The sequence below is a fragment of the Pseudoalteromonas sp. Z9A4 genome, from assembly GCF_011378845.1.
In the GTDB taxonomy this organism is placed as follows: domain Bacteria; phylum Pseudomonadota; class Gammaproteobacteria; order Enterobacterales; family Alteromonadaceae; genus Pseudoalteromonas; species Pseudoalteromonas arctica.
On record NZ_WTLA01000008.1, the window covers coordinates 1 to 57,671 of the forward strand.

Genomic DNA, 57,671 nt, shown 5'->3' on the forward strand with positions numbered 1-57,671 from the left:
AACTCTGTTTTTAGTCATGTTTTTATTGGCGTAACTATTTGATCATTAACAGAGTTCAACTTCAAGTTTTCTTAAGATCCAACCTATGAAGCGACGATATAAATGGCAAAGAGCAAAGTGGTGCACGTTTATCGCAGGTAACTCAGCACAATGGCGAGCGTTGTAGTGCAGCAAAAGCATATTTAACACCGCATTTAAACCGCCCCAATTTAACGGTATTAACCCATAGCCACGTTAATAAAATAAATATAACCAATAAGATAGCGCAAGGCGTGCAAATAGAGCGTAATAAAGAGGTTATTAATTTACGTGCTAAAAAAGAGGTAATACTTAGTGCTGGCGCTATTAATTCGCCGCAAATATTAATGCTTTCAGGTATTGGCCCAAAAGAGCAGTTAAGTGCACATAACATTAGGGTTCAGCACGTACTTGAAGGTGTTGGCGCTAATTTACAAGATCATTTAACGGTAGTGCCACTTTATAAATCAAAAACAAATAAAGGCACATTTGGTATAAGCCCGCTAGGCATTGCCAGCATTATAAAAGGCTGTGTTAACTGGTTTAGTAAACGAGAAGGGCGATTAACCAGTAACTTTGCAGAGTCGCACGCGTTTATTAAATTATTTGAAGGCTCGCCAGCGCCCGATGTGCAACTAGAGTTTGTAATTGGGCTGGTGGACGATCATAGTCGTAAATTACACACTGGGCATGGTTACAGTATACACAGCAGTATTATGCGCCCCAAAAGCCGAGGTACTATTACATTAGCTGATAACAACCCGCGTAGTGCACCGCTTATAGACCCTAATTATTTAAGCCATCCAGATGATTTAACTGTAATGCTTGCAGGCCTTAAAAAAACACTCGCTATTATGCAAAGCAAAGCTTTTGATAACATACGCGGTAAAATGCTCTATCCGCTTGATATAAATAATGATGATCAGCTAATTGAGTTTATACGCCAAACTGCAGATACCGAGTATCACCCAGTAGGGACATGTAAAATGGGGCAAGACTCAATGGCAGTGGTGGATACTAATTTGCGAGTGCATGGGGTAAGTAACTTACGCGTAGTCGATGCGTCGATTATGCCTACCATTATTACCGGCAACACAAATGCACCGGTAATTGCGATTGCTGAAAAAGCAGCTGATTTAATTAAACACGAAAAGGTGTAATTAAATAAACTGTAGTAGGGCTATTAATTAGCTATAAAACTCATTTAGCCATTGTTGCCAATCGCTTTCAAGGTGCAGCATTTGCTGATGCTTTTTAGCGTTTAGATGCTTGGTTTCGTCCTCGCTTGCCATATAAGGTCCAACGCGGCAAAGGGGGCAATGGTTAGATGTTAAGTATGCAGGTTTGGTAAGACGTGAGCTTAATTCGCTAGTATGTTTATCAATACTTTTTGGGCTGAAAACGTAAGTTATGCCGCTGGTGTCTTTTACGTGTTTGTCGCGGTCAACATTACGAATTTTATAACCTTCAAAATGGCTAATATCAAATGGGATTTGGCCTAAATAATCAGCGTTTAAGCCGTTATTTAAACTCCCTTCTATATTCCATTCTCGATAAGGTTTTACATCCTTTGAAGTGATATAACACAGCATTGGACCATTTTTATCAAGCGCGTATTCGTTAGCGTATTTAATAAATTGATGCAGCAAAGCGCGGTTTAATACGTTCATACTGGTTTGGCGCGTGTTGTTTTCAAACGCTTCACGGCCAACAAATGCAGGTATAAGCGGAAACTGAAAAATAACCACATCAAAGCTGTGCTGGTTTTTACTTAGAGCTTGCCAACACGCGGGATTTGTTACATCAAAACTATTAAGTACCTCAACGTTATGCGCTTTTAAGTTGCTAAGTGCATTGTGCTGGTATTTTTGCTCAATAGTAGTTTGGTCATCGTAAGTGGATGCAACCAAAGCTTTTGGCGATAGATGAGTGTAAATAGCGTTCGAAAAAGATAAATCGCCATCGCCTACGGTGAGTATTCGCCATTGAGGATTTAAATACATATTTTATTTAGCGTTTATGTTTGTAGCAGTATTATTTATATCGCTATTTGTTTGTGAGTCTTTTGCTAGTAAACGATGAAACGCAAGTCTGGTTTTTAACCCTTCAATTGCGATTTGTTTAATAATAAGATTAAAGGTAATTAAAATGGCAAAGGCAATATGAATAGGGCCGTGAGTAAATCCTGCATCTGTATCGTAGAGTGTTAAACCGAATAGTAAAAATAAGACGACTAAAAATATTTCGAGTAATTGACTTGAATAAAAGCTTAAACGACCTTCGCTTTTATGATCTTTTTTAATGCGTATAGCACAAAAAAATGGGATCACTTTGATTTTAAATGCAGCGTTTTTTTCTACGTAGTTTTCGCCAAGTTCGTCGAGTTGTTGGCGTAGTTGGTCAATCATGGTGTGTCCTCAAATAGCAGTGCGCGGATATTACCTTATTACCACGCAATATTTAAGTTTACAGCTGCTATTTAGGGTAAATACTCATACCAATAGTAAGGATATGACACACAAACACAACAGAGGTAAGTACAAAGCGCATTTTTTGATAATCTTTATGATAGGTTTGCCATTGCGGCGTGGCTTTTTCAAATATAAGTACTAACCAAAAACTAGCACCTAGCCAAGCCAGTGCCCACTCTACAGGTAAAAATGATAAAAATGGAACTGGGATAACAGGTAATATCGCTTTAATTGCATTGCTATAGCTTTGCTCTCCGGCGCGCCACAAGCTACCTGCCATAAATGCTAAAATGGCGATACTGTAAAAAGTAAAAAACTCTAAGTTAAGGCTATTACTGCCAAACATAAGCGGCCAACCCACACACCCTAAAAACGGGATTAAGCCTAAATAACCTAGTTGTATGTGGTTAAAAAATTTTTCCATTATGGCGTGCCTTATATTTAATGACTTATTTGAAGCGCGGCTATTGTAGCAGTATTGCGATTAGCGATCTTAATAATTCGCCAGCGTTTACAATCCAAATAATGCTTACGGTAAAAGAGATTATATAGTTCAATCCAAAAAAACGATTGTTTTAATCTAAATAATCAATTTTATTTAATTATCCATTAGCCTTATTGTATTAACCAAGCCAACGCAGAAGGTCGTTTTAGACGAGAGCGTTGATTACTTTTTAAATACATTAAATATAGATGAGGAAATACCATGAGCACTTCATTAATCAATACTAAATTACAACCATTCAATGCAACCGCTTACCACAACGGTGACTTTGTAGAATTGTCTGAAAAAGATGTTCTAGGTAAATGGTCAATCTTCTTCTTTTACCCAGCAGACTTTACATTTGTATGTCCTACTGAACTTGGTGATGTTGCAGATTATTACGCACAACTTCAAGAAATGGGCGTAGAAGTTTACTCAGTATCTACTGACACTCACTTCACTCACAAAGCATGGCACGATACGTCAGACACAATTGGTAAAATTACTTACCCAATGATTGGCGACCCAACAGGACGTATTACTCGTAGCTTTGGCGTAATGATTGAAGAAGAAGGCTTAGCACTTCGCGGTACATTTGTAATGAACCCAGAAGGCGAAATTAAAATTATTGAAACTCACGATTTAGGTATTGGCCGTAGCGCTAAAGAACTTGTTCGTAAAGTACAAGCTGCACAATACATTGCAACTCACGACGGTGAAGTTTGTCCTGCATCTTGGCAGCCAGGTGAAGACACACTTGCACCTTCACTAGACCTAGTTGGTAAAATCTAAGTATAGATTTATCCCTACTATAAGGGCAGGTAACTGCCCTTAAATCAACGAACATCCGTTTGTTGGTGCCTCCTATATCAATATACTTGTTTAAGCACATGCATTATTTGGCATGGGAGGCTTGCTGTTTAAATTTTCCTAAAAGGGTTAAGCCATGTTAGATAACAACATAAAAAATCAATTAAAAAGCCATTTTGAATCGCTTACTCAACCTGTTGAGCTGCTTATTGCCTTGGATGACAGCAAAAAATCAGCAGAAGTAGAAAGCTTAGCGAACGATTTAGCCTCACTGAGCGATAAATTTACGGTAATGAACAACCCTGATACAAGCGCGCGTCGCCCGTCAATGGTTGTACATTCACCTATTAAAAACACTCATATTACGTTTGCAGGCGTACCTATGGGCCACGAATTCACAAGTTTAGTGTTAGCTCTTTTACATACTGGCGGACACGCAAGTAAAGCTAAAAGCGAAGACATTGAACAAATACAATCGCTTACTCAAGAACTTAACTTTGAAGTATATATAAGTTTAAGTTGCCAAACGTGCCCGCAAGTAGTGCAAGCACTTAATACTATGGCAGCGACAAACAGCAATATTAAAGCGACCATGATTGATGGCGCATTATTTCAAGACGAAGTAGAAGAGCGAAATATTTTAGCTGTACCGGCTGTATATTTAAATGGCGAACCATTTAGCCAAGGTGCACTAAGCCTTACCGACATACTCAATAAAGTAGATAGCAAAGGGGCACAGCGCCAAGCTCAATCGCTAAGTAAAAAAGATAAATTTGATGTACTTGTAATTGGTGGCGGGCCTGCGGGCGCATCGGCTGCTATTTACTCAGCACGAAAAGGGTTAAATACAGGTATTGTTGCCGACAGATTTGGTGGACAAGTTGCAGATACATTAGCAATAGAAAACTTTATTTCGATTAAGGCGACTGAAGGGCCAAAATTGGTTGCCCAGCTTGAAGAACACGTTAAAGAATACGATGTAGATGTAATGCATAATCAGCGGGCAGCGGCACTTGGTTATAACAATGGCTACGAAATTACACTTGAAAATGGCGCAGTACTTAAAGCTAAGTCGCTCGTACTTGCCACTGGTGCACGCTGGCGCGAAATGAACGTACCAGGGGAGCAAGAATATCGCGGCCATGGTGTGGCATATTGCCCACATTGTGATGGCCCTTTATTTAAAGGTAAACCTGTTGCCGTAATTGGCGGTGGTAATTCAGGTATAGAAGCAGCAATCGATTTAGCTAATATTGTGCAAAGTGTTACGGTACTTGAATTTGCAGACACACTACGTGCTGATGAAGTGCTTATTCGTAAAGCTAAAAGCATGGCTAATATTACCATTATCAAAAGTGCACAAACTACCGAAGTACTTGGCGATGGTAAAAAAGTAACTGGCTTAGTGTACACAGATAGAGTGTCGGGAGAGAGCAAAGAGCTTGAACTTGCCGGTATATTTGTACAGATAGGCTTAATACCAAATACCGAATGGTTAAAGGACAGCGACCTTGAATTAAGCAAATTTGGTGAAATACTGATTGATGCTAAAGGCGCAACGTCACTACCAGGAATTTACGGCGCGGGGGATGCAACCAATACTCCGTTTAAACAAATTATTATTGCAATGGGCAGCGGTGCAACAGCAAGTTTAGGTGCATTTGATTATTTAATTCGTCACTCTGAAGAAGCTGATCAAAGCGCTGCTTAATGTAATTAGTAAAAACTCTCTTGATATAACAGCAAGGCTACACCCATAGCTGTTTGTTAACCCAAGCCGCCCTTCTCCAAAGGCGGCTTTTTTAATGCTTAAGAATTAGCACACGATTTAATCGCACCCACCGCCAGAATCACCGCCGCTACAATTTGTATGAGAATGCGATGAGTTACTGCTAGAGGAAACTGATGACTCACTGCCAGTATAAGCTGATGATCCACGTGATGGCTTAGCACTGATAAATGTAACTAACAGCAATACGCCTGATACGATAACTATTGTTATCGATGAGCTCCATTGCCCAGTGGAAACGCCTTTAAATACTGCAACAATAAGTACTGTTAGTAATATAGTTCTAATTATGTTTTTCATTTTATGTTCTTATTTTTTACCAGTGGCAGTGCAGTAAAAATTAGCTGATTTTTACGGTATGCTCAAGCGCATTAATAACCGCTTTTTCAAGTATGGGGAGTTTAAACGGTTTTGATATAAACATATCCATACCGGCTTGTTTGCAGGCAAGTTTGTCTTGTGATGAAGTATTAGCAGTTATAGCCACTATGTAGGTTTCTTCATGCGAGCAGATGTTTTCTGATCTAAGCTGCTTTGTTGCCTCAAATCCATCGAGTATGGGCATTATGCAGTCCATAAAAATAAGGTCATAATGCTTTTGGCGACATTTTAATACAGCATCTTGGCCATCAACTGCAGAGTCGGCTTTTATATTAAGTTTGCCTAAAGAAGCATGAAGTACCAACCTATTAATGTCGTTATCATCGACTACAAGCACTGATAGTTCACTGCCGTTGATATCTAACGTTGATTTAAGGCTTTCTTGTTTTTGTTCTGTCCCTTTCTCAATAGGAATATTTACTAAAAACGTAGTGCCTTTATTAGGTGTACTTTTTACCTTTATTTTTCCGCCCATATATTCAACAAGCTCTTTTACTATTGCAAGGCCAAGGCCTGTTCCACCTTTTGAATTTTTAGCATCTACTTCTTGAGAAAAAGGAGAAAATAGTGATTCTAAAAAGTTTTTACTCATTCCTCGGCCTGTATCAGACACTTCAATATTTAAACTTAGCTTATTTTTTATTTTAGAAAGGCTGGTGTTTAATGTAACTGAACCATTTTCAGTAAATTTAAGTGCATTACTCAGTAAGTTAGAAGCAATCTGGCTAAGGCGTGTGTTGTCGCTAAACGCCCAGCAGTTGTCATCAATTGTATTATTTACTTGTAGCGTTACATGCGTGTTTTTAAATAGAGGTGTATACAAAGAAGTTAAATCGGTAAAAATTGTTTTTAGTAAAAAGTCAGTAGGTTCAAGCTTTAGCTCACCATGATTAATTTTAGAAAAATCGAGCACTTCGTTAATAATACTAAGTAAAATATCGGCGCTTCTAAGTCCTATTTTAATTTTTTCAGCGCGAACTTCTTCACTGTGTTCATCAACTAATGTGGTTAGCATACCTGTAATGCCATTCAGTGGGGTTCTTAATTCGTGGCTGATTTTAGCAAATAGCATGCTTCTGTCTTCAAGTAGGCGCTCTGCTTGAGCTTGCTTTTGTTTAAGCTCTTCTCGGAGCATTACTGACTCGGTTACATCTTGGCAGGTGCCAAATAATCGAGCACATCGGCCTTCATCAAATTCGGCCTCACCAAAGGTAGCCACCCATAAGTGTTTATTTTTAGCGGTTACTACTTCTAGTTCTAAATTCCATTTTTTGCCTTTTTCTATGGCTAATTCTACCGCGCGAGTTATGCCTTCACGACTTGGACCTTCTTTATAAAACTCGATTGCAGAATTCATTTGCGGTTGAAATTGTTCATCCACTTCATGTATGAGGTAGGTTTGCTCGCTCCAGGTAATTTTATCGGAGATTAGATCAACCTCCCACGTACCTATATTTGCAACGTGTTCTAACTTTAATAAAGTATTACTATTTTTTATTAGTTGTTCTTTAGCTTGGGTGTGAGCAAATTCCGATCCAAGCCATTGTGCAAATAATTCGATGTAGTCGTAAGCATCATCGTTAAAAGCGAGGGAGTCTTTTGCGGATGAAAAGTTAACGGTGCCAAATATTTTATCACCAATTTTTATTGGCGCGCCAATATAAGACTCTAACTGAAAGTTTATATAACAGGGGTGGTTTGCAATTGCGCTTTGAGATGCTTTATGAAAGGCAAGTGCAGAGCCTGCAGCGAGCGTATGTACGCAATAGGTGCCTTGTAATTCAAACACGGTACCGGGTAAAAGTGAGTTGTCAGGGGTTTTGGCATATAAAACGGTGTAGCTGTTTTCATCTACTTTACTAATAATACCTAGTTCAAGGTCAAATACTTCTAACCCAAACACTAAGAGCTTATTAATTTTACTTTCAAAATCAAGAGATTGATTAGAAACTATATCGTGAAAACGTCGTAAAAAATTCAAAAGAAAACACCCCGTAAGCTTTTGTTCAATTTATATAATACATAGGCCAATTAGGGCATTGGTATTAGTTTAAAATCCAGTTTAGCAGTTTTAATTACTAATAACTAAAATTGATACGTATTAAATTTTATAACCTTATGTTTTTATGAACTAAGTTAGTGGTTTATTAATAGTAGTAGGGCCTGTTGACCTTTCAGGATTAAAATTTGTTCAATCTAGGGGCGATTTAATCGCGGCGCGAGGTTTGTAACCTAGTGGGCTCGATAACTGCTCCTGCGTTATTCTACTGGCTTACATCCATGTAAGAATAAGTAAAAACCGAGCAACAAAGAGTAAATTGTCCCTAGGCAGAACCCAAAGGGCAGCGCATGTTTGGCATTTATGCTGCGTTATCGCCTATTTATGGGGAATAACCACACTACATAGGCTTTGCCTTGCCTAAATACCAAACAGTCTGCTGCAAATTTAACCTCGAAAGATAAACAGGCCCTTGTATATAGCGCAGCATGCCGCCGAGCATATAATACTCAGCGGTATACTTTTAATACGTTGAATTTGGGGTATATTGCGGGTTGATATCGCCGCCTACTTCCTCTGGGTCAACATCGTTAATAAGCAGTGTTTCACGTACAGCTTCAATGTGATCAAGCACGCTTTGGTAGCGCTCGCCATATTCATACTTTGTCACCTCAATCGCTTTAGGCATGTAAGTAAAAGCTATTTTTAGGGCGTGGAGTGCTTCTTCGTTTATTTTTTCGCTCATAATATTCTCTTATGTGTAGGCTATAGTTAGTAAAATAACACCAAATACGATTCGGTAAAGACCAAAACTAACAAAAGTGAAATTTTCTAGAAAGCGTATGAATAGTTTAATAGTAAAATAAGCAACTATAAAAGATGTTAAAAAGCCAACTGCAAGGGCAGTTAGGTCATCTAAGCTAAACAGTTGGTAATGTTTAAGTAAGTCGTACCCTGAGGCTGCTGCAAGTACAGGTAAACCAAGTAAAAATGAAAATTCAGCGCTGGCTTTTCGGTTTAAACCACACAACATGGCACCAACAATAGAACTTCCAGCACGACTAGTCCCTGGAATTAACGCAAATACTTGTGCTACGCCAATCCAAAGAGCTTGTTTATAAGTAACTTGGGTTACATCGGTAGTTGTGCAGTGAGTCTCTTTATAACTGCGCTCTAATAGTAAAAAAATCACACCGCCTACAATAAACATAACACCTACTACTGGTACGCTAAACAGTGTTTTTATTACATCACTAAATATAAAACCAATAATACCCAAAGGAATAAATGCAATGGCAACTTTCACCCATAAATTGAAATGTTTAGGGCTAAACTTGTCTTTATAGTTGGCTAGTACCGCTAAAATGGCGGCAAGCTGGATAATTACTTCGAAGGCGAGGTTAGCATCTGTTGATTCAATGCCTAACCACTTTGACGCTACAATTAAGTGCCCAGTTGATGATATGGGTAAAAATTCTGTTATACCTTCAATAATACCTAAAATAATCGCGTTAATTATATCCACGGTTTACTGCTTCCTGAAAAATTAAAAAGCCCGAACTCGGCTTAACTGAAATGACGCATTACTGCGTACCTAAATTGCGAGGCGTAGCATAAAAGCTCTTAAGGCAAACCAACAGTGTTTTTAGACTTAATTTGTTTAATAAATTGCATTAAGCATTAAATGCACAATATAATGGCAATTGTTATCATTTGCATGTGCTGTTTTGTATATGTTTGGGCAAATTTACTGAGCGAATAATGAATAATAAAAAAACGTTTACAGCTACACGGCGAAGGCACTTAATTGCGTGTGTATTAGCGCTAGTTACTGCGGTAATAATGATTCCGGGTATGACAACCTATTTACCGTTTCAAATGAATGAACAAATATTACTACCTATTTTACTCTTTCCTATTATTTGGACTGCGTTGTTTATTTATGCGTATTTGGCGCAAAAAGCATGGCAACCTTTTGTAGTAATGATTGCATTGTGTGTATTACATGGTTTATTGAGTTTTTGGGCGTTAACGCAGGGGCAGGGATGAAGTCGATTACTTTAAAAAAGCTATTTTTATTACATAGCTGGGTAGGAATTATTACTGCTGTACTGCTATTTATTGTTGCATTTAGTGGGGCGTTAGCAGTTCTGTCGCGACCTGAGTTAAAAATATGGGCTAACCCAGAACTGCAATCTAGCCAACACGTTGCCAGCGCGCAAATTAACCGACTAGTAAACGAATACCATAAAAAAGTACCTAGTGAATTTGGCGAAAACATTCATGTGTTTTTACCAAGTGGGCATAACTTTCATTTGTTAACGTTGGTATTTGAATCCCACCATGGCGATGAAAATTACGACCAAGAGGTGGCCAGAGTATTTCAATTTCATCCCGATACGTTGACGCTGGAAAATACTTACTATGGGCCTAGTAAAGAGTTTTACGCCAATAAAAAAACGGATGCGCCAACTTATATAGGTGAATTTCATGCAGATTTGCATTTAGGGCGACCAATTGGGTTAATACTCACTGGGTTTTTAGGTTTAACGCTTTTAGTAAGTGCAGTGACAGGCTTGTTTATTCATCGCAAATTGATAAAAGAGCTCTTTACGTTTAGGCGAGATAAAGGGTTAGATATTGCAGTAAGCGATGCTCATAAGGTTATAGGTATTTGGGGCAGCGTATTTAACATTGTGATTGGTTTTACTGGATCATTCTTAGGGCTCGCGACCATTATTTTATTACCAGCAGCTGCGTTTGTGAGCTTTGGTGGCGATCAAGATAAGTTAATAGAAACGTTTACCGCTATTCCTGAGCCTGTAGTTAGCCACATAAAGCAATCTACAAAAATAGACACTATTTTAGAGCATGCTCATAGTCGTTACCCTGAAGCAATAATTAGGGACGTCACAATAATGGCGCATAACGATGCGAATGCGCAGGTATATTTGCGTTTGTTAGGTGGCGAGGCTGTTGCTTCTCAGTTACTGCATTATCAGGGCAATGGTGAGTTTGTGCAGTCGATGAGTAGTTTTGGTAATATTTCAGGTGTTTCGATAAAAGTAATTGAGTTGATGTTTCCGCTGCACTTTGGGAACTTTGCAGGAGTGTTTGTAAAATTACTTTGGGTATTACTTGGCTTAAGTACTGCGCTTTTACCTATTTCGGGCATGATGATGTGGCTAGCAAAGCGCACACGTGGCAGTAGCCCTTCACTGAGTATGCAGGCATATGCTCGCTGGAATCGTTTTATTATTGGCAGCTGTGGAGGTTTGGTATTAGCAAGCTTTGTACTGTTTCCTCTGCAAGTTGTACTTAATTATAGCGTTGTTGGTGTGGCGCAAAATAGCTTTTTTGGACCCGTGTTCTTTTATACGTGGTTGGCATGGGTATTCTTAAGTGTATTACCCATAGGTTATAAAAACTACTTTAAGCTGACTCTTTTACTATGCGGCGCTTCGCTTGCTTTGGTGCTGCCACTTAATATTTCACTTGGCGTTAGCAATGTTATTAACCTTAATAGCTCGCTTGTCGCGGTAGTAGATATAAGCTTTATGGTGGTGGGTATCGTGTGTATGTTTGTTGCCTTAAAAATAAAAAACACACAAAAATTACAAGTTGAGGTACAACCCGCATGAACGAGCTAATAATTATAATTGCGATGGTGAGTTTATTACTAATGATGCTCAATATACGAAAAAACACACTTACATTATTGGCTAAAACATTTTTAAGCACACTGCTATTTGGTTTAGCGCTGATATGTTTTATGGGTGTTTACGGTATTTTAGGCGGTGCAATATGCACCGTTGTAGGAGCTATGTTAGCTGGTTTACTAACCGCAGTTATTGCGGGTAAAGCACCGCAATTATTAGGTTAAAGAATGCAGTTATTTAGCTAAAAAGGCCTTAGCAGTATCAACTCCCATGTTGTAACCACTATTAAGTATTTCAAACTTTTTAGTGGTACGCCCAACTTTAAAATTAGCCGGTGGTGCAATGATATTGATTTTGCAGTCATTTGGTGGATCTATAATAAAATCGATAGACTTATTATAAAAATCAGCCCTATTTAAGGTCGTTTGAATTAATGCGGGATAGTTTTTATACATTTTTTTAGTAAGCCAAGGTGCCTTACTGGGTTTTTTACGATAGCCTAAACATTGAGACAAAATAACGGTGATTTCGCGTGCACCCATTTCGTAAGCTTTTATAACCGGAATTGAATCAGCAACACCGCCATCGGTCATCGCTATGTCATTAATAATAGGGTAGTCACGATATGCAATGGGTATAGCGCATGATGCTTTTAATTGATGCACCATATCGGCGCTGGTGGCTTTTAAATAGTGTGCTTTGCCTGATTCGATTGCCGTAGATACAATATAAAACTCGTGTGGAGTTTGCTCAAAGACCTCCGTATGAAGGCGTATTTCGCGAATTGTTTCTTGCCATAACCAATCTAAATCAAATAAATGACCACCTTTAATAAAGCGCGCTAAATTAATAAATTCAGGACGGCATGAGTAGTCAGTAATCACTTTATAATTTCGCATTGGTTGTTTGCATAAAAATGCGGCTATATTAGTTGCCCCGGCTGAAACTCCAAAATAGCGTTCAAACGGCTGATATTGATGTTTTAAAAACTCATCAAGCACACCTGCGGCAAATATACCGCGCATTGCACCGCCTTCAACGACGAGTGTGTTTTTATTATTGTTGTTCATGGCCAATCCTTTTTATGAAATTTGATGTTATCAACTCAGTCTAAAAATTACTAATGGTGTTGATAAATTAAAGCCGGGTACACATCGCGAAATTCACTGTTTTCTGGTAAGGTTTAGTATTACAAGGCTTTGTTAATAATAAAGAATAAGTATTTATGTTTGATCCTAGCGTAACCATTTTTGAAAGCACACAGAATCAGCTTGGAGAAAGCCCACTTTGGCATCCAATACTGAATACTTTTTTTTGGGTCGACATAAATAAAAAACTACTTTTAAGTAAAAATACACACAACGAAAGCCAACTAAAAATAGTTAATATGCCTGATACGCTCAGTGCAATAGCGTGGATTGATGAGCAGCACTTGTTACTCTGTACAAGTACTGGTTTATATAAATATCATATTAATTCAAACACTCGCCATCTTATCCTCAATATTGAAAATACACTGTTAAACAGGCGTTCAAACGATGGCCGCGCCGATCCATGGGGTGGTTTTTGGTTTAGTACAATGCATGTAAATGCTAAAAAAGGTGATGGTAAAATATACCGTTATTATAAACGCCAGCTTAAAGCCGTTGTAAGTGACTTGAGTATTCCAAATGGATTGTGTTTTGATAAGGCACGTTTATGTGGCTATTACTGCGACTCTTTAACGAGTTGTATTTATGTATTAGATTTGGATGAGCAAACTGGCGAACCTTGCTCTGAGCCACGTGTTTTTTATCAATTTAATAATACTGATGTTGATCCCGATGGCTGCGTAACCGACCAATTAGGTAATTTGTGGCTAGCTGTGTGGGGAATGGGGTGTGTTATGTGTTTATCCCCAGGCGGTGAGCTAATTAAAACAATAAAGCTTTGTGCAATAAAACCGACATGCACTGCATTTGGTGGTGAAAATGCTGAATTGTTACTTGTGACATCGGCATTTGATGAAGCGATTAATAATACTGTTACTGAACAAGGTGCTGTATTTCAAATCTCAGGCATAAAAAACGGGCAGTTTGAGCCGCCCGTTTTACTGTAATTTATTATACACAGTGCTTGTTTTAAAGTGATGGTTAGCTTTTAGGCTTAACCCACATAACACCCACTTCTTTTTTGGTTACTACAACCTCAGTACCTGCGATAATTGGTTGCTCACTTTTAAGCTTCCAGCTAATACCTGAATATTGATGTGTAGTTAAACCTTGCTCTGTTACATCGCTAGTAAGCACAAAAGTGAGTTCAGCAAAATCACTATTTACTTGCTTTTTATCTACGCGATTTTGCATTTGTTTTAATGGTTTCCAAAGTACAACGGCCAAACCTGCTGTTACAATTGCATTACTCCAAAGGGCGGTGGTTAATGAGTCGGGTAAAATACCAAAACTCATTAATAATCCTGTGAGGAATAACGATAATCCAAAAAACAATAAAATAAATGTAGAAAGGCCAAGTACTGCTACTTCTATTATTAAAGCAACAATACCAAGTACCATAAGTGTTTGCGGTAAATTTTGCGTAATAAAATCCATACAAACCTCTTTATTTAGTTATTAACCCAAATTCTTTTTATTTAAACTATTAATAATTGCCATACCTTGGGCAACCATTGAGCTTGCATCTGTTGCGTTATCTGGCAGTAATACAATTGATGACTCACGAGCAATCGCTTCTTTAGCTGCAATTGCTTTAGTTGCTAAGTCTAGCTGAATTGCTTTTTGACCTTGCTCTGTATCTGCAGCTTCACCTATTTTAATAAGTGCATTTGCTTGTGCTTCTGCAACTGTTGTAATAGCTGTTGCTTCACCTTCAGCGCGTAAAATTTGCTCGGCTTTGTCAGCTTCTGCAGCAAGTACTTGTGCTTGCTTTTTACCTTCAGCAACGTTGATATTTGCTTGGCGGTCACCTTCTGATTCTAAAATTTGAGCACGTTTAACACGCTCAGCTTTCATTTGTGCTTCCATCGCTTCCATAATAGAGTTAGGTGGCACAATATCTTTAATTTCGTAACGAAGTACTTGAATACCCCAAGGCTCAGATGCCTGATTTATAGCAGCAACAATGTTGGTGTTAAGTAAATCACGCTCTTCAAATGTTTTATCAAGCTCCATTTTACCGAGTTCTGAACGCATTGTTGTTTGCGAAAGTTGCACAACTGCAAACGTATAGTCGTCAACGCCATACGTTGCTTTGTACGGGTCTAGTACCCTAAAGTACAGTACGCCATCAACTATAAGTGAGATGTTATCTTTAGTGATAGCTGACTGCGATGGTACATCTTGAGCTTGTTCTTTTAAGCTACGATCAGCCGAGATTCTATCAATAAATGGAATGATAAAGTTAAGGCCGGCTTCTTTAGTTGATTGGTACTTCCCAAAACGTTCGATTAACCAGGCGCGGTTTTGTGGTACAAATTTAACGCTACTTTTTAAAAGCACGATAACAAAAACAAGTAAAAAAGCCTCAACAGTAAAAACCATATCGAGAATTTGTGTGACTGGATCCATTTAAACATTCCTTATAATAATTAAACTCTGAGTGGTTGTATTGTTTATAATTTCAGCGTGTATAGATTATCACTACAGCGAACTTTTAACCACTAAAACTCACTGTAGAGCGCCGACTTAGTCGGTTTTTTAAAAACTGGCTATTTTATTTCTGCCTGTTTCTTTTGCGTTATAAAGGGCTATGTCGGCGTTAGTTATAACTTCTTTAGATGTTGTTTTTTGATTGGGTATAAGGCTATAAAACCCAATGCTTAAAGTGAGGTATTTACTGACAGTTGAAAAGTTATGTTCAATTGCAAGTTCTGCGATTTTTTCCTGAATAAGAACAGCAAACCTTTGACAGTGATCTGTGTCGACTGCAGGTAAAATTATCGCAAATTCTTCACCACCGAAACGAGCGGCTAAATCACCTTCACGTTTACAAAGATCATACAGCGCTTTGGCAACTTGTTTTAACACTTCGTCACCTAGCTGATGCCCATAGTTATCGTTATAACGCTTAAAAAAATCAATATCACACATTATTAAACTAATGGGTTCTTTATTACGTGCGCCGCGCTTAATTTCACATTTTAAAGTTTGATCAAAACAGCGTCGGTTAGCAATGTTTGTAAGGCCATCAGTATTAACTTGTTTGTTAAGTTTATGATTGGCATTAATGAGTTGCTGCTGAGCTTGTTGTAGCTCTTTCTTGTAATTTAAATTTTTGAAAGCATTGGTAAGCATTTCACCTACTAACCTTAGGCGAATAAGGTCTAAATCAGTCCAGTTTCGCTTTTGAACAACGCAATCACAGCCTATAAAGCCAACGAGCTCTTTGTCATAACGTAGACCAATGCAAAGTACTGATTTTATTTTTTGTCGCTGAAAAATTGTTTTTTCGCTCATTGCTTGAATGGGTAACGACGTTACATCGTTAAATCTAAATAAGTGAGTACGTGCCATCAAACTAAAAAAATATGGGAGATCGCTTTTCGGAAGGTTTTGTAAGTCCTCTTTAAATGCTTGTATATCATTATTGACCCATTCGTGGGTGTTATTTATGGTTTTACCATCCTCGGCAAACTTAAAAAGATAACTTCTATCTGCGTGGCAAACGGTACCAATAGCTTTTAATGCGTAGTTGATATGCTTATCAACGTCGTCATTTTGAATATCAATTAAGTCAGTTGAGATGTTCGAAATAATATTATCAAAATCATATTGTTCATCTACATTATTATTTATTATATCGATAATAATAATAGATCTTGAGTTAGGTAATTTTGCAAATTTTACATTGAGTAGCAATTTGGATACCTGTTTTGATAAAACAAACTGGCATTGTTTATTTGCAGTGAAATAATCAAAGAATAGCTCCTCGACTAATAGCTCTTTTTTACTATGATGATTAATTAAAGTGATATGTGCAAAATCAGTTTTTTTAAAATGTGGTTGCTCTTCTAAGTCAAATAAACTCAGTGCCTGACTATTAACTTTAAATATCTTTTCATTGGCATCATAAAGTAATACACAAAACGGCAGTAACTCCAAGTTTCGCCATGTTTCATTTGATATGTTATTACTCACTCAACTCTCCATGTGTTTAAGCCACAATTAAATTGTTATCTATTATATTTTTATTGTTTTAGCTTACTAACTATTAGCACATTTTTTTTGATTTACTAAGTTTTTAGTGCGTTTGAGGGCAGTACGTATTATAATTGATACTGTATATCATTACCCTTTTCTACTCTAAGCCATCTTTGGTTTATTTGCACTTTAAGTATAGGTTATTCAAGCATTTCATGACAGAAATCACTACACACCAAGCTTCTCGTCGTCGGTTACTTATTGCGCTAGCAATTACGTGTTCGTTTATGGTAATTCAGGTTATAGGTGCTTATTATTCTAATTCGCTTGCTGTACTTGCCGATGCGGGACATTTGTTTGTTCACAATAGCTCGTTATTCATCGCACTGATTGCATCAAGTCTCGCTATTCATTTTGCTAAAACCTATAACGATGGTCATCAAAGAGCCGAGCTTTTGGGTGGTCTGGTGAACGGATTTTTATACCTAGCAATCAGTTTAATTATTTTGTATGAAGGTGGTGAGCGCTATATACACCAGCATGAAGGAAACGAGCTGGCTATTAATAGTTATTTAATGTCGGTTATTGCTGCTATTGGTTTTTTGTTTCATGGTGCTGCTGCATGGGTTTTATATAAAGGCCGCAAAGCGAGTATTAATGTTTACGCGGTATTTTTACATTCATTCTTTGATTTGATTTCTACCGTATCGACATTTGTGGCTGGTATTCTTATATATTTTACGGGCTGGGTTGTTATCGATATTTTATCGAGCATGTTAATCGCGTCTTTCGTGTTGTTTACCGGTGTTAAGGTCATTATTAGTTGTATAAAAGGTTTACGTTTAAATAAGGCCAAACTCCCTAAAGTAGCAGATATTGAGAGTGAGATTACAGATATGGAGCATGTTCACAATGTCCATAATGTCACTGTAACGCGTAAATATAAGGGTGTAGTAGTCGGAGCGCACGTTGTACTTAAACAGCATTGTACAATTGAAAAACATGATGAAGCGTGTCGTATGAAGGTAGAGCAACTGTTAGCTGAAAAATTTAATGTACGCAATAGTGTATTACAAATTGAAAGCCACGAATGCCATCACATTCACTAATACAAACTAATAGACATAAAAGCGTGTAAAACTTATTAGCACGCTTTTAATGTTTCAAATCAAATCAAATCAAATCAAATCAATGATATTGCTAAAACAATCGCTTTTACGTAAGTCTTTAGCATCCATTGGCCTTGCAAAGTAATAACCCTGCAATACATTGCATCCAATTCCAGTTAAAAAGATCATCTGTTCGCGCGTTTCTACTCCTTCTGCAATACAGTAAAGATCTAGGTTTTCGGCCAATGAAAGAATGGTCTTAATAATCGACTCATCACCTTTATCTATACCAATACTGTTTACAAAGCTTTGATCTATCTTAATAACATTAATAGGAAATTGGCTCAAATAGGTGAGTGATGAGTAACCAGTACCAAAATCGTCAAGCAGTAATTTAAACCCAGCAGCTTTTAAATTTTGTAGCTGTTTGGCTGCTTTGAGTTTATCTTCTAGTAAAATACTCTCTGTTATTTCAAGTCTTAATTGTCTTGGATGAACTTGAGAGTCCGCTAATATAGACATTAGCCGCTGTGTTATGTTTGTTTTTAAAATGTGTTTAGGCGATAAGTTTAAAGATATATAAAACAGTGGGTTTTCGCTGAGTATAGGCGCAAGCTCAATAAGTGAGCGGTACAAGGCCTGCTCAGTAAGGAGCTCTATTAAACCAGTTTCTTCTGCTACCGGTATAAAAAGTGCTGGCGATACTAACTGTCCTTGATTTTTCCAGCGCATGAGTAACTCCACGCCATTTATTGTTTTTTCTTCTATGTCGATGATAGGCTGATAGTGATTAAAAAATCGGTTGTCTTTCACTGCATCTTTTAAATCATTTTCGAGCAGTAACTTTTGTTTTATCAGCTCATTCATTTCATCGCTAAAAAACTTAAAGTCGTTTCTCCCGCCTTGTTTAGCGTGCATCATCGCAACATCGGCATTACGGATAAGTATATCGGTGGTTACAGCATCGAACGGGTATAAAGCGACGCCAATACTGGCTGAAATATTAATAGAGAAGTCTTCAATAATTACTTTATTAGCTAATTCATTACTAATTTTTCTTACGGTATCGCGAAGAGACTGAAGCGATTTTATATTTTGAATCAGCACTAAAAATTCATCACCACTTTGGCGGCCAAGTTTAGCATTTTCGCCAAGCATACCGTTTACTCTTTGGGTAATATTACACAGTAGCTTATCGCCTACTGCGTGGCCAAAAGAGTCATTAACAGGTTTAAATTTATCTAAATCAATAAATAATAATGCGCATTGTGTATTACTTTCATTGGCATGTTTAATCGCTTCTTCAATATTTTGATACATTAAACTACGATTAGGTAGATGCGTTAGAGGGTCAAAATTAGCCAAATAGCGAAGTTCGTTTTCTGCACGTTTTTGCTCGGTTAAATCTGTAATAACAACAACATAATAGCTTGCGGTATCTTTAGTTACAGCTGTGGCACTTATATGAATAGGATGCTTGTTATTCTTTGCTGTTTTTATGTAAGCATCACTTTGCCAGTTTTCAGTCGGTTTTAATTTTTTTAAAATACGAGCAAATTCTTTACATTTATTTTTACCAATCGCTTTTATGAACAATTTAGGACTAATTTTAGTGGCTGCCTGTTCATTTGAAAACGTTTCAATAAAGCTGTTATTCGCAGAAAATGGCATTAAATGCTTATCGAGTATAAGTAACCAGTCGTTTATTTGGCTAAACGCTTCACCTAAAATTTTTGCTTGTTGCTCATTAGCACGTTGCTCAGTTATGTTGGTATATATGCCAGAAACATATAAAGGCTCATTTGTTTGAGGGTTATAAATAACTTGCCCTGTATCTTGATACCACAGCCAGTGCCCTTTTTTGTGTTGTAAACGATAGGTTGCTTGCCAATTTTGCTGTTTTTTATATTTGAAATAGTTTTCCCATTGGCTTTCAAAACGACGACGATCATCTGGATGTATAAGTACTAAAAATTGGCCTATGTGCACGCGTTCAGGTAAGTCTGAGTAACCTAGCTCACTTCCTCTAAGTGTATTTACAGAATTATCTTTAAAATTATAATCCCAAACGCCGCTTTTATTATTTTTAAGCGCGAGTTCTGTTTGTTTTTGTGAATGAATAGTGGCTCTATGGGCTCGTTCAATTGCAACTTGACGGCTGCGGTATTGCCAAAAAATGAAAAACAATACGGCAAGTATTAAAATTACATAGGCGGCAATAGAAAAGGGCGATTTCCAAGGTGCGTAGGCTACGTTGATGTTGAGTGTGGCTGGTTCGCTTGTAACAACACCATCACGATTATGTGCTGATATTGTTAGTGAGTAGCTACCTGGTTGAAGCTTTGTGAAAAACACTTGATTAGATTGTAAGTCTTCATATGTAAGGGATGTTGGCCCTGAAAGAATTACCTTATAATACGCTTTGTCTATATTGGGGTAAGAAAAGCTAGAAAAACTAACCGTAAGACCCATATCCTCATAGCCAAGTTCAAGCGGTTGGCTAAGGTATTTCTGCGGATAATAATTTAGTTCTTTGGTAAAGAGATTTATATCAGTGATAGCTAAGTTATTTTTTTTAAATAACTCTTTCTCATCAAAATCTAAGGGATCAAACAGTAGAGCTCCCGCATTGCTACCAAAAATTAATTTGCCATCATTTAATGTTGTTGCTGCGATTTGTGTGAATTGGTTTATGTTCAACCCGTCTTTCACTGAATAACTCACCACATTTAGTGTATCTAGGTTTATTTGATATAAACCATTGTCGGTACTTACCCATAAAAAACCATTTTCATCAGGAAGTAACGAATAAATAGAATCAGTATTAAATGAATTTTTTAGCCCTATGAAGTGTTTTCTTTCATAAGTAACTGGGTCAACACCAAGTAAGCCTTCATGAGTTGTTGCTAACCATAAAGTATTTCGCTTTATGTCTAAGTAAAAGTTTTCTACAGTATAAAATATATCTTCTTTAGGATTAAAAGACTGAAATATCGTTGTTAAAGTTTGTGTTTTTTCGTTGTACCTAAGAAAACTTTTTGATGTACCAATAACAAATTCTTCAGGATGCGTTTTAAGAGGTTTATAGAAGGCGTAAGAAAATAAAGGATCGACTTGCTCTTTGAGTCCTTTAATAATTCTTGTTTTTCCGGTTGTTTCATTAAAAACATAAAAATTATCATCAGACATAAATGCATATGTGTCTGCAGATAATTGGGCAAAGCCAAATAAGTTGGGTTGGCTAATTACTTCTTTCTCTGTGTCTTTATTTTCAATGATTTTACCAGCTTGCTTATCGAAAAATTTGAACCCGTTAAAAGTAGCAAGCCAAAGAAATTGATCGTTTCCAATTGAAGACGCAAAAATATCAAATACCGCAGATGCTCCGTATATCGCTTTTGAGTCGGTAGAACTTAGATATACATTGCTTCTATTCGTTGCTTTGTCGTAGCGTGCAATTCCATCTTCTGTCCCTAACCATATAATATTATCTTTATCTTGATGGGTTGCATGGATCGTATTATTACCGGGTAAAAAAATGTGCTTAAAGCGTCGAGTTTTAATTGGCCAAGTAAATACCCCTTGGGTTCTAGATGCTAGCCAAAGTACGCCGGACTTATCAATCATTAGATCGTTGATTGAGTTTTCATTAATATTAAACTTACTTTTTTCGTAATTTAATATGAACTCTAATTCTTTGGTTTCGCGATGATAACTAAATAGTCCTCTTTCGGTTGCTACAAACTCACCGTAAATAGTTTTGGCATAATCCCATATATTATAATCAGGAATTAATGTTGTAACATTTGCTGCAGATATATTTTTGTTATTATCAAATGCTAATTGATACATGCCTTCAACAGTACCGACGAGTAATCCTAATTCATTATCAACACTTAAAAATTTGACATTCACATTATCTATTGTATCTTTTTCAGGAAGATGAAGAGGGACCTTTACAAGTTCTGAATTATCGATATTTGTAGTGTATAAACCATCATTTGTACCAATATATAAAATGTTTTTATATATTGTTAATGACCTAATGTAGTCACCTTTATTTGGGAGCGCTAATTTAAGTGTAAAGTGTTTACTCGTCTCATCAAATGTATATATTTGGGCATCTATAGCAAAGTAAAAAGTGTTTTTTTGCTGAGTCATAGCTGAGATTGGAGAAAACATTTTTTGTTCTTTATCTATTTGACCAGAATAGATTTTTTCGGTTTTTAAAGTAAGAGGGTCTATTATATATGCACCAGAAAGGTCTGTTGAAACGATAATCTTTCCGTCGTCGGCTTTAAATAATGCGTAAATATAATGTTTATCTAGGCCAAAACCACCATTAAAAGTTTTTACTTTATATCCGTCAAAGCGATTTAAACCCTGTTGGGTTGCTATCCATATGTAGCCAATCTCATCTTCTTGTGATTGCAAAACGTAGCTTTGCGAGAGACCTTCGTCAGTAGAAATACGTTGTAATTGTTGAGCATAGTTTTGTGATGCAAAAGTACATTGAATGCATAGTAAAAAAATAATGGTGATATGAAAAAAAATTTTACTCAAACGCACTTATAAACACTCTTCGTGGCAGATGGATTGATACGCAGCTAGATGGTAAATATAGCATAAGTTTTAATTTTCTAATTACTAATAATATACGGAAGTTATTAAATAGTAAGCTAATCTATATAGTCAGCGGTTGCTGCTTATGAGGAGAGTATAGTGGTTTTATCTAATATTGATGTAAAAAATAGCATATTATTAATTATAGACTTACAAGAGTTGCTTGCTCCTGCAATTAAAGATTTTCCGAACGTTTTAAAAAGCACATTGCAGTTAGCGCAGGCAGGTATTATTCACGGCGTACCGATCTTAATAACAGAGCAATATGTAAAAGGGTTAGGCGAAACTGATCACCAAATAAAAAACATGTTGCCCGATGCCGCGTATTTTCATAAAACTCATTTTAGTGCATGTGCAGAGCTTGGGTTTATAGAGCAATTAAAAGCCTACGACAAAAAACAAATAATAGTTGTAGGCACTGAAGCACATGTATGTGTTTTGCAAACATGCTTAGACTTAGTGCAAAGTGGTTTCGAGGTCATTATTATCCAAGATGCTATAGGCTCTCGAAATTTAGAGCATAAAAAGTTAGCAGTTGAGCAGTTACGCCAAGCTGGTGCAGTAATTTCATGTACTGAAATTGTCATTTTTCAATGGACAAAGCAAGCTGCAACACCGACGTTTAAAAAAATACTGCCTATAATAAAATAAGCTTATTCAAAGTTTGACTTTAATTATTTGAAGTTTTATTAGAATAGGTGCTCCAATTTAAGTTTTATTACGTATAATAGTGTGTGTTTAGTAACCTACAATTTATTCAAGGGTTTTATGTCTAGTGTCGCTCGGTTATTCACCATTATTTTTAGCCTTTTATTTATTGAGTCCATCGGTGTTGGTCTGTATTTTGGTACGTTAACCCAAGCTTTTATTATTGGCTTGCCGCTTTGCATACTTCCAATTTGGTTACTCAAAACGCATCCAGAAAATGCAATAACCGCTCATGTTGTTGCAGCTGCTATTATGATGTTCTCTTTTTTACACATCCAACAAACATTCGGGCTAATAGAAGTCCACTTTGAGATATTCATTTTAATGGCTGTACTTATAATGTTTGTACAGTGGCGTGTTTTTATAACGGCAATTATATTTGTTGCTGTTCATCATTTATCTTTTTATTATCTTCAAACTCAAAATACAGGTTTCTACGTATTTGATCCGGATAGACTCGCTTTTACTACAGTACTTATACATGCAGGATATGCGATTGTTGAAGTGCTAGTTGCAGGTTATATAGCTAAAACATTGCAACGCGAGCGCCGTGCAGGCTTGTCATTAAGTTATGCGACAGAGCAAATAATGGAAGACCCTGAAAATATTAAACTTTCCCTACGTGCTGATGATACTAAAAGCGATGCTGTGGTTGGATTTAATACATTGCTAGACTATATATCTGATGTTATTAAGCAAGTTCAAGCGCAATCAGAATCACTGCAAAAAAACTCGCGAGAGCTTATCGAAGTTCATGACCAGCTTGCAGATGGAGCTGTGCATCGTACACAACAAATGGATGATATAGCAAATTCAGGATCACAAGTTGCACATGGCTTTAAGCTTGTTGAAGACGAAAGTGAAGCGCTTAAGAGTCAAGTTGACCATATTACTAAAACTGTCAGTAATGCATTAGAAGATGTTCATCAAACAGATTCTAAAAGTAGAGAGTTATTAACGTTACTTAACCATACAGAAGAGCAAATAAGTCATTTAGTTGCAGCTGGGGGTGTTATTTCTGGTCTTCTTAATGAAATATCAGGTATTGCTGAGCAAACAAATTTGCTTGCTTTAAATGCCGCTATTGAGGCTGCCCGTGCAGGTGAGCATGGACGAGGTTTTGCTGTTGTTGCTGATGAGGTGAGATCACTTGCAAATCATAGTAAAGCGACAACAGACAAGATTGGTTTAACACTGAAAGATCTCGTTAATAATAGTAAAACGTCAACACAATCAATGAGTCAGTGTGTAAATTTTGTAGTTGATTTAACAAGTATTAGTACCGCAATGAAAGAGAATATTTCAGCAATGAGCGAGCAAATAGCCGCTGTGTCTTCAAGCTCTGATTCAGTTGCACAAGTGGTAGCTGAGCAAGCAGGTAATACTGAGTTAATAGCAAGTAGTACCGATAATATGCGACAAAATCAGTACCAAGATACGCAAATAGTGCAGCAGTTAACCGCTAAGGTGCAGTTAATCGATGTAAGTATTGATGTGTTAGAGCAAAGTATTGCAAAGTTTAAATAAATCTAACTCTTTTGTATTTTCGCTTATAGCTATATGGCTTGTTTGCGTTGTTGCAGGGTTAGTTTATTTTCAGTTAGAGCAACTTAAACCGTTTGATAGCTCAAAAGTTTTATTGCAAAAGCATTGGTTTAATAACTTTAAAAAGCAACTGGATTGGATTGACACTAATGAAGCGTCGTTAGTGCTTATAACAGAACAAAATTGCGGGTGTACGATACAAGCTAAGCCGCATATTTCATCGTTAACTTCTTTTGCTGCCAATAAAGCTATGAAGGTTGTACAAGTTGAATTAACACCAAAGCTTAAACACGTTATTCCGGCAACGCCTGCCGCCGTTATTATTAATAAAAACGGTGATTTTGTTTATGCGGGGCCGCTCTCCGAAGGGCTAGCTTGCGCCCAGGGGAGTGGTTTTGTTGAAACTGCGGTCACTAATTTAGCCGCAGGTTTTAATTCCAACCTTTTAATTACGCAAACCAAGGGATGTTACTGTGTAAATAATGCATAAATAACGTATCGATAAACTAAAGCTCGCACTTAAATCAACAGTTACGAGCTCTAATATTGATTAAATTGTCACTAAGCCATAAATACCTAATAACACAAACACACAAGCTGCAATAGCACGTACAGTGTTTAGCGATATTCTTTTAAGTAGTGCATTTCCGGCGTATATAACAGGCACGTTAGCAATTAACATACCTAACGTGGTTCCTACCGTAACCCAAAACACAGACTGATATTGTGCACCTAACAACACCGTCGCTATTTGTGTTTTATCACCAATTTCTGCAATAAAAAATAATACAAAAGCAACTAAAAAAGCCCCGTAGCTATCGTATTTACTACTTACAGCTTCATCTTTGTCTGGAACTAATAGCCAAAGGCCAACCACAATAAAGCTGATGTTTACAAGCCAAGGTAAATATTCAGAAGAAAAACTATTACTTAACCACTGACCAAACCACGCTGACAGGCCATGATTGAGTAAAGTTGCGGCTAAAATACCAAGAATAAGCGCGCCTTTATTACGAAAACGGGCGGCTAACAAGAGCGATAAAAGCTGGGTTTTATCGCCTATTTCGGCAAGTGTGACAGTGACGGTTGAGGTTAAAAAAACTTCCATTATTGATTCTTACAGGCGGGAATACTAAACCAAGGCAAACAACTATCTCCCGCCATGAGGATAGTGTCTACCTAGGTCTCGCCGATAACGCTTGCTACAACATTACAAACTTACCATGCACATGAGGTGCAATTATGTTGATAAGTTTACTCATTACTGAGCGGGCTACTCCCCTAAGAGGCGGGCATTATTCCACAAAACTTTTGCGTGGTAAATATTAAGAATCACACATAGTTAATTTATACGATAACAATAAAGTTAGCCGGTATATTTATTGAGTATTTTTATATAGTAATGTGACAGCACAACAGCTATGGTGTTTGCAATTAGTGGAGTAAAGTTTTGTAAATTCCCAGAAAGTTTCAAGCTATATTTGTATAGTCACTCCAAATTGGGTGTGTTTATATTTAATAAAGTTTTGGAGTTTGCTATGAAAAAAGTCGTCATTGCGTTAATCCTATTAAGTTCTCAGTTATTGACTGTTGCAAGCGCAGGATCAGTTAACAGCAACGATTATAGGTTCAGGCTCGCCTATTTATAATGAAAATAGAGCCAGTGCAAGCACGCTAATTTCAGCAGGCGATACGCACATACTGGTAGATATGGGAAACGGCACTCAAGCTAATTTAGCTAAGTTAGGTTTTGAGCCTCGAAATTTATCTGCTCTTATCTTTACTCACCATCATCTTGATCATAATGAAGAATTTGTACCTATATTTATTCGCTCTTTATTAGGGCGAGACAATTTCTCTATAGCCGGCCCGCCTAATACAGTGAAACTAACTGAGTCAAATTTAGGGCTGTATAGCGAAGATATTAACTATCGATTAAGTAAAACTCAACGAACATTAGCTGAGCGTAAAAAAGCTTTTGAGGTAAGCGACTTAAAAGGAGGGGAGTCATTTAAAATTGGCGACATTCTTGTAACCACCTTACAAGTACCACATACAATTTACACTTTAGCATATCGATTTGACTTTAACGGGCAATCAATAGTTATTACAGGTGATCTTACTTATTCAGATAAGCTACCTAGCTTTGCTCAAAATGCCGACTTTATGATAATTGATTCTGGCGGCATGATTATGGAAGACGGACGTCAAAAAAATGAAAGAAAAACGAGCAACAAAGTAACGAAAAACCAAGGAAGTAATAGGCAAAAGAAGGGCGGTGCACATCTTAACTTAGCTGATTCGAGTAGCATAGCGAAGCAAGCTAACGTTACAAATTTAGTTTATACACACTTCAACTCTACAACTGTTGATGTTGCTGCTAGTTTGAAGGAAATTCAAAAAAATTACCGAGGAAACATTGTTTTTGGCGAAGATTCAATGGTGCTAAAAACAGATATTACCTCAAGTAAACCTAAAGCTTTAAACAGTTACACTATTGTTGATTCAGGGCAAAGAATTGCTTACAGCAACAATAGTATTATTTCATTACCTCAAAACGAAGATGACTTTTTTGGTTAAGATGCTAATTATATTATTAACCCACCTTCATATACCGACAACCAAAATGGCACAGTAACCGATAATGTAACGGGGCTTGTTTGGCAACAAGATATGGGCCAAAAATCAACACTTGTGGATGCATTAAAAAAGGTTGAAAGCGTAAAGTTAGGCGGTTATAGCGATTGGCGCGTACCGACTATTAAAGAACTTTATTCGCTAATTCAATTTTCAGGCAGTGTTAAAGGAGATAAAGCACTATACCCTTTCATCGACACTAAATATTTTAATCAACCGATTGGTAATACCAACGCTAATGAGCGAGAAATTGATGCTCAAACTTGGTCAAGTACCGAGTATGTCGGCAAAACAATGAAGAACGATGATACCGTTTTTGGTGTTAACTTTGTTGATGGTCGCATTAAAGGTTACCCAAAATATAATCCTCGTACCTCCGAGCCAAATAAAATGTATTTTAGATTTGTGAGGGGAAACACTGATTATGGAAAAAATAACTTTGTTGAAAATGCTGACGGAACTGTCTCAGATAAAGCGACGGGATTAATGTGGCGACAAGCTGACAGCAATAAAGGCTTAAACTGGCAACAAGCATTGCAATATGCACAAAATTCAACTTTTGGTGGCTATAGCGATTGGCGCTTACCCAATGCGAAAGAGTTGCAAAGTATTGTTGATTATACACGCTCTCCAGAGACATCGAATTCAGCAGCTATCGATCCTATTTTTAAAGCTACGTCTATTAAAAATGAAGCTGGCGAAAAAGATTATCCATACTATTGGAGCTCTACTACTCACCTTGATGGCCCAGTTCAAGCTGAAGGTGCAGTATATATTGCTTTTGGTGAAGCTCTAGGTGAAATGCATGGTAAAACTATGGATGTTCACGGAGCAGGTTCACAACGAAGTGACCCTAAAACTGGCGAGCCAACATCAAGAGGTCCACAGGGCGACATGATCAGAGTGAAAAATTATGTTCGATTAGTGAGAGGCGGAAATGTTTCTATTCCAGCAAAAGCGCTAAGTGAAAATAGAAGTGAATACAGTAATAAAAGTACATCGTTAATAGGCAACTCAACACAACGGCTAACCACGCAATCTATTAAAAAAGGCGATAATAAATTTATTAACCGCTTTGATAAAAATAGAGATGGAAAAGTTGAGCTATCAGAGTTTAAAGCCACAGAGCAACGCTTTAATCACTTTGATAAAAATAAGGATGGTTATATAAGCGCAGATGAGGCACCTACAGGTCCGCCTAAAAACGCTAGTAAATAATACTCTTATTTAATAAAACCTTAATTCCGATAGTGATCTATATACTTTAATTTGCTATCGGGAATCAGGCTTTAAAAATCATATATTAAACGGTCATTTAAAAGGCATGCAAACTATTAATTGTTGCAACAGTCTGATTTATCACGCAGCCGAACTTAACCAAAGAGCTGCTGTTCGAACCTACTTAAGCACATCAATACTTGGCTTTCCTGCGTTCGATGTTTGTATTTTTATCGCTAGGAATTATGTGTTTAAGCTTACTGGCGCTATCACGTAAACCACATTTTATACTTAAGAAGGAGTAATAAAGTAATAGTCCGTTGTACTGCTTTATGTAATACGTTTAGGTTTGTTACTAAGTAAGTGTCGTACCATTTCACTCAGTACAGGGTTTTGCATGCGATTAGCCGTATAGACCAATGAAACAGGTGTTGCAGGCATCTGAAATGGTTCAAGAATAGATACGAGTTCACCATTGTTAATGTAGTCCTGCACTAAAAAGTCAGGCAAAAACGCGATACCATGACCTGCGGCTGAGTATTCAGCCGTAATATTTCCGTAATTAACTTCAATCGTCCCCGTAACATTAACATGTCGCTCATTGTTATCTTCAAAGTAGCGCCAGCGACAAGGGGTACGAATCGAGGAATCAATTATACAATTGTGTTTTGTAAGTTCTTTAGGATGTTGGGGTGTACCGTATTTTGCTAAGTAATCAGGACTTGCGACATATAACACATTTAATTCAGTAAAATTTCGCGCGATAAGCCGAGAATCCGACAATTCATGTACTCGAATAGCAAGATCAATACCTTCCTCAACCAAGTTAATATAACGATTTAGTAATATGAGCGTGATTTTTACAGCAGGGTGTTGATGCAAAAACTCCCCAATTAAATGAGTGATACCAAGTTGTTCAGCATTAGGGGGAGCACTAATTCGAAGGTGCCCTGCAATAATGTGCTGATTGATATCTGCTCGACCCTCAAGGTTTTCCAAAGCATCAACAATCAGATTGAACTGCTCTAAATAATGCTCACCTTCTGCAGTGAGGTTCATAGCACGCGTTGTGCGATGAAGCAGTTGACAACCAAAGTGCTTTTCTAGCTCAGATACCTGCTTGCTAACTGCAGAAACAACAATACCCAATTGGTCCGCTGCCTTGCTAAAACTGCCTAAATCGAGAACAACTTGAAAAGTTGTTATTGCACGCACAATATCTATTTTTCTCTTCATGTGAATAGTGTTTTTGTTTTTTGCTTATTTTTCAATTATAAGTCTATTGTTATAGTTTACTCAACCTTAAAGAGATTGGAATAAACAATATGAAAATTCTATTAATAGGTGCCTCTGGCACTATCGGAAAAGCAGTAACTAAACGCCTAGCAATTAACGATGAGATTATAGCTGCAGGATACTCAAATGCTGAGGTGATTGTAGATTTAGGTAGCGCAGAGTCAATTAAAAAAATGTTTGAACAAGTCGGGCAAGTTGATGCGGTTATCTCAACCGCTGGGGTTGCAAACTTTGGATCTTTTGATCAACTTTCTGATGATGAGTATCAACTAGCACTTAACAACAAGCTAATGGGGCAAGTTAACTTAGTACGCTTGGGACGTGCTTATATAAGCAACGGTGGTTCAATAACGTTAACTTCGGGTGTATTGTCACGAGAGCCTATGATTGGTAGCACAGCCGTTAGTATGGTTAATGGAGCATTGGAAAGCTTTGTTAAAGCAGCGTCGCTTGAAATTGACAACTTTCGACTTAATGTTGTGTCGCCAATTTTTGTAAAGGAAACAATGGCTATGATGGGCATGGACACCGAAGGCGGACTGTCGGCAGATGACACAGCTAAGACATATATTGCTGCTGTAACGGGTTCAATGCATGGCACAACACTTGATACTCCTGATCACGCTAACTAATTTTTGATGAATGCTACGCTAATGCTGAAACTCAAAATTTAGTAGGCTTACTCAGAGCTGATCAAGAACCATGATGTATTTTAAGGTATGGTTTATCAAAACAAAAGTCAGCACAGCTCTGGGTATTTAACATACGGCACGCTATGAGCGATTCAACTGAAATTTATGAGATATTAAATTGCATATTGAATAATTACCTCCGACAATTTGGTATATACAAAAAGTTGAGGGGAATGAATAATATTAGGCGTGACGTAGTTCGTGTGAAAAGACATAGTGGAGCGGTTGGCGTAATAGGTGGCTAAAAACATACAGCGGGTAGTCGGCAGTCAGCGAGAAGCGGTCGTTCGGGTGAGTCGTCATTAACTTAGTAATAATAAATGGAAACTTTCCCCTTTTTACATATTTATATAAGCTACAGTAAGCATAATATTTATAGCTGGCAATAACTTATAGTATTTGCTATTAATATAAGTTCACAAAATAAGGATGTCTTCGCGCTAAAATAGGGAAGTGTCCTCTGATAAAGTTATTATACATTTAGAAGGAGGTGTAGTGATCCGTGCTCTTAAAATTTTAATCTTTGGACTATTTAGTGGACCAATTCTAGCCGAATTAATCGGTTTCATATCCCCTTTTGTCATGTTACGAAATGAAGAATTAGGTTATCAATTCCAAGATTCAGCTTATTACATCGGAGCATTTTCAAGTGTGTTTTTTTCAGTAGCATTGCTGTTCGCTGCTTTTAACACGTCAAAGATTTCCTATAAAATTGGGAGCTCTGTTATAGCTTTACTTTACATAATTTCCTCGTGTTATGTTTTTCTCGACAGTGAGAGCCGAATGGAAACGATAATCTATGGCTTAAATTATTTGTGCAGTGTGGCTAGTTTAACTTTAGGGGCCTTTATCGCCTTACACTGTTTTAAAAACACAACTCACTCTGTATATAAACATGCATAACAACTCAATAAACTCGCTCACTACGTTCGCTGGGACGCATACACGCAGGGCGGCTTCGCTATTATGTCCTACGTGCCTGCGCCCGTTATTGAAAAGTTATATTTCTCATAGGGATTCATGATTACTCCAACTAATTTATTCAAATATCGTAAATTCGATAAAAGTAGTATCGAACTGCTAGTGAATAGAGAGCTATGGTTTGCTAATCCTAGTTCATTGAATGACCCATTTGAGGGGGAGTCTTCATTTTCAGAAGTTCTCCAAGCTGTTTGGGAACACTACATCAAGCTTGAAAGGGCGTTTCACACCAGTAGCATTGTGATTTAGTTCTGGTTTCATAGTGACCTCCTATTTAAAAGTCACTATGAGGGTAGCGAATGTATTACTGATTAGGATTTGGGCAAAAACGAGTTACTAATAATGACGATGAGGATCGTATTATCGTGTCTTTATATAAATTAGCTCGAACTACGAGCCTTCACTTTGTTCACCAAATGTAGCTGTTCTATTTTTCTATATGTCCTCTAACTCCAAGTCATTTTCTTTTAAGCCTCGTTTATCAATTACAATGGCTTTTTCATTAATGCACTTCCTAGCCTGAATAGAAATGCCTATTAGCTCCATAACTGCTGGTAGTTTAGAGCTTTCTATTTTGCCAGCTAATTCACGAGATCTTGTAGGCCATAAGTTGACGTGAAATTGCATTGGTAAATGAGGTATCGGAGTTGGCCCCCAATTTGAACGTCTATGAACTAAGTTATCATCAACAAACCACTTTATTTCGTTCTCAGACCATTCTATTGCATATCGATGAAACTCTTTAGTTGCATCGAAACCCAGTTCTATTTCAAATGGAGTCCCTCTATACCCGTAATCAAATCTTGCACCATCGACACCGGGGTTATAATAGACATTAGTTAACATTTTGGTTGGCTTGTTACCAACAAACTCTATGTCGATTTCCTGTCGAGGGGAATCTCTGTGTAAGAAAATCCCAGTTACTAACCCAGAAACTTTTGGCGGTTTTAGCTCTGCTTCAAATTTTCCATATAGAAAACTTTCATGCGATGTGATTGCTGAAGAGCTATATTGTCTAACCTCCATATTTTCTTTTCGTGCGACAAAGTTGGCTTTAGTTCTGCTTTTTATCTGCAAATTGTCTGGCGAAAATAAACACTCATTGCCGGGAAATGTATCGTCTCGATAGAACCAAAAGTTACTGTTATCCAATTGGTAATCGGTGATAGGTTTATTAGCCGTTAGTTTTCGTGATTGAATATAATCAAATTCTTTATTTTGCCTATCAATTATCCACGGTGATTCATCCCTATCTAACCATCTATTTTGTCCAATAGAGCTGTTTATAACCTCTACATTTCTTTTGGGTATCCCCTCAATCTTGGGATAAGGACTTACAGGAGGGACTACATTCAAAAATTCGCATATATCTTTCCATTGATAACAATTCTTTTCGTTTAGTAAAAGAAGCCTACTTCCCCAAGCAGCCTTTAACTCATCCATGTCTTCATGAGGGGAATTGCCTTGAAACATTATCATCTGAGCATTTGGATATAGCTTGGCAAGGTGCTTCCACTCATTTTCGAGGCAGCCTACATTTACATATGCATCAAAAATTCTCTCTTTTGTAACATTTAGAAGGCTCATTCTTTCTTCATCAGGAAGCTTATAAATATCACTACAGCATCGATATCCAAGCATTGATAAAGACATTGCCAAAGAGGTCAGTTCACTACCTCCTATTCCTGAGGAAAATATTGGCTTATTTAACTCTCCAGAATTGAAATAGCTTGGAGCACCATCATTTAGAACACCAATCTTTGATAAGATCGGCAGTATAGAGTAAAAATTACCAGAAATTTCATCACTTCTTTGAGGAATAATTGACTTGTTATTCATGATGGCACTCAGAATATCGAATTTGTGATTTATCCACAGATCTACAGGGCCAACAATAGGTAACATACTTAATAGCTTCTTCGCACCTTGTTTGGAAAGTACATATCCAGACATATACCAAATGCCTCTGAAAAGCTTGAAAGTACTTGAGGTAAATTTAATTTTTTCGGCCCCCATATCCACCTCTTTAAATGACAAAAACAATACATCAAAATTGTTGTTCAGGGGGGATTTTTGACTTAATTCAATCCAACTCTTTTCCATTAAAGCCGCAAAATTAGGATGGAGGCACACATCATCTTCCAGTACTAAACTATATTCTTCATCTCCATTTGCGATTCTTTTCCAAACTTTGATATGAGAACAGGCAACTGCGATTTCTTGCTTACTCATTTTAACTTTCATATCTAAGTTCAATTTTTGTGGCAATGCCTGACAAGGATCTACAAATAGCTGCTCTTGGAGCGTATATTCTGATTTAACTTCTGCTGTTATTTGATTATTAGTCTCATTCAATGCGTCAACAGCAACAATCCTGTGTAATAACGTTGTTAAAGGTTTTCCTTCGCGCTCTGTTACTCTTGATAGCTCCTCCTTGATATTTGCTAGTCTTTCTTGTTGGCGATCTAAATTGATTACATATATTTTCTCAATCGACCTTGAATTATTCTCTGTTTTTCTAGCGCTAAATGCGGCGCATCGTTTTTTTGTTAGAGTACGAAGAAAATAATTTCTAAACTTCCACCATATTTGAACGAAATTTGTTCTTTTCTTATTGTGATTCATCCTGAATATCCTTGTATTACTGCTTCATCAAACATCTTTCGATTAGATAAACGCCAATTTCTTGCATCATTTCGATAAGACAACGACCAAATATTATTGGAATGAATTTCCCAATCAGTGAGGATTTCTATCGTTGTTTTATTTTGACTGGCTACGTACAGAGCAACAACGCTTGCAGTTAAATTTCCGGGACCTGCCGTAGACTGAATTTCCGGCAAGCTTCTAAAATCAATCAAATTTAGGATATTAGTTGCTCTCTCTAGGGCATACTGAACAACAGGGTTGTTTTTACCCGATATTAGAGGGTTGTTATTGAAGTAATATATCCTCGATTTCTTATACGAATGCCCAATGAAATGTTCTGAAGAAACCATAGCATCTGAATCGATGTCATAACAAAGCGGGTGCAGTTTTAACTCGGAATCCTCGAAATATTTTTCAATGCATTTACCTGCATATACTTCATCTGAATCAACATACATACCACCAGAACAATATATGTAGCAAAGTCTGAAATAGTCGCTCTTCATTGCCGGATGATAGCAATTCACAAAAGCCTTAAGATGTTTTTCAGATAAATTGGTTGCAATATATTCCTGTGCAGATTCTTGAGAAAATACTTTGTAGTCAAACCCCAATGACTTTAGGGACTTCCATGAGTCCATGCAATCCAGAACATCAGTGGGTATTTCCTTTTTATCCCAAAATTGAATAATAGTCCTAGGTGTCTTATCAATAGCTTGTTTATTTTGGGAGTAATTTAGCAAATCAAATACTATCTGCGAGCGTTGTGCGTCACTTTCAGATTTCTCAATTGCTTCGGATGGAAGGGTTAAGTACAACATCAATATCCTTATTCGTTACTTTTTCCCATATTAACGTTTAATTCATTCTTTGATAAAGCTATTTTTTCATGAAAACAACCCGCTACCATCTTCAGCTGAAGGGGGAGTTTCTTTCTTAACTCGTCTTGGGGCATAAACGAGTTAGTACCACCGTCCGCTCATGGCACTCTCCAGCCACTCGACACCATAAAATGTTGATAATAATTGGCAAGGTATTTTACTGTGTCGGATGGCGCTTCGCTTATCCGACCTACAAAGGCACAAAGCGGAAATCACCTACCCATAAATTCCGTATTTATACATTAAGGTTTTTAAAGCCTTAATGTAATTAATTTTCAGCCATTCAACCATTCAACCATTCAACTATTTACCTAAATCTAAACCTACTTAAATTTAAGGTGGACTCTAATTGATAAATCTCAATCTGAGTGCCACACCTTGCTTAAAATTAAAACTATTCTCAATCTGCCGCGAATTCTCAACTTAAGTGGCGCTGGCCAAAAAAAATTTTAAATAATACATATTAGCTAAATAACAATTGATAACCATTTTTGTTTAGATTAGTATGTACGCACTAAATGAAATTGAGAGTGGTTTGTATTCATGTATATTTGTCTATGTCACGGTGTGACTGATAAAAAAATTGAGCAAACAATTGACGATGGTGCAACGACCATGCGTGAATTAACTAAAGAGCTTAAAGTAGGCAGCCAATGCGGTAAGTGTTGTGGTTGTACTAAAAAGATCCTTAATCGCAGACTTATTCAAATTGCGGATGTAACGGATCAAGTTGCTTAATTTCATATAAAAACTTAGATATAAAAAAAGCAGCTTTTTAGCTGCTTTTTTTATGCTTGTTACTATTTACAGTTGAGACTGCAAGTAGTTTTTAATACCCGTATTTTTAATAAGCAATTGTTGGGTTTCTAACCAATCAATTTGCTCTTCTTGTTCATTTAAAATGTGATCAAGGGCTTCACGGGTAATATAATCTTTTTTGCTTTCAGCCAGTTTAACTGCGCTTTGTAACTCACCAATAGTATCAAGTTCAAAACTCATGTTAGCTGCAATCATTTCTTCGCTGTTTTCACCAATACGTAATCGGCCCAAATCTTGAAGATTTGGTAAGCCTTCTAAAAACAAAATACGTTCGATTAAACGATCGGCGTTTTTCATTTTTTGAATTGATACTTTGTAATCTGCTTTGTCTAGTTGAGTGAAACCAAAATCTTTAAACATGCGTGCATGTAAAAAGTATTGGTTAATACCAACAAGCTCATTAGCGAGTACTTTATTAAGCGCTGCAATAACGTCTTTATCGCCTTTCATAATATGCTCCTACTAAGCCATTTGTGCTTGATGATAATTTTCAGAACCAATCTTATCAATTAAGCCAAGTTGCTGCTCTAACCAGTAAACATGGTCTTCTTCGGTATCAAATAACAGTTTTTCTAAAATGCTACGAGATTGATAATCTTGTTGTTCTTCACATATTGCGATGACGTCTTTAACACACGCAACTACTTCAAGCTCTAGTGTTAAATCGTTTTGCATCATGCTTTTTACATCGTTACCGATAAGTAAATCACGGCGCTTAGTCATATTTGGTACACCTTCTAAAAACAAGATGCGCTTAATAAGCCAGTCTGCGTGATCTTTTTCTTCTTCCATTTCGTGGTTAAGGCGCTCGTATAGTTTGTTTAAACCCCAGTCGTCATACATGCGCGAGTGTATAAAATACTGATCGATTGCTGCTAATTCGTTAGCTAACAATGTATTAAACGCATCGATTACTTTTTGATTACCTTTCATGATAAATCGCCTTAACTATTTCAATTGTATGCAGTGTAGTACAAATAACCTATATTGCAAGTTTTCTCTATAAAAATCATTGCGTTACTATTGGTTTTGATTCTTATTTAAGTTTGCGTTACTGCTTGGCTTATGGACAGTTTTTTATTTGCATTAGCATCTAATACAAGATCATGATTGCTATGGCGTATTGAACTTTGGTGGTTGAATTTGCAGCAGTGTGTTTGGTTTTTAGGCAAGGCAGTGCCTATGTAGTGTGGTTATTCCCCATAAATAGGCGATAACGCAGCATAAAGACCAAACATGCGCTGCCCAAAGGGTTCTTTCTAGGGACGATTAACTTTTTGTTGCTCGGTTTTTACTTATTCTTACATGGATGTAAGCCAGTAGAATAACGCAGGAGCAGTTATCGAGCCCACTAGGTTACAAACCTCGCGCCGCAATTTAATCGCCCCTAGATTGAACAAATCTCAATCCACAAAGATCAACACGCCCTAAATAAAAATTGAGACGTTTATTTATGCGGGATTTGTTGAGCATATAGGCATGCAGGGCATGCCTATTACGCGTGCTTATTTGTTAAAATTGATATTTAGCACCCAGCGTTGCCGTTGTGCCTAATCCTTTAATATTGTATCCACCGTAGGTGTATGCCTGTGCGCGGGCAGGGTAGTAATCACTATTGAATAGGTTTTCTATTCCAAAATACCCACTCCATTGAGCGTTAACATTGTATTGGCCACTTAAGTTGAATGTGTTGTAGCTACTAACAGGGCCCTGATCGCCAGAGTATTGGCCTTGCGCATTTTTATCAAAGCGCTTTCTGTCGCCTACATATAAAAAGCTCATTGCAAGCGATAGCTCGTCATTTGTTTGCCACGTTACATTCGCTGTTGCTTTAGGTGGGCTAATTTGACTTGCGCCTAGATAGTCATCGGCCTCGGTATTTTTACCTTCTACGTAACTGTATGTGGCGCTTAACTTAAGGTCTTGGGTAATAGTGTAATTAACTAACCCTTCGTAACCCCATATTTCTTGTGGCGCACGCACAGGTTCGTAAACTCCTGTTACTTCATTATACTCATTACTTGTACCAAGCTCTGAGGTACTTCTGTAAAGAGCAAATTCAAAACGTACGTTTTCAAACTGTGAGGTAAAACCAACTTCGTAATTGTCGATTATTGAGGCTTGTGTTTGAATAAGTGCAATGTCGTCAACGGTTGCAGCGCGAAGTAGGCGACCAATATCAGAAATATCAGAGCCCTGTGAGTAACTAAAAAACGGGCTAAAGGCATCTGTTAAGTTATATTTAATACCGGCGTTATAGGTTGTTGCATCGTAATTAATGGTGTCGCCACGCACATTTAATGGTACTGAACATTGCGATACGGTTTTGCAAAGTTTTAGCGTTTGGTAGTCACTTACGCTCAAATCAATGCTTTCGTTTCTTACACCCGCTTTTACAATAATGTCGTCGTTTATTACCCATTTGGTTTGTAAAAAGCCTGCCACACTTTCCATGTCCATTTCTGGCACCCACACACGACCATCTACTAAAGGTTGCGATGTTTTATCGTTTAAGGCATCAATACCGTAGATTAGGGTGGCTGTTACGTTTTCAAAATCAAACTGGCTATTAAATGTAGCTCTGGCACCTTGCTTGTCTGATTTAATAACCGATTGACCACCGGTATAACCTTCATCAAGATTGGCTAAAGCGGTTGAGAAAAAGAATACGTTTTCTATATTTTGTTTATACAGATCGAGGGTCATTTGTGTGTTTTCAAACAACGCGTAATCAACATATTTTAGGGTTATATTTTCGTTGCCTTCTGGGCCTTGCGGCTTACCTTGTTTTTGAAGCTCTAAGGGGACGTGTATAGCGTATGTTTTTTCCCCTATATTGCCATCGCCTGTAACATCGCCTAAATCAGTTTTTTGCTGTGAGCTGTAAAAGTTATAGCTAAACTGCAGTTGCTTTTCGTCGTCAAAATCATAAGTTAGTTTGGTAAAATAGTTTTGAGTTTCAGAGTCTGATAAACCATATTGCAAGCCTAAAATATCGCCCTCTGCATCGCGTTGTACGCCGTTTTCTTCATAGCTTGCCGTTAACAGGTAGCTTAGTTTATCGAGCTTTCCGTTTACTGCGGCCGCTATTCTACCGCCGCCACTTTCTGCTAATTTAACAGCGCTAAAGCGGCTTGAAATACTTATTTCACCTTCAGGTTTTCCATCACTGCGAGCCTGTTTTGTTATGTAGTTAATAATGCCACCTGAGGCACCATTACCATAAATAGACGTTGCGCCTTTTATGACTTCAATGCGCGCTATGGCACTAGCATCAAGCGTTTTTACGCCTAAAGAACCATTACGAAGAGGGGTTGATTGCGGTACACCATCAATCATTATTAAAGGCGCACGGCCGCGTAGTGTTTGTCCTGAATTACTTGAACTACCAGTATCTGGGGCAAGGCCAGGAACCATTTGCGCGAGTAAACTTCCCAGCTCTGAGCTTACTTTTAAATGCTGTTGTATTTGTTGCTGATTAATAACGGTAATCGAGGCAGGTACTTCGTCAATGTTCTCTGATATGCGGCTGCCAGATACAATGACATGTTCTAACTGATCAGAAGTGTATTCATTTTTATTATTTTCATTTGCTAACGTGTTAGTACTTATTGCAACAGCAATAAGGCAAAGCGAAGTTTTTAACATGGGGTGTCTTAGTTGATAATAATTGTCGTAATGGTAATTATTATCAGCTAATGACACAAGTGTTAATGAGATTTATTTCCATTTATGGCGTTTTAACCAAAAATATACACCGCTTACAATAAAAAATGCGAGTGAAAGGGCTATTAATAACCATAAAAACTGCACTATAGGACCTGCAAAATCACCAATGTGAAACTTATACTTAAAGTTCCATGCTTGTGTTGTGAAGTTGGTTTTACTGGCGTCAAATGAGTTTAATACTTTACCAGTAAATGGGTTAGTCCAAACCCAGCTGTAAGCGTGGCTTTCGCCAGGGTTTTGCATTCTCAGTGCAATTGCTTCGTCATCTTTTTTAGGTAAGTAAATTCTATATACTTTGCCATCCGGAAATACGTTCTCTGCATTTTTAATTGCTTGATTGTAGTTTAACGCAGCTTGAGAAGGGGCTATTATTTTTGGCGCGTCAGGTCTTTGTTCTACTTTATTAAACGTCACAAATTCTAATACAGATTGAGTTTGTGTTTTCCAGTTAAATGCCATGCCAGTAAAGGCAATAAGCATAAGCGGTATAAAAAAGTAAACACCAAGCACCGTATGTAATTGATACATGAGCACTCTAAATTTGGCTTTTGGTTTTATAGCTAAACGTTTAACTCTGTTTTTGGGCTTTACCCATAAATAAAAGCCGAGTAATACATTTATTAAAAGTAGCAATGCACATACCGACATCCAATTTCGAAAGGTTTTTTCACCCTTACTGTTTTCAAACAACAGCCAGCGATGCAATCCCATCGCAAACCCATAAATCGTATCTGTTGATTCATAGACGTTTAGTACATCCCCTGAGTAGGGGTTAACGCTGGCGTAGTGTTTATTGGCTAACCTAAATTGCCATGCGGCGTTTGGCGTTTGTTCGGGCATAAAAAAAGTGATTTTTTGCTTAGTTTGAGCTCGTACATTTTGTATAAGTTCATCGTAAGGCATTAAATTTTCTTGTGGTGTTACTTGCCATTTTGCGGGTTCTATTAAGTGCTGTATATCTTTTGCATAAATCATAACAGCACCGGTTAAGCTCACTATTAATAAAAATAGTCCGCTAATAAGGGCAAGGCCTAAATGAATTCTACGTAACCAAAGTTTCAAAAACGGTATCTCATTATGAGTTAATGGGAATATTGTAAATGATAATACGAGCTGTTTTCAATTAAATAGTTATGTATTTGGTTTAGCTTGTTATTAAGAGCATTAAATTGGGCTTTAATTTGCGATTGGTCGGATTTCTATTATGCAATTTTCGATATTAAAATTGTCGTGTAAAAAGCTTTTTATTGTTGGCAAATTAATTAAGTGCTGAGTGCTAATAACAAGCTCACAATAATTTTCTTTATCATCTAGTTGCCAAAGCTTAATGCTAACTACCGACTCGATATTAAATTCATTACTAATAGCATGTGATATTGCGTGTGTATCAATGTTATTAGGCGCTGCTTGCATTAAAATTTTGCAGCTTTGCTTTAATAGTAAAATGCCATGATAAATTACATAGATAGAAATAAGCACAGTGGCAATTAAATCAACAATATACCATTGGTATAAAATAATTAAGGTGCCTGCAATAATAACAACAATAGATGCCATTGCATCTGATACGTTATGAATAAAGGCCGCTTTTATATTTATACTGTGATTTGCTCCAGCTCGGTAGGTTAAATACGCTGTTGCTAAATCAATTACCAACGCTATTGCTGCCACCCACACAACTATCCAGCCATTAATTGGTTGAGGGTTTAAATAGCTCGAAATGGCTTCAAAAATTAAATACACGCCAATTAATATTAATGTACTGCTATTAAAAAGTGTGGCAAGTATTTCAGCGCGTTTATAGCCAAAATGATGAGTGCCGTCAGCAGGTTTATTACCTACTTTACGTGCAATCAAGGCTATAAATATAGCGGCAGCATCACTTAAATTATGAAGGGCATCGGCTATAAGTGACAAACTGCCCGAAAATATCCCGCCAATAACTTGGGCTACGGTTAGCAATACATTAATAACCACAGCGACGGTGAGCTGTTTATTGCTTTGGTTTTCGTCTACATGACTATGTGAGTGATCGTGCGCCATAATGCCCTCAAACGCATTGATTGAATACTGCTTATATCACGAGGGGTTTAAAACAGCTACAGAAGTTGTAGCGTAAGCAAGCGTAATTATAAGTTAGTAATAAAAGCGTATTTTTTAAAAAATGTGAATTTAAGATTGTAACGCTAAATACCCAGTTTTTAAGGAGTTTACCTCTCAAAACTTGCGTCTTTATATATTTAGTGCATTAATGTAAGTAATATTAAATGATTATAAGTTGCTGGATATTAAGCATGGACAAAGGTTTAAACTTTGGTGAATTAACAGGTAAAGGACAGTCTGTACGAAGTAAGTTAATTATAACCTTTATAATTATAGCCTTAGGGCCACTTTGTATACTTACGTGGTTTAGTCTTGAACATGTAAATAGCACGCTTAAACAAAATGCAGACACTGAACTTAACGAGCTTAATAATATAGGGAAGCAATTTGCTGATATTTGGTTTGCAGACCATGTTAAAGATTTATATTTGCTTAGGGCACAATTTGATATCAGTCCCAATAAAAAACAAAAATTAATTAATCAGTTTATTGAGCAGTATGACTTTGTTAATCATGTAGAGCTTATTGATGTAAACCTCGTTAACTCATCGTCTTCATCTCCCTTTTTTAATGTTATTAAAGAGCAGCGCTTTAATAACATACGTTCTGGCATTATAAATACAGGCAAAATCCAATTCCAGTCAATGACTGCTTCAGGGCGTGAGTACCACATTATTGGCTTACCGATATTAAATGATGAAAATAAGTTACAAGCAATATTGCTTGCAGATATAAATTTAAATGGCTTATTAAATAATCTAAGTAAAATACACGCTGCTAATAAAGACATAACATTTTATGTTATGCACAATAATAAAATTCAAAAAAGAAATAATTCAGGCGATACCCAACCATCATTTTTCTCTCAAAACGGCTCACCAATACAACGTGTTTTTTCTTATAGTAATAAAAATAAAGTCACTTTATATGGGTATATTAATTCATTAGAATTTTTAAATGAGTCTGGCTGGCAGTTACTTGTATCAAAACCAAAAGAAGTCGCGCTACAAGGCGCTGATTATTATAAGCAGCTTGCTGTATTAACAAATGCGGGCGCCTTACTGCTTATATTAACGTTGTCGTGGTGGTTTGGTCGCCGGCTTTCTCAGCCTTTAATTAACTTAGCTAAAATTGTTGAAAATATTACAAAAGGCGATTTGGTTAAAGTGCCAATAATAAACGATAGTATAGAGTTTAATCAGCTTTCATTGGGCTTACGTAAGTTAGTAGCCGTAAAAGCAGAGCAACAAAGTATATTACAAAAACAACGTTCGGCACTTCAAATTGCATTAAAACAATTAGCTGAACAAAAAAGTGCATTAGATGAACATGCCATTGTTGCGGTAACTGACTTACATGGCACTATCACTTTTGTAAATAAGAAATTTTGTGAGATTAGTGGTTTCGATGAACATGAATTAATAGGGGAAAACCATCGCCTTTTAAATTCAGGTAAACACGAAAAAGAATTCTTTAAAAGTATGTATAAAACGCTTAAACGTGGCGATATATGGAACGGGCAAATATGTAATAAAGCTAAGGATGGTGGTTTTTATTGGGTAGATACGACTATTGTGCCGTTTTTAGATGAAAACGGTAAACCACAAAACTATATTGCTATTCGTACTGACATTTCAGCACTTAAGTTACAAGAGCTAGAGCTTGAACAGCATAAAACGCAGCTACAACTAGTGATTGACTCAACAGCCGTTGGTATTTGGGATTGGTATATCGATACTAATAAAGTGACATTTAATAATCGCTGGGCCGAGATTATAGGTTATAAACTCAATGAGATTGAACCATGCACTATAGATACCTGGTATAGCTATGCTCACCCTGAAGACTTGGTAATATCAAATAAAAAACTTCAAGAGCACTTTGCAGGCGAGACTGACTATTATGTTAGTGAAGCTCGCATGAAACATAAAGATGGGCATTGGATTTGGGTACTTGATACAGCAAAAGTTGTCGAGTGGAACACCGATGGCTCCCCAAAACGCATGATAGGTACGCATTTAGACATATCTGATCAAAAATCTACACAGCATGAACTACAAGGAAGCCGAGACAGATTTGCATCTTTGGTATCAAATATACCCGGCATTATTTATCGATGTAAGTTTGATGATAAGTTAAGCATGCTTTATATGAGCGAACAAGCGAGTGAAATAACAGGCTATTCGCCTGATGAGTTGATACATAACGAAGCCCTCTGTTTTTTTGATTTAATCTGCGAAGACGATTCTAAAAAAATAAAAGCTGAAATTTTACGCTGTGTTAGCGCTAAGCTGCCATGGTCTGTTGAATATAGAATTACAGCCCGCGATGGCTCTTTGCATTGGGTAAACGAAAAGGGCCAAGCGATTTACGCAGATGATGGCAACATATTGTATTTAGATGGATTTATTTTAGATATTACGGATCGTTACAATACACAGTTAGAAATAAGTCGTCAGCAAAATTTGCTCGAATCAATGAGTAAGCAAGGGCAGATTGGCGCATGGGAAATTGACTTAGAAGCGCATACGCTTTATTGGTCTGATGAAGTTAAAGTTATTCATGAGGTACCAGATGGGTATGAGCCTAGCATAGATACCGCAATTAATTTTTATAAACCTGGGATACACCGAGATACTATAAGCACCTTGTTTGAATGCGCTTTGACTTTAGGTGAAAGCTGGAGTGTAGAGCTTATTATTTTGACCTATTCGGGACAAGAACGTTGGGTTAAATCGATGGGCCAAGCAGAGCTTAGAGATGGAAAATGCGTACGTGTTTTTGGCTCGTTTCAAAGTATTGATGCGCATAAACGCCTTGAACTTGAAAGCGAAAAAACAAACAGGTATAACAAAAACTTAGCCGCACTCACTGTTGCTCCTGAAGTGCAAAATAGTGATGTAGAACAAGTTAAAAAGCTAGCCGTTAAATCTATGTGTGAAGTGCTAAATATTGCACGTGCTTCGGTATGGATTTTTAACGATCAACGTGATGTGATGGCGTGTCATAGTTTATATATAGATGGGCAAGGGTTTGTAGATACAAATGCGATTTTAACTGCTAAAGACTACCCTGAATATTATAGCGCCATTTATAAGCAAAACTTAGTAGCTATTGATGATGTTTATACGCACCCAGCAACTGTTGATTTTATAGAAGCGTATGCAAAACCATTAAATATTAAATCGATGCTTGATGCAGTGATAGCAACAGGTGATGGTAATTTAGGTATTTTGTGTGCTGAAACGGTAGGCGAGCATCGCAATTGGACACAAAGCGAAGAAACGTATCTTCGATCATTAGCTACTTTAGTGGGAAGCACTTTGGTTTCTCAGCAACGTAAAGTAATCAGTGAAGAGTTAAAAGTAGCCCTTATAAAAGCTGAAGATGCAGCTATTGCTAAGAGCCAATTTTTAGCCACTATGAGCCATGAAATAAGAACGCCAATGAATGGCGTACTCGGTATGCTTGAGCTTGTTCAATTAGAGTCACTCCCTAAACCAATAGAAACAAAAGTAGGTATTGCCAAAACAAGTGCACATTCTTTATTAGCCGTGATCAACGATATTTTAGACTTCTCTAAAGCCGAAGCCGGTAAGATAGAACTTGAAGAAATTAACTTTAATGGACGTGATTTAATTGGCGAAGTTGCTGCTGCACAAGCATTGACGGCTCAAGAAAAAGGTATAGAAATAATTTTAGATTTGGTAGCGCTAGAACCTTCGCAGTTATGCGGAGATCCTGGGCGCATTCGGCAAGTACTTACTAATTTGCTGAGTAACGCCGTTAAGTTTACGAGTAAGGGCGAGGTTGTTGTAAGCGCCAAAATTAATAAAGTGGCTCAAGGTTTAGAATTTGTTGCAAGTATAAAAGATTCAGGCATAGGAATAAGTGAAGAAAAGCAACAGCAGTTATTTACCCCTTTCTCTCAGGTGGATGCATCAACAACGCGTGAATACGGAGGCAGTGGCTTAGGGCTGGCCATTTGTAAGCAGCTTTGTGAGTTAATGGGGGGGGCAATTTCTCTTACAAGTGAAGCAGGTAAAGGGAGTACCTTTACCGCCACTATAATGCTAACTCCGGGAGATCAAAAAGAGCGTTATATCCCTAATATTAATATGGAAGAGCTAACAGTTTTAGTTGTTGACGATAACGAGACAAATCGAATTGTAATTTCACAACAGCTTGAACATTGGGGCGCTAAGGTTGCACTTGCATGTGATGCGCATCAAGCACTTGATATGTGCGCGCAGCAATATAAAGATAAAAGTTGCATGTACGATATTGCAGTGCTTGATATGCAAATGCCAGGAATGGATGGCATAGAGCTGTGTAAAGCACTAAAAGCACATGAACATTATAAATCAATGCCACTTGTAATGATGACTAGTATTGCAGGTATGGAAGGCGCGCAGCGTTATTCTGATGCTGGCTTTCAGGCATATTTTCCTAAACCAGTAACCACTGCCGATTTAATTTCTGCACTGTCGGTTATAACGAGTAATGATGCAGGCGAGACACTACCACTTGTTACGTCAGGCTATATTTCGTCACTTAAAAAAGAAAAGGTGCAGGAATCTTCCCAAATATTACTGGTAGAAGATAATCCTATTAATCAACAGGTAGCTAGATTAATGCTCAAGAAGCTTAATTGTGACGTTACCATTGCTGAGAATGGCCAATTAGCGATTGATATATTAAAAGCCCATGATTCAGGATACTTTAAGCTCGTACTTATGGATTGCCAAATGCCTGTTATGGATGGTTTTGCTGCAACCGTTGCTATTCGTAAAGGCGTGGCGGGCATACAGCATAAAAACATTAAAATAATCGCTATCACCGCAAATGCAATGAACTCAGATAAAGAGCGTTGTATAACCGCTGGAATGGATGACTACTTGAGTAAACCTATTCAATTAGATATTTTAAAAGATAAATTAGAGCAGTATATTTAAGGTAAAAATACAATGAGCCAACCCGTTATAATACGTGATGCAAAACCAAGTGACGCAAAAACAATTTTGCACTTTATTACCGAACTTGCCATATATGAAAAAGAACCTGATGCAGTAAAAACAGACGAGCAGGCAATTTTAGATACTCTGTTTAGTGAAGGTGCAACTGCGCACAGCATAATTTGTTTAGAAGGTGATGAGCCAATTGGTTTTGCGGTATATTTTTATAATTACTCTACCTGGTTAGGTAAAAATGGCCTATACCTTGAAGATTTATACGTAAGCCCAGATTGCCGTGGCAATGGTGCAGGTAAAGCCATTATGAAACACTTAGCTAATAAGGCCATTAGTAATGACTGTGGTCGTTTTGAATGGGTAGTGCTTGATTGGAATAAACCCGCTATCGATTTTTACAATAGCATTGGTGCAAAGCCACAAAACGAATGGATTATATATCGCTTAACAGGGCAGGAATTATTAGACTTCGCCAAATAGTTAATGAAAATCATTTGCATTTAGTTTTGTGGGTGTGTAAGTTAAATACACACTCATAAATAAACGTGCAGATGATTATATGATCTCAAGTCAAAAACAACCCCACTCAGATTTACTTTATCTTGATCAAGCATTAAGCCCTTGGCAGTCGAATATAATGCAAGGTAATTATGCATTTGAGCAAGGTGCACTTCTCGAAGCCCGCGATAAATACTTATTAGCTAAAACACTTGCAGATCATCTTCTTCAGCAATTTTTATATGCTCAGATTAATAACACTGTCATTCATGCTATTGAGCACTGTATACCCGCACTTGTTGTTGCGTCACATAATTTAGCTGATACCTATATAGCTATGCAACAGCCTGAAAATGCATGCAAATGGCTATGCGAAGTACACTTAACACTCTCTTCATTAATTAAGCATACTCATTACGATATACAAAAAGTGAGTAAGCATCATTACATTAAAACTTCCTCTGAACTTGTATCATTTGCAAGACGCTATCATTTTTTACCTGAGCTAATAGAGCAAGTGAATTTTTGCTTATGCTCTAAATATTCAACAAACAGCCTGCTACATTAAAATAAAGGAGTAATTTATGGCGTTTACATTGCCAGCACTTGATTATGAATATGATGCGCTTGAGCCTCATTTAGACAGCAAAACTATGCATATTCACCACACATTGCATCATCAAACGTATATCAATAAAGCCAATGCTGCTTTAGCAGATACTGTATATGCAACCGCAAATGCTGAAAAATTACTTAAGGGAATAAACAGCCTGCCTAGTAATTTGCAAAAAGCAGTACAAGAGCATGTAGGAGGGCATTTTAATCACAGCTTATTTTGGCAGATAATGAGCCCACAAGGAGGAGGTGAGCCTGAAGGTATTGTGGCTCAGGTTATAAATGAGCAACTAGGCAGTTTTGATAGATTTAAAGAGGAATTTACAGCCGCGGCAATTAGCCAATTTGGTAGTGGTTGGGCGTGGTTATGTGTAACGCCGGATGAAAAGTTGATTGTAGAAAATAGTGCTAATCAAGATTGCCCTTTAATGCAGGGAAATATCCCTATTTTGGGACTTGATGTATGGGAGCATGCCTATTATTTGAAGTATCAAAATAAACGTCCTGATTATATTGCTGCATTTTATAATGTAATTAATTGGCAAGAAGTACAAAGGCGTTATTTATTGGCTATTGGTTGAGTGCCGAATATGGCTAGTAATACAGTTTTTTTTGTATAAGCTAGGCTCTATAAGGTTTAATTTATAGAGCCGTTTATGGACACTTCACATTGGCAAAAAGCACGTCAGAGTCGCGATCCTCGTTTTGACGGGCTTTTTTACGTAGCGGTAAAAAGTACCGGCATTTATTGCAGACCTATTTGCCCTGCACCAACGGCTCACGAAAAAAACGTTACTTATTATCAGTTTGCCCATAACGCGGCGCAAGATGGTTTTAGGCCCTGCATTCGTTGCAGGCCCGATAGTGCCCCTGGCAGCGCAGCATGGCAGGGTACAAAAACGACTGCACTTAGAGCAAAACAGTTAATAGATCAAAATGACGAGCACGACTGCGAAAAATTAGCAGCTCGTTTAGGTGTAAGTAGTCGTTATTTAAGACAGTTGTTTAAGCAGTATTTTGGCGTGTCGATTACGCAATATCGATTATTTAACCAATGTCACTTTGCTAAAAAGCTGATTCAAGAAACACATTTACCCCTTACCGAAATAGCGTTTTCCGCAGGCTTTAAAAGCATTCGGCGCTTTAATGATGCATTTTTACAGCAGTTAAATATAGCTCCCTCGAAGCTGCGCAGTGGCGATAAAAAACCAACGTCAACACTCACTTTAACCCTGCCATTTAGGCCGCCTTATAATTGGCCTGCTTTGCAGAGCTTTTTACAAAGGCGCTTGATAAAACCAATGGAGTGGATAACACAAACGAGCTACGGACGTACTTTTGCAAGTGAGGGATATAAAGGAAGCTTTACCGCTGAATTTATAGCGAGTAAAAATCACTTTAGTGTATCTATCGATATAGACAATACGGTGTACTTACAACCTGTTATAAATAATATACGCCGTGTGCTTGATTTAGATGCCGATATTAATTTAATTGAAACGCATTTAAGCGCCAATATAAACAATGCGTTTACAGTGTGTGAAGGGCTCAGACTTCCAGGGATTTGGTCAAGTTTTGAAGCCGGTATAAGGGCGGTACTCGGACAACAAGTGAGTGTTACTGCGGCGCATAATTTAGTAACAAAGCTAGTTGATGAATTAGGTGAAAAAAAGGGCGATGCCGTTTATTTTCCTACGGCTAACATTGTTGCTAATAGTGATTTAACATTTTTTAAAATGCCACAAGCACGCAAAAATGCGCTACACAACTTAGCCCAGTTTTGTGCACTAAATCCTGAAAATGACGATTTAGACGAATGGCTTAATTTAAAGGGAATTGGCCCCTGGACAGTAAATTATGCAAAGCTGCGAGGGCAAAGCCAACCCGATATATTACTTGATGGCGACTTAGGTATTAAAAAAGCACAAGCGGCGGCAAACCCTTTTGAGCCTGCTAATTGCGCTCCTTTTCGCTCTTACCTAACGTTTCAACTTTGGCAGCAATTATAATGATCATTCAAACATCCATTTCGAGCCCTATAGACGACATAATTATTCAAGCGACTGATAAAGGCGTGAGTTACGTTGGGTTTTATCCTCCAGTTGAGCACCCTTATACGCCATTTGAGCAAGTTACCAACAAGGCGATGCTTATTTGCGCTGCGCAGTTAAACGAGTACTTTGCAAAAAAACGCACTACTTTTGATGTACCACTTGATACAAACGGTACAGTATTTCAACAAAGCGTATGGCAAGCATTATTAACGGTGCCTTTTGGACAGTCGCAAACATACGGCTATATTGCAAACCAACTCAATAATCCAAAAGCAGTGAGGGCAGTAGGTGCTGCGAATGGTAAAAATCCGATTAGTATTATAGTGCCTTGCCACCGAATTATTGGCGCAAATGCAAAGTTAACGGGCTATGCTGGTGGGCTTGATAGGAAACTTTGGTTGCTGAAACACGAAGGATTAATGTAAATTAATTTAACGAATATTTTGTATGTTTACTTCTACATACTACACTGTAGATTTAGTTTATAAATAAAAATCACTATGAAAATTAGAACGTTACTTTATATTTTTGTTTTGAAGTGTATTGTTTTTTGCGATGGCGTTACGGCCAAAGAATTACTTTTTTGTTATGAAGATAAAAACGCAGCACTACTATTTTTAGGTGTTGATAAGGCTATACCTATTGATCAACCTGATGCCTCAGTTGAGGTTTTAAGTTTATTAGATAAAGCGATTGATGGTGTTGAGATTAAGTTTGTTAGAAAACCATGGCGTAGATGCTTAAGCGATTTAGAATTTAATCGAGTTAATGCTGTTATTGCCAGTTACCGCAAAGGACGAGAAAACGTTGCTGTTTACCCTGTTGATCAGCAAGGTAAGTTACAAGATGACTATGCAGTAAGTGAATTTAGTAGCTGCCTTATAGGGCGTTATGAATTTCATAAAGAATGGGAGACTCGCGAAGTATTTCAAAATAAAGCATTTACGATAGCTATTCCTAATGGCTATGGACTAAATAGCGCGTTGAAAGAAGAACCATTTTTTATTCATAATACGTTTTCTAAAAGCAAAGCTTTTGAGTTGCTAGATAAGGGCGTGGTGCAGGCGAGCGTTGATCTATGCCAAGTTGATGGCTTAAAAGTGTCGAGTTATCCGTATGAGGGTAATAATGTTAAACCTATTTATCCCCCTTACGAAACCAGCCATGGTTATCTTGTTTTTTCAAAAAAATTCTACGAAGAAAATAACGATCTAAGCTTGGAAATGTGGCAATGGTTATCAAAGTTTGAAAGTGCACCTATCTATATTAAATATTTACAAACACTTAAATAACCTCGTTAAATTCGCGTTTGTAAATTGGTATTAATTTAATATTAAGGTAGCATAAGCGCACTTTTTATAAAATGGCACCGCAATGGCTCAATTATACTTTTACTACTCTGCAATGAACGCGGGTAAATCAACTACGTTATTACAATCTGCATTTAATTATAAAGAACGTGGCATGGAACCTGTCATCCTTACTGCAGCCATTGATGATAGACAAGGCGTGGGTAAAGTATCGTCTCGTATAGGCTTGCAAGCTGACGCGCATGTATTTGATGCTAGTAAAGATGTATTTGATCTTATTCAATCGCTTAACAACGACAAAAAACGCCATTGTGTGTTAGTTGATGAATGCCAATTTTTATCAAAAGAACAAGTAATGCAATTAACCGATGTGGTTGATGAGTTAGGTATACCGGTACTGTGTTATGGCTTGCGTAACGACTTTAGAGGCGAGTTATTTATAGGGTCGCAATATTTGCTTGCGTGGGCTGATAAGTTAGTTGAGCTTAAAACAGTATGCCACTGCGGACGTAAAGCTAACCATGTACTGCGTACCGATGAAAATGGTGATGCAATAGCCGATGGTAACCAAGTAGAAATTGGCGGCAATGACCGATACGTTTCGGTATGCCGCAAACATTATAAAGCCGCGTTAAATATGGGCCGACAAAGCATTTAAAAATGTATCAATATCTTCGCGCGTAATATCTAAATGCGTTACTAGCCTAAGCTGCTTGCTTGGGCTAAATAATATACCTTGTTGTTTAAGCGCCTCAGCAATCTCTTCAATATTTATACTGCTAGTGTATGTTGCATAAACCATATTAGTGGTGTTACTCATATCTACAGTAAAGCCACTGATTTCACTTAATTGTTGAGCCAAATAACGTGCATTTGCATGATCGTCTTTTAAGCGCTCTACATTGTGCTCAAGTGCAAACTGCCCGGCAGCTGCAAGCATTCCGGCTTGGCGCATACCGCCACCAAGTACTTTTCTCCATCGTCTTGCTTTATTAATAAGTGCTGGTGAGCCTAATAATAAAGAGCCTACGGGCGCCCCCAAACCTTTAGATAAACAAATAGAAACTGAATCAAAGTGTTTTGTAATTTCAGTGATATCAATATTTAGCTCAACAGCGGCATTAAAAGCACGTGCGCCGTCTAAGTGCAGCGCTAAATTATGTGTGTCAACAAAGTCACGAGCTTGGGCTAAGTACTCAAGCGGGAGTACTTTTCCGCCTATGGTATTTTCTAAGCTAAGTAATCGCGTTTTTGCAAAATGGCAATCGTCTGGTTTTATAGCCGTCGTTATTTTGCTAAAAGGTATACTGCCATCAGCATCGTTTTCAATAGGCTGTGGTTGCACAGACCCTAAAACAGCTGCTCCGCCACCCTCAAACTTATAATTGTGAGCATTTTGGCCACAAATGTATTCGTCACCTCGCTCACAATGCGCCATTATTGCAAGTAAGTTGGCTTGTGTACCTGAGCTACAATAAAGTGCGGCTTTAAAGTTAAAACGCTTACACGCATAGGCTTCTAGTTGGTTAACGCTTTCATCATCACCGTATACATCGTCACCAACCGGTGCGCTGTACATAATATCGCGCATTGTGTTTGTTGGTTTTGTAACTGTATCAGAGCGAAAATCTATCATGATTGCCTTATCCTTTTTATTGTTTTTAATAAAATTGGTATTAATCAAGCTCGCTACAAATTTGCTCACGAGTGTCTTTATCAAAGTAAGTCCATGCAATAAAGCGGCTGATTTTTTGACCTTGTGCCATATCAACTATTTTATATTGTGCTATTGGGTGGGCTTTTAATACTTCTTCAAGAGCTGCAATATTATCTTTTTTGGATACTAACGACGTAAACCACAGTATTTGCTCTGCAAAGTCTTCGCTTTCTTTAATCATATTAGAGATAAACTGTACTTCACCGCCTTCACACCATAATTCATTATTATGGCCACCAAAGTTAAGTGTGCTACTGGGTGTTTTTCCTAGGTTTTTCCACTTACGTTCACTGCCTTTACTTGCCTCTTCTTCGCTTGCATGAAACGGAGGGTTGCAGAGCGTTAAGTGGTATAAATCTTTTTGATTTACAACGCCTTTAAAAATATGTGATGCGTTTTTTTGTTGTTTTAGGGTTATTTTTAAACCATTAAACTGAGAAATTTGCTTTGCTATTTTTACCGAGGCTGCATCAATATCAGTCCCTGTAAAATGCCACTTATATTCACTTGTACCAGTAAGCGGATAAACTAAGTTAGCGCCAGTGCCAATATCAAGCACTTTAATTTGCTTACCTAAAGGTATTTGTTGTTGGTTATCGTCACTTAATAAATCGGCTAAGTAATGAATGTAGTCAACACGCCCAGGTATAGGTGGACATAAGTTGTGCTCAGGAATATCCCAAAAATCAATATTATAATGTGCTTTCAAAAGGGCTTGATTGAGTGTTTTAACGGCTTTGTTATCACTAAAATCAATACTTTTAGTACCTGCAGGTGTGGTTATAACAAAAGGCAGTAGAGCAGGGTGCTCTGTTGTTAATAAATCGAAGTCGTACCCATTTTTATGTAGGTTACGCGGGTGTAATTTTGAACGTGCTTTATTTTCTTTCATGGCTTCATTTTAACAACAGATATGATGTGGTGATTGTAACAAATGCTGATGAGTAAAGTGGAGACATTTCCTTTGGTATATTTAATATTGCTGGTAGGATGAGTTGAAAATAATAAAAAGGAATAACTGTGGCGATTTCTCAGCAATCAATAATTATCAATTTAGCTGATCAACAAACACTTCATTTACGTCGTATCAGCGATGATAATCAGCAAGGGCCTGTCGTATTTTTTATGCATGGGGCTGTAGAAAACGGTAAAATTTTTTACACCCATTCTAATAAAGGGCTAGCTCCTTTTTTGGCTGAGCATGGGTACCGATGCTATGTGGCTGATTTACGTGGCCGAGGTGATAGTAAGCCAATTATTTCGAGCGAGTCCGAATATGGACAAACTGAGTCTATCCTAGAAGACATCCCTGCCTTTATTAAGCAAATAGAGTTGATTGAAGGCAAGAAGCCTGACTACTGGGTCGCTCACTCTTGGGGCGGGGTATTGATGAACAGCGCGTTTGCACGCTTTCCAGAATATATTAATGATGTAAAAGCGTGTGTGTATTTTGGCTCTAAGCGTTCTTTATTTAATAACCATCCTCAAAAATTATTACAAGCCAATTTAATTTGGTATTTTATGGCACCTTTACTTGCTAAAAAACACGGCTATTTAAATGCTAAAGGTTATAAGTGGGGAAGCGATAACGAAACTCAAAAGTCGCATTATCAAAGTATGCAATGGGCTAAAAAGAAGCCATGGATAGATTCTGATGATAATTTTGATTATGCAAAAGCGCTAAACAACCTGCATTTACCGCCAACGCTTCATATTGCTGCGGTAAAAGATAAAGCATTAGCGCAACCAATCGATATTCAAAAGTTTATGGACGAATCAGGACCTGGCATTCAACAAATGCGAATTTACGGTCGTAAACACGGGCATAATTTTGATTACGATCATATTAATATGCTTACCCACCCAAGTGCGCGTGATGATCAATTTAAAGATTTACTTAATTGGTTTAAAGCACATCCGATTAATTCTCATCAAGTAACTTTAAAAGAGGTGTTTTGTAACGCTCCCACTTAGCGATTGCGGCGTTATTAATAGGTTGGCGAATAGCATGTTTACTCAACGTGGTTACCGGTGTTTTTTGTTTATAAAACGCTAAGCAGCGCTCTTCAAAATGACAGTTTAAAAAACCAAGTAACTGCGTTAGCAGCTCTTTTGGGTTACTCACTAAATCTTCGTAACTGACATCATAAATTGGCATACCTTTAAAGGAGTGCCAATGGCTCATCAGTTTTTCATACACACTATGATAAAGCTTAAACTCAGGTAGTGAGCAAAAATAAGGCTCGTTTTCGGCAAAGTAATTAGTGAAAATAGAAAACGCTGTAGCATTAAAATTACGACTTAAATTTATAAATTTGGCATTTGGAAATAGGATATATATTAGTCCGAGCGACTGATAATTACTCGGCAGTTTATTTATTATAAAAGGTCTGATGGGCGATGCTGTTTTTAATGTTGTGATATAAAGCTCGCGGGCTTTTTTGATTAAGTCAGGCGTTAAATACGCTAAACATTGCGGGTAAGCAACTCCCGTTTTTTGTTCGATAAAAGCAACCGCGTTATTACTAATACTCGTACTTTCTCCTAGGCTCGAAAACTGACTATGGCTTGCCAATATTTGCTCCAGGAGGGTAGAGCCACTACGAGGCATACCAATAATAAAGACAGGCGTAATATTACCTGTAAATTTTTTATCGGCAGAGGCAATAAATTCCTCGGTGTTGTATTTTATTATTTCATCGTAAAAAGGGATTAAATCTTTAGTGTTAAATTCACTTAATTTTCTTTGTAATTTATTTGCCAATATAAAATAATTAAATGCTTGCTCGGTATCTTCAAGTGCATCGTAACTGTTTGCTAATGCGTAGTAACACACCATTTTTAAACGTAAATTGCTCGTTTGAGTTAGTAAGTGGTGCAAATTACTTACATAATTATGCTCTTTATCAAAGCGGCCTAACTGCACAAGTTCAAATAAAATATAAGCTGTTACAGGGTATACCCCAATACTGAGTGCATGAGCAAAGGTTGTATGGGCTTTATCTAACTCGCCATGTGTTAAATAGTGCTGTGCTAAGTAATAATGAGGCTCTGGGTTATGACTTGCTAGTTTTTTTGCGTATTCGAGCACCGTTAACGCATCGTTTGGCGAATTAACACCGTTAAATGCATCAGCAAGGGCATGTAATGGTTCAAGCATATGGGGCATGCGCTCACACGCTTTTTGGAGTAAGTATACGGCAGCGTCATAACGCTCTAGTCGTAGGGCAATTCTGCCTAAGCCAAATAAAGCTTCACCATTTTCGGGATTACTATTTAATAGCGTTTTAAAATGAAACTCAGCTTCTTTGAGTTTATTTTGTTGCAGTAGTTGGTTGGCTTTATTAAGTAGCATAGTTATACCAATTTTATTAAAAAAATAATCATTCTATCGCATTAAATAGCGTACTCACTGCGTTAAAAATTATTCATATAGAGCAACTATATATCATAGTTTTCGCCTTGTTATTACGCTATTTTCTGAGCGCTATAATAGAACACTTATTCAATGCAATTGGTATTGTTCATTATTATTTTTATTAACTATAAAATTAAAAAGGCGAAATGTCTTTAACATTTCGCCTTTGGTTCTTCATGAAAATAGTTTAAAAAGTATATGTTGCTTTAGCGTAGTAAAAGCCACCGTTAATACCAAACGGAGATGTTTCGTAGAACTGACCACCCCAGTTGTTATTAGGGATACCCGTTGCATCTGCAAAATCAAGTTTTTCAGCATCTTGGTCGAATAAGTTTTGAGCGCCTACAGAGAAGCTAACTGATTCATTTAAGAAGTAAGTTACTTCAGCATCAATAGTGACTGCAGCATCTGCTGTTTTAGCTGTTGCATCATAATCAACGTGAACACCTTGGTATTCGCCGTAGTAGTTTGCACGAGCAAATGCAGAAACTGATTCCCATTGTTGAGACAATGTGAACGTTGCACGATGGTTAGGTAAATCTTCTTCTAAGCGTTTAACTTTAAACGCACCTGTAATTTCACTAAATTGAGTTACTTCAGTATCATTCCAGTTATAAGCAAGGCTAAATGTAGAGCTACCGCCCATTAGTTCAGCAGTATAGTTTGCAACTAAATCGATACCTTGAGTTGTTGTATCAAAGTCATTTGTAAAAAAGCTTACCTGAGCAAGACCTTGTACATTAGGAACTCCAGCGGCTGTAAGTGTATCTTTATCTGCTTGGCTTAAGTTTATTTTATCTGATTGGCTAATACGGTCATCTACTTGAATGTTGTAGTAATCAAGCGTTAAAAATAACTCGCCGATTGTGTATACAGCACCAAGTGTATAGCTTTGTGATTCTTCCGGCTCAAGCTCTGTACCACCTAATTGCACTGCAATAGGGTTTGTTGGTGGAAGAAGCGCTGAATCTTGTAACACGCCGCTGTCTAAGCTTGTTTGTACGTTACTTACGTTAGCTTGACCAACTGTAGGTGCACGGAAACCGCTACTTACAGAACCACGAATATTTAAATCTTCAGTTAAATGGTATTGAGCCATTACTTTGTAGTTAGTTGTAGTACCAAAGCTGTCGTAGTCTTCAAAGCGAAGCGCTACGCCCATTAAAAAGTCTTCAGTAAATGGTGCTTCAACATCAACATACGCTGCATAGTTACGTCGAGAAAACTCACCTGCTTGTGATGGTTTAAAACCTGGGAAGCCGTTAGAGCCAATACCAAAACCTTGTGCTGTTAAAGGGCCTGCTGTGTAAGATTCTTCATCACCAGAAATGATAGTGAATGTTTCTTCATGCC

Annotated in this window: 48 protein-coding genes and 1 pseudogene (1 of these 49 running past the window's edge); 24 read left to right on the plus strand and 25 right to left on the minus strand. The window is 37.4% G+C overall.

Annotated features, from left to right (window positions below; all coding sequences use genetic code 11):
- Positions 1-89: 89 nt before the first annotated feature.
- A pseudogene (locus GQR54_RS08060) lies at positions 90-1,178 on the plus strand (GMC oxidoreductase); the annotation flags it as partial.
- A 27-nt stretch (positions 1,179-1,205) separates the two neighbouring features.
- Here the strand turns inward: GQR54_RS08060 and GQR54_RS08065 are convergent.
- From GQR54_RS08065 to GQR54_RS08075, 3 genes are all read right to left on the minus strand, one after another.
- Positions 1,206-2,021, minus strand: a complete 816-nt coding sequence (locus tag GQR54_RS08065) for a class I SAM-dependent methyltransferase (RefSeq protein WP_166377096.1) — start codon at positions 2,019-2,021, stop codon at positions 1,206-1,208.
- Between the two features lie 3 nt (positions 2,022-2,024).
- Positions 2,025-2,426: a hypothetical protein gene (locus GQR54_RS08070; protein WP_002960599.1), complete on the minus strand. Its 402-nt coding sequence runs from the start codon at positions 2,424-2,426 to the stop codon at positions 2,025-2,027.
- A gap of 67 nt (positions 2,427-2,493) precedes the next feature.
- On the minus strand, positions 2,494-2,913 hold the full coding sequence (locus tag GQR54_RS08075) for a DUF3429 domain-containing protein (protein ID WP_166377097.1): 420 nt from the start codon (positions 2,911-2,913) through the stop codon (positions 2,494-2,496).
- Between the two features lie 282 nt (positions 2,914-3,195).
- On the opposite strand from GQR54_RS08075, the gene ahpC reads away from it, so the two are divergent.
- Together ahpC and ahpF are read left to right on the plus strand one after the other, a co-directional pair.
- Positions 3,196-3,765, plus strand: coding sequence for an alkyl hydroperoxide reductase subunit C (ahpC, locus tag GQR54_RS08080; RefSeq protein WP_007581822.1), 570 nt, complete (start codon positions 3,196-3,198; stop codon positions 3,763-3,765).
- Between the two features lie 154 nt (positions 3,766-3,919).
- A complete protein-coding gene (gene ahpF / locus GQR54_RS08085; RefSeq protein ID WP_166377098.1) occupies positions 3,920-5,494 on the plus strand; it encodes an alkyl hydroperoxide reductase subunit F in 1,575 nt (524 codons plus the stop codon).
- A 117-nt stretch (positions 5,495-5,611) separates the two neighbouring features.
- On the opposite strand, the gene GQR54_RS08090 is transcribed toward ahpF, so the two are convergent.
- The 4 genes from GQR54_RS08090 to GQR54_RS08105 all read right to left on the minus strand — a co-directional run bounded on the left by GQR54_RS08090 (position 5,612) and on the right by GQR54_RS08105 (position 9,477).
- Positions 5,612-5,872, minus strand: coding sequence for a hypothetical protein (locus GQR54_RS08090; protein WP_166377099.1), 261 nt, complete (start codon positions 5,870-5,872; stop codon positions 5,612-5,614).
- 40 nt (positions 5,873-5,912) lie between these two features.
- Entirely contained in the window at positions 5,913-7,934 is a 2,022-nt protein-coding gene (locus tag GQR54_RS08095) for an ATP-binding protein (protein WP_166377100.1), read from the minus strand.
- 541 nt (positions 7,935-8,475) lie between these two features.
- The gene (locus GQR54_RS08100; protein WP_007581825.1) at positions 8,476-8,697 is read right to left on the minus strand and encodes a hypothetical protein; all 222 of its coding nucleotides are present in this window, start codon (positions 8,695-8,697) and stop codon (positions 8,476-8,478) included.
- Between the two features lie 9 nt (positions 8,698-8,706).
- Positions 8,707-9,477 (minus strand): undecaprenyl-diphosphate phosphatase, encoded by a 771-nt coding sequence (locus GQR54_RS08105; RefSeq protein ID WP_010555290.1) that lies wholly within the window; start codon positions 9,475-9,477, stop codon positions 8,707-8,709.
- Positions 9,478-9,713: 236 nt separating this feature from the next.
- Between GQR54_RS08105 and GQR54_RS08110 the strand changes: the two genes are divergently transcribed.
- Genes GQR54_RS08110 through GQR54_RS08120 form a run of 3 tightly spaced genes read left to right on the plus strand, consistent with a single transcriptional unit; the run spans position 9,714 to position 11,835 of the window.
- On the plus strand, positions 9,714-10,001 hold the full coding sequence (locus GQR54_RS08110; RefSeq protein WP_033026460.1) for a hypothetical protein: 288 nt from the start codon (positions 9,714-9,716) through the stop codon (positions 9,999-10,001).
- On the plus strand, positions 9,998-11,593 hold the full coding sequence (locus tag GQR54_RS08115; protein WP_197192991.1) for a PepSY-associated TM helix domain-containing protein: 1,596 nt from the start codon (positions 9,998-10,000) through the stop codon (positions 11,591-11,593). The genes GQR54_RS08110 and GQR54_RS08115 overlap by 4 nt, the downstream gene beginning before the upstream one ends.
- Positions 11,590-11,835, plus strand: coding sequence for a hypothetical protein (locus tag GQR54_RS08120; RefSeq protein ID WP_166377101.1), 246 nt, complete (start codon positions 11,590-11,592; stop codon positions 11,833-11,835). The genes GQR54_RS08115 and GQR54_RS08120 overlap by 4 nt, the downstream gene beginning before the upstream one ends.
- 9 nt (positions 11,836-11,844) lie before the next feature.
- On the opposite strand, the gene GQR54_RS08125 is transcribed toward GQR54_RS08120, so the two are convergent.
- The gene (locus GQR54_RS08125) at positions 11,845-12,681 is read right to left on the minus strand and encodes a patatin family protein (RefSeq protein ID WP_166377102.1); all 837 of its coding nucleotides are present in this window, start codon (positions 12,679-12,681) and stop codon (positions 11,845-11,847) included.
- 155 nt (positions 12,682-12,836) lie between these two features.
- On the opposite strand from GQR54_RS08125, the gene GQR54_RS08130 reads away from it, so the two are divergent.
- Positions 12,837-13,709 (plus strand): SMP-30/gluconolactonase/LRE family protein, encoded by an 873-nt coding sequence (locus tag GQR54_RS08130; RefSeq protein WP_010555294.1) that lies wholly within the window; start codon positions 12,837-12,839, stop codon positions 13,707-13,709.
- A gap of 34 nt (positions 13,710-13,743) precedes the next feature.
- Here GQR54_RS08130 and GQR54_RS08135 read toward each other — a convergent pair whose 3' ends face one another.
- The 3 genes from GQR54_RS08135 to GQR54_RS08145 form a co-directional block, all read right to left on the minus strand.
- Positions 13,744-14,199: an NfeD family protein gene (locus GQR54_RS08135; protein WP_166377103.1), complete on the minus strand. Its 456-nt coding sequence runs from the start codon at positions 14,197-14,199 to the stop codon at positions 13,744-13,746.
- A 21-nt stretch (positions 14,200-14,220) separates the two neighbouring features.
- Positions 14,221-15,174, minus strand: coding sequence for a slipin family protein (locus tag GQR54_RS08140; protein WP_166377104.1), 954 nt, complete (start codon positions 15,172-15,174; stop codon positions 14,221-14,223).
- A gap of 129 nt (positions 15,175-15,303) precedes the next feature.
- Positions 15,304-16,743: a diguanylate cyclase gene (locus GQR54_RS08145; RefSeq protein WP_166377105.1), complete on the minus strand. Its 1,440-nt coding sequence runs from the start codon at positions 16,741-16,743 to the stop codon at positions 15,304-15,306.
- A 218-nt stretch (positions 16,744-16,961) separates the two neighbouring features.
- On the opposite strand from GQR54_RS08145, the gene GQR54_RS08150 reads away from it, so the two are divergent.
- Complete coding sequence (locus tag GQR54_RS08150) at positions 16,962-17,855, plus strand: cation diffusion facilitator family transporter (RefSeq protein ID WP_166377106.1); 894 nt, start codon at positions 16,962-16,964, stop codon at positions 17,853-17,855.
- 69 nt (positions 17,856-17,924) lie between these two features.
- Here GQR54_RS08150 and GQR54_RS08155 read toward each other — a convergent pair whose 3' ends face one another.
- A complete protein-coding gene (locus GQR54_RS08155; RefSeq protein ID WP_166377107.1) occupies positions 17,925-22,424 on the minus strand; it encodes an EAL domain-containing protein in 4,500 nt (1,499 codons plus the stop codon).
- 153 nt (positions 22,425-22,577) lie between these two features.
- Here GQR54_RS08155 and GQR54_RS08160 point away from each other — a divergent pair, with 153 nt between their 5' ends.
- From GQR54_RS08160 to GQR54_RS08170, 3 genes are all read left to right on the plus strand, one after another.
- Entirely contained in the window at positions 22,578-23,129 is a 552-nt protein-coding gene (locus tag GQR54_RS08160; protein ID WP_166377108.1) for a hydrolase, read from the plus strand.
- Positions 23,130-23,246: 117 nt separating this feature from the next.
- The gene (locus GQR54_RS08165; RefSeq protein WP_166377109.1) at positions 23,247-24,713 is read left to right on the plus strand and encodes a methyl-accepting chemotaxis protein; all 1,467 of its coding nucleotides are present in this window, start codon (positions 23,247-23,249) and stop codon (positions 24,711-24,713) included.
- Entirely contained in the window at positions 24,697-25,221 is a 525-nt protein-coding gene (locus GQR54_RS08170; protein ID WP_166377110.1) for a DUF6436 domain-containing protein, read from the plus strand. The genes GQR54_RS08165 and GQR54_RS08170 overlap by 17 nt, the downstream gene beginning before the upstream one ends.
- Before the next feature lie 60 nt (positions 25,222-25,281).
- On the opposite strand, the gene GQR54_RS08175 is transcribed toward GQR54_RS08170, so the two are convergent.
- Entirely contained in the window at positions 25,282-25,839 is a 558-nt protein-coding gene (locus tag GQR54_RS08175; RefSeq protein ID WP_165725009.1) for a TMEM165/GDT1 family protein, read from the minus strand.
- 482 nt (positions 25,840-26,321) lie between these two features.
- Here GQR54_RS08175 and GQR54_RS08180 point away from each other — a divergent pair, with 482 nt between their 5' ends.
- Both GQR54_RS08180 and GQR54_RS19760 read left to right on the plus strand, forming a co-directional pair.
- Positions 26,322-27,311 (plus strand): MBL fold metallo-hydrolase, encoded by a 990-nt coding sequence (locus tag GQR54_RS08180; RefSeq protein ID WP_206017649.1) that lies wholly within the window; start codon positions 26,322-26,324, stop codon positions 27,309-27,311.
- Between the two features lie 15 nt (positions 27,312-27,326).
- Positions 27,327-28,586 (plus strand): DUF1566 domain-containing protein, encoded by a 1,260-nt coding sequence (locus tag GQR54_RS19760; RefSeq protein WP_346766079.1) that lies wholly within the window; start codon positions 27,327-27,329, stop codon positions 28,584-28,586.
- Between the two features lie 330 nt (positions 28,587-28,916).
- On the opposite strand, the gene GQR54_RS08195 is transcribed toward GQR54_RS19760, so the two are convergent.
- The gene (locus GQR54_RS08195) at positions 28,917-29,822 is read right to left on the minus strand and encodes a LysR family transcriptional regulator (RefSeq protein ID WP_166377111.1); all 906 of its coding nucleotides are present in this window, start codon (positions 29,820-29,822) and stop codon (positions 28,917-28,919) included.
- An 89-nt stretch (positions 29,823-29,911) separates the two neighbouring features.
- Here GQR54_RS08195 and GQR54_RS08200 point away from each other — a divergent pair, with 89 nt between their 5' ends.
- Positions 29,912-30,514, plus strand: coding sequence for a short chain dehydrogenase (locus tag GQR54_RS08200; RefSeq protein ID WP_166377112.1), 603 nt, complete (start codon positions 29,912-29,914; stop codon positions 30,512-30,514).
- A gap of 1,476 nt (positions 30,515-31,990) precedes the next feature.
- On the opposite strand, the gene GQR54_RS08205 is transcribed toward GQR54_RS08200, so the two are convergent.
- Together GQR54_RS08205 and GQR54_RS08210 are read right to left on the minus strand one after the other, a co-directional pair.
- On the minus strand, positions 31,991-34,180 hold the full coding sequence (locus tag GQR54_RS08205; RefSeq protein WP_166377113.1) for a family 16 glycosylhydrolase: 2,190 nt from the start codon (positions 34,178-34,180) through the stop codon (positions 31,991-31,993).
- The gene (locus GQR54_RS08210; protein ID WP_166377114.1) at positions 34,177-35,025 is read right to left on the minus strand and encodes a glycosyltransferase; all 849 of its coding nucleotides are present in this window, start codon (positions 35,023-35,025) and stop codon (positions 34,177-34,179) included. Before GQR54_RS08210 ends, GQR54_RS08205 begins: the two co-directional genes overlap by 4 nt.
- 603 nt (positions 35,026-35,628) lie before the next feature.
- Here GQR54_RS08210 and GQR54_RS08215 point away from each other — a divergent pair.
- Entirely contained in the window at positions 35,629-35,823 is a 195-nt protein-coding gene (locus tag GQR54_RS08215; protein WP_002960627.1) for a (2Fe-2S)-binding protein, read from the plus strand.
- Positions 35,824-35,889: 66 nt separating this feature from the next.
- Here the strand turns inward: GQR54_RS08215 and bfr (GQR54_RS08220) are convergent, their stop codons facing one another.
- From bfr (GQR54_RS08220) to GQR54_RS08240, 5 genes are all read right to left on the minus strand, one after another.
- Positions 35,890-36,354 carry a bacterioferritin gene (gene bfr / locus GQR54_RS08220; protein ID WP_024593101.1) on the minus strand — a complete coding sequence of 155 codons (465 nt, stop codon included), beginning with the start codon at positions 36,352-36,354 and terminating at the stop codon, positions 35,890-35,892.
- A 12-nt stretch (positions 36,355-36,366) separates the two neighbouring features.
- Positions 36,367-36,837: a bacterioferritin gene (gene bfr / locus GQR54_RS08225; RefSeq protein WP_002958985.1), complete on the minus strand. Its 471-nt coding sequence runs from the start codon at positions 36,835-36,837 to the stop codon at positions 36,367-36,369.
- 579 nt (positions 36,838-37,416) lie between these two features.
- Complete coding sequence (locus GQR54_RS08230) at positions 37,417-39,552, minus strand: TonB-dependent receptor (RefSeq protein WP_166377115.1); 2,136 nt, start codon at positions 39,550-39,552, stop codon at positions 37,417-37,419.
- 72 nt (positions 39,553-39,624) lie between these two features.
- The gene (locus GQR54_RS08235; RefSeq protein ID WP_166377116.1) at positions 39,625-40,695 is read right to left on the minus strand and encodes a PepSY-associated TM helix domain-containing protein; all 1,071 of its coding nucleotides are present in this window, start codon (positions 40,693-40,695) and stop codon (positions 39,625-39,627) included.
- 114 nt (positions 40,696-40,809) lie between these two features.
- Entirely contained in the window at positions 40,810-41,676 is an 867-nt protein-coding gene (locus tag GQR54_RS08240; RefSeq protein ID WP_166377117.1) for a cation diffusion facilitator family transporter, read from the minus strand.
- Positions 41,677-41,927: 251 nt separating this feature from the next.
- Here GQR54_RS08240 and GQR54_RS08245 point away from each other — a divergent pair, with 251 nt between their 5' ends.
- From GQR54_RS08245 to GQR54_RS08280, 8 genes are all read left to right on the plus strand, one after another.
- A complete protein-coding gene (locus GQR54_RS08245) occupies positions 41,928-46,691 on the plus strand; it encodes a PAS domain-containing protein (protein ID WP_166377118.1) in 4,764 nt (1,587 codons plus the stop codon).
- Positions 46,692-46,703: 12 nt separating this feature from the next.
- The gene (locus GQR54_RS08250) at positions 46,704-47,186 is read left to right on the plus strand and encodes a GNAT family N-acetyltransferase (RefSeq protein ID WP_166377119.1); all 483 of its coding nucleotides are present in this window, start codon (positions 46,704-46,706) and stop codon (positions 47,184-47,186) included.
- A gap of 79 nt (positions 47,187-47,265) precedes the next feature.
- On the plus strand, positions 47,266-47,772 hold the full coding sequence (locus GQR54_RS08255; protein WP_166377120.1) for a hypothetical protein: 507 nt from the start codon (positions 47,266-47,268) through the stop codon (positions 47,770-47,772).
- A 16-nt stretch (positions 47,773-47,788) separates the two neighbouring features.
- Positions 47,789-48,400 carry a superoxide dismutase gene (locus tag GQR54_RS08260; protein ID WP_166377121.1) on the plus strand — a complete coding sequence of 204 codons (612 nt, stop codon included), beginning with the start codon at positions 47,789-47,791 and terminating at the stop codon, positions 48,398-48,400.
- 75 nt (positions 48,401-48,475) lie between these two features.
- Positions 48,476-49,828 (plus strand): AlkA N-terminal domain-containing protein, encoded by a 1,353-nt coding sequence (locus tag GQR54_RS08265; RefSeq protein WP_166377122.1) that lies wholly within the window; start codon positions 48,476-48,478, stop codon positions 49,826-49,828.
- Positions 49,828-50,298 carry a methylated-DNA--[protein]-cysteine S-methyltransferase gene (locus tag GQR54_RS08270; protein WP_166377123.1) on the plus strand — a complete coding sequence of 157 codons (471 nt, stop codon included), beginning with the start codon at positions 49,828-49,830 and terminating at the stop codon, positions 50,296-50,298. Before GQR54_RS08265 ends, GQR54_RS08270 begins: the two co-directional genes overlap by 1 nt.
- Positions 50,299-50,373: 75 nt before the next feature.
- Positions 50,374-51,165 carry an amino acid ABC transporter substrate-binding protein gene (locus tag GQR54_RS08275; RefSeq protein ID WP_166377124.1) on the plus strand — a complete coding sequence of 264 codons (792 nt, stop codon included), beginning with the start codon at positions 50,374-50,376 and terminating at the stop codon, positions 51,163-51,165.
- A gap of 82 nt (positions 51,166-51,247) precedes the next feature.
- Positions 51,248-51,841, plus strand: a complete 594-nt coding sequence (locus tag GQR54_RS08280) for a thymidine kinase (RefSeq protein ID WP_166377125.1) — start codon at positions 51,248-51,250, stop codon at positions 51,839-51,841.
- On the opposite strand, the gene ltaE is transcribed toward GQR54_RS08280, so the two are convergent.
- Positions 51,815-52,819 carry a low-specificity L-threonine aldolase gene (gene ltaE, locus GQR54_RS08285; RefSeq protein ID WP_166377126.1) on the minus strand — a complete coding sequence of 335 codons (1,005 nt, stop codon included), beginning with the start codon at positions 52,817-52,819 and terminating at the stop codon, positions 51,815-51,817. The two genes, GQR54_RS08280 and ltaE, sit on opposite strands and share 27 nt — an antisense overlap.
- 40 nt (positions 52,820-52,859) lie before the next feature.
- Positions 52,860-53,792, minus strand: a complete 933-nt coding sequence (gene rlmF / locus GQR54_RS08290) for a 23S rRNA (adenine(1618)-N(6))-methyltransferase RlmF (RefSeq protein WP_166377127.1) — start codon at positions 53,790-53,792, stop codon at positions 52,860-52,862.
- Between the two features lie 128 nt (positions 53,793-53,920).
- Between rlmF and GQR54_RS08295 the strand changes: the two genes are divergently transcribed.
- A complete protein-coding gene (locus tag GQR54_RS08295) occupies positions 53,921-54,874 on the plus strand; it encodes an alpha/beta fold hydrolase (protein ID WP_166377128.1) in 954 nt (317 codons plus the stop codon).
- Here the strand turns inward: GQR54_RS08295 and GQR54_RS08300 are convergent.
- Together GQR54_RS08300 and GQR54_RS08305 are read right to left on the minus strand one after the other, a co-directional pair.
- Entirely contained in the window at positions 54,822-56,255 is a 1,434-nt protein-coding gene (locus tag GQR54_RS08300; protein ID WP_166377129.1) for a sulfotransferase, read from the minus strand. The genes GQR54_RS08295 and GQR54_RS08300 overlap by 53 nt on opposite strands.
- A 250-nt stretch (positions 56,256-56,505) precedes the next feature.
- A protein-coding gene (locus tag GQR54_RS08305) for a TonB-dependent receptor (RefSeq protein WP_166377130.1) crosses the window boundary here: on the minus strand, positions 56,506-57,671 show its 3' end. The gene runs 1,417 nt beyond the window's last position; the window shows 1,166 of its 2,583 coding nt (coding positions 1,418-2,583); its start codon lies off the right edge, out of view — the gene reads right to left on this strand; the stop codon is at positions 56,506-56,508.

Coding starts and splice junctions, on each gene's coding strand:
- GQR54_RS08065 (WP_166377096.1), bottom strand. CDS start 2,021: ATGTATTTAAATCCTCAATGGCGAATACTCACCGTAGGCGATGGCGAT.
- GQR54_RS08070 (WP_002960599.1), bottom strand. CDS start 2,426: ATGATTGACCAACTACGCCAACAACTCGACGAACTTGGCGAAAACTAC.
- GQR54_RS08075 (WP_166377097.1), bottom strand. CDS start 2,913: ATGGAAAAATTTTTTAACCACATACAACTAGGTTATTTAGGCTTAATC.
- ahpC (WP_007581822.1), top strand. CDS start 3,196: ATGAGCACTTCATTAATCAATACTAAATTACAACCATTCAATGCAACC.
- ahpF (WP_166377098.1), top strand. CDS start 3,920: ATGTTAGATAACAACATAAAAAATCAATTAAAAAGCCATTTTGAATCG.
- GQR54_RS08090 (WP_166377099.1), bottom strand. CDS start 5,872: ATGAAAAACATAATTAGAACTATATTACTAACAGTACTTATTGTTGCA.
- GQR54_RS08100 (WP_007581825.1), bottom strand. CDS start 8,697: ATGAGCGAAAAAATAAACGAAGAAGCACTCCACGCCCTAAAAATAGCT.
- GQR54_RS08110 (WP_033026460.1), top strand. CDS start 9,714: ATGAATAATAAAAAAACGTTTACAGCTACACGGCGAAGGCACTTAATT.
- GQR54_RS08115 (WP_197192991.1), top strand. CDS start 9,998: ATGAAGTCGATTACTTTAAAAAAGCTATTTTTATTACATAGCTGGGTA.
- GQR54_RS08120 (WP_166377101.1), top strand. CDS start 11,590: ATGAACGAGCTAATAATTATAATTGCGATGGTGAGTTTATTACTAATG.
- GQR54_RS08125 (WP_166377102.1), bottom strand. CDS start 12,681: ATGAACAACAATAATAAAAACACACTCGTCGTTGAAGGCGGTGCAATG.
- GQR54_RS08130 (WP_010555294.1), top strand. CDS start 12,837: ATGTTTGATCCTAGCGTAACCATTTTTGAAAGCACACAGAATCAGCTT.
- GQR54_RS08135 (WP_166377103.1), bottom strand. CDS start 14,199: ATGGATTTTATTACGCAAAATTTACCGCAAACACTTATGGTACTTGGT.
- GQR54_RS08140 (WP_166377104.1), bottom strand. CDS start 15,174: ATGGATCCAGTCACACAAATTCTCGATATGGTTTTTACTGTTGAGGCT.
- GQR54_RS08150 (WP_166377106.1), top strand. CDS start 16,962: ATGACAGAAATCACTACACACCAAGCTTCTCGTCGTCGGTTACTTATT.
- GQR54_RS08165 (WP_166377109.1), top strand. CDS start 23,247: ATGTCTAGTGTCGCTCGGTTATTCACCATTATTTTTAGCCTTTTATTT.
- GQR54_RS08175 (WP_165725009.1), bottom strand. CDS start 25,839: ATGGAAGTTTTTTTAACCTCAACCGTCACTGTCACACTTGCCGAAATA.
- GQR54_RS08195 (WP_166377111.1), bottom strand. CDS start 29,822: ATGAAGAGAAAAATAGATATTGTGCGTGCAATAACAACTTTTCAAGTT.
- GQR54_RS08200 (WP_166377112.1), top strand. CDS start 29,912: ATGAAAATTCTATTAATAGGTGCCTCTGGCACTATCGGAAAAGCAGTA.
- GQR54_RS08205 (WP_166377113.1), bottom strand. CDS start 34,180: ATGAATCACAATAAGAAAAGAACAAATTTCGTTCAAATATGGTGGAAG.
- GQR54_RS08210 (WP_166377114.1), bottom strand. CDS start 35,025: ATGTTGTACTTAACCCTTCCATCCGAAGCAATTGAGAAATCTGAAAGT.
- GQR54_RS08215 (WP_002960627.1), top strand. CDS start 35,629: ATGTATATTTGTCTATGTCACGGTGTGACTGATAAAAAAATTGAGCAA.
- bfr (WP_024593101.1), bottom strand. CDS start 36,354: ATGAAAGGCGATAAAGACGTTATTGCAGCGCTTAATAAAGTACTCGCT.
- bfr (WP_002958985.1), bottom strand. CDS start 36,837: ATGAAAGGTAATCAAAAAGTAATCGATGCGTTTAATACATTGTTAGCT.
- GQR54_RS08230 (WP_166377115.1), bottom strand. CDS start 39,552: ATGTTAAAAACTTCGCTTTGCCTTATTGCTGTTGCAATAAGTACTAAC.
- GQR54_RS08240 (WP_166377117.1), bottom strand. CDS start 41,676: ATGGCGCACGATCACTCACATAGTCATGTAGACGAAAACCAAAGCAAT.
- GQR54_RS08245 (WP_166377118.1), top strand. CDS start 41,928: ATGGACAAAGGTTTAAACTTTGGTGAATTAACAGGTAAAGGACAGTCT.
- GQR54_RS08250 (WP_166377119.1), top strand. CDS start 46,704: ATGAGCCAACCCGTTATAATACGTGATGCAAAACCAAGTGACGCAAAA.
- GQR54_RS08255 (WP_166377120.1), top strand. CDS start 47,266: ATGATCTCAAGTCAAAAACAACCCCACTCAGATTTACTTTATCTTGAT.
- GQR54_RS08260 (WP_166377121.1), top strand. CDS start 47,789: ATGGCGTTTACATTGCCAGCACTTGATTATGAATATGATGCGCTTGAG.
- GQR54_RS08265 (WP_166377122.1), top strand. CDS start 48,476: ATGGACACTTCACATTGGCAAAAAGCACGTCAGAGTCGCGATCCTCGT.
- GQR54_RS08270 (WP_166377123.1), top strand. CDS start 49,828: ATGATCATTCAAACATCCATTTCGAGCCCTATAGACGACATAATTATT.
- GQR54_RS08275 (WP_166377124.1), top strand. CDS start 50,374: ATGAAAATTAGAACGTTACTTTATATTTTTGTTTTGAAGTGTATTGTT.
- GQR54_RS08280 (WP_166377125.1), top strand. CDS start 51,248: ATGGCTCAATTATACTTTTACTACTCTGCAATGAACGCGGGTAAATCA.
- ltaE (WP_166377126.1), bottom strand. CDS start 52,819: ATGATAGATTTTCGCTCTGATACAGTTACAAAACCAACAAACACAATG.
- rlmF (WP_166377127.1), bottom strand. CDS start 53,792: ATGAAAGAAAATAAAGCACGTTCAAAATTACACCCGCGTAACCTACAT.
- GQR54_RS08300 (WP_166377129.1), bottom strand. CDS start 56,255: ATGCTACTTAATAAAGCCAACCAACTACTGCAACAAAATAAACTCAAA.